Source organism: Arthrobacter sp. Soil761 (assembly GCF_001428325.1).
GTDB lineage: Bacteria > Actinomycetota > Actinomycetes > Actinomycetales > Micrococcaceae > Arthrobacter.
Map to the genome: position 1 here is coordinate 171,647 of NZ_LMSF01000012.1, position 56,292 is coordinate 227,938.

Consider the following 56,292-nt stretch of genomic DNA (forward strand, 5'->3'; position numbering starts at 1 on the left):
GGGCCGCCGTTTGCGTTAACCGGCGCAGGCTGCGCGTGCACGGAATCGAAACCGATGTGACATTTTTGTCATATCGGTCACTTTAAGTGTCATCCATCATGACCAGCTGCTTACGGTGGGGTGGACCCTTCCCTCGATCAAAGGAAAAATCCATGGAAGTCCGTCCCTCCACAATTCCCGCCCCCAGCCACAGCCCGCCGGGAGGCCGGGGAAGCCGTGGCCGCTTCACCTTCCGCCGCCCGCCGTTTGCTGCCCATCTGGGCGCCGACGTACCCGCATCCCTGGTGGTGTTCCTCGTGGCCCTCCCGCTCTCGCTCGGCATCGCAGCCGCGTCGGGAGCCCCCGTCATGGCAGGCCTCATCGCTGCAGCCGTGGGCGGGATCGTGGCCGGAAGCCTGGGCGGCTCACCGCTGCAGGTGAGCGGACCCGCGGCCGGGCTGACCGTCGTCGTGGCCGGGCTGGTCCAGGAGTTCGGATGGCAGGTGACCTGCGCCATCACCGCGGCCGCGGGCGCCGTGCAGCTCCTGCTGGGCATCAGCCGCGTGGGCCGGGCCGCCCTGGCCGTCTCACCGGTGGTGGTCAAAGCCATGCTCGCCGGCATCGGTGTCACCATCATCCTGCAGCAGGTCCACGTGCTTCTCGGATCCCGGCCGGCAGGCTCGGCCCTCGAGAACCTTGCGGCACTGCCGGCAGCCATCACCAACCTGGAACTTCACGCGGCCCTGCTGGGACTGGCCGTCGTGGCAATCCTGCTGTGCTGGAAGTTCCTGCCCGCCACGGTCCGGCGTGTTCCGGGCCCCCTGGCCGCCGTCGCGGCAGGAACCGCACTGGCCGTGGCCTTTGCCCCCGGTGTTGAGCGCATCTCCCTTGATGGCTCCATTTTCGATGCCATCGCCCTGCCGCAGCTTCCGGACAGCAACTGGCGCGCGTTCGCTTTTGCCATCTTGACCATGGCCCTCATCGCCAGCATCGAGTCCCTCCTGTCGGCCGTGGCCGTGGACAAGATGCAGACCGGTCCGCGGACCAACCTGAACAGGGAGCTCATCGGGCAGGGCACCGCAAACATCGTTTCCGGGTCCCTGGGCGGCCTGCCCGTGACGGGCGTCATTGTCCGCAGCGCCACGAATGTGGAAGCGGGAGCGGCTTCCCGGACATCCGCAGTGCTGCACGGTGTCTGGGTCCTGGCTTTTTCTGCCCTCTTTGCCGGTTTGATCCAGCTGATCCCGCTGGCCGTCCTGGCCGGCCTGCTGGTGGTTATCGGCGCGCGGCTGATCAAGGTGGCGGACATCCGGACCAGCCTGCGCACGGGAGACCTCACCATTTACGCGGTTACCCTCATCTGCGTGGTGTTCCTGAACTTGTTGGAAGGAGTCATGATCGGCCTGGCCCTCGCCGCTGCCAGTGTGCTGTGGCGTGTCCTGCGGGCCCCCATCCAGGCGCACCGTCCCGCCGCACCGCCGTCGCCCTGGCGGGTGACCATCGCGGGATCATGCAGCTTCTTCGCGCTGCCAAAGCTCAACGGCGTCCTGCAGTCGGTGCCCGCCGGCGCGGACGTGGTGGTGGAGCTCAACGCCGACTATGTTGACCATTCCTTCCGGGAAGCCCTGTTGGCCTGGCAGCTCCAGCACCAGGCCGCCGGCGGCACGGTGAACCTTGAGGAGCACGGCAACACGGTGTTCCGGGACGCCGCCCACCAGGCTCCCCGGCGCGAGGAAGCCACCGAGTTGCCCCTTCCGCCAAGGAAGGAGCCGTTGTTGCAGGGCGTCAACAAATACCACCGCCGGTTTGCGCACCAGGTCCGTCCGCTGGTGCATGACCTGACGGAAGGACAGAACCCGGACAGCCTGTTCGTGGGCTGCATCGATTCGCGCGTCAATCCGAACCTGATCACCAGCAGCGGCCCGGGGGACCTGCTCACGCTGCGGAACATCGGCAACGTGGTGTGCGGCAATGGCCAGGACGCCTCAACGGATTCTGCCCTGTCCTTTGCCGTCAACGGCCTGGGAGTGCAGTCGGTCGCCATCTGCGGGCACTCCAACTGCGGCGCCATGAAGGCGCTGCTCGCAGAGGCCGGCGGCGAAGACAACAGTTCGCTTGGTCCGGCATTCGGACAGTGGCTGGACCACGCCCGGCCCAGCTACACGGAGCTGCTGGAAGGGCATCCGGTGGGCCGGCAGGCGGCGGCGGCGGGTTACGCCCGGGTGGACCAACTGGCGATGGTCAACGTGGCCGGGCAACTGGCCAAGCTGCAGGACCACCCGGTGACGGGCCCGGCGCTGGTGGAGGGAAAGGTGCAGGCAACGGGCCTCTTCTACGACATTGCCACCGCGCAGGTCCTGCAGATCACCGCCACGGGGATCCGGAACCTTGACCCGGCCGGCGGGTCCGGGCTTCGGATCAACGCCTTCGCTGAACGGTAATTTCCCGGGACGCCTGCAAGGCGGCGAAACATACAAAGGCGGTAAACGCAGGCGCCCCGGCCCCATCCCGGGCCGGGGCGCCTGCGCGCTGTACGGGTGGGCGGGCGCCTACTTCGCTGCCCTGGATGAGTCCACGGCACTGGAACGGGCGATGTCCCAGGCGTTGGTCGATGCCGCCATCAGCAGGGCCGCGCCGAGCATGTGGGCCGCTACCAGCAGCGCCGGAATACCGTTGTAGTACTGCGTAAACCCGATCACCGCCTGGAGCACGGTGACGCCCAGGAGGGCCAGGACGGCCGTCCGGAAGGGGCCCGTAATGCGGCGCCTGATGACCAGGACCAGGGCCACTACAGTCCCGGCAGTCACCAGGTACGCGGGCACGGCATGGATGTGGGAGAACAAATCCCAGTCCAGGTCGTTGCGGGGAGCATCGGCGTCACCGGCATGCGGGCCGGCCCCGGTGACCACCACACCGAGCATCACGGCGACGGCGGAGAAAAGCGCGACGGCGGCCGTCACCGGGCGCAGGGGTGTGGGCAGGGCGGCGGGCCGGGTGGCAAGGAAGCGGCCGGTGCGCCCGAAGGCACGGTTGACCAGCAGGGTGGCGAAGACCACCAGCGCCATGGAGACCAGGAAGTGCAGGCCCACCACCCACGGGTTGAGGTTGGTCAGCACGGTGACGCCGCCGATCACGGCCTGGGCGGGGATGCTGGCCAGCAGGCCCAGTGCCAGGAGGAAGAGGTCCTTGCGCTCCTTCCGGAGGTTCCACAGGTACACCAGCATCAGGGCGGCGACGGCGGCCAGCGCGAACGTCAGGAGCCGGTTGCCGAACTCGATGAAGCCATGGATGCCCATCTCCGGAGTGTTTACCAGGGAGTCGGAGGTGCAGCGGGGCCAGGTGGGGCAGCCAAGGCCCGATGCGGTGAGGCGGACGGCGCCGCCGGTGACCACCAGAAGCGTCTGGCCGATCAGGGAGGCGACGGCGAGGCGGCGGATGCGGACGTCCACGGTGCGTGGGAGCCGCGAGGCCAGGCGGCCGGCGAGCTGGGGGAGGCGTGAAGCCGTGGACACGGTTATCTCAATTCCACTTGAACCAACGGATGGCTGCGGCGCCGGCGATGACCGTCCAGAGCAGCAGGATGAGGGCGGCGCCGCCGTTCACGGCCCCGTCCAGGAAGGCGGCCCGCATCGATTCGCCCAGGGCGCCGGAGGGCAGGAAGTGCACGACTGCCTGCGCGGCGGCAGGCAGTCGCCCCGCGGGGATGACGATGCCGCCCATGGCGCCGAGGAGGATCCACAGCAGGTTGGTGATGGCCAGCGTGGCTTCCGGCCGGACTGTCCCGGCCACCAGCAGCCCCAGCGCGGTGAAAGCCGCCGCGCCCAGCGCGAGCAGCGCCAGCCCCGGGAGCCAGCCCGCCGCCGTCGGCTGCCATCCCAGGGCCAGGGCAACCACGCCAACCACCACCACCTGGAGGCACAGAACGGCCAGGACCGACAGGACTTTGCCGGCAATCAGGCCGCCGCGGCCCAAGGGGGTGGTGGACAGGAACCGGAGTACGCCGTAGCGGCGGTCGAAGCCGGTGGCGATGCCCTGGCCGGTGAAGGCCGTGGACATCGCACACAGGGCCAGGATTCCGGGAACGGCCACGTTGATGCGGCTGGATCCCATTCCGTCCAGGAACGGGGTGACCGTCAGGCCCACAAGTGCCAGCAGCGGCAGCACCACTGCCAGGATCAGCTGCTCGCCGTTCCGCAGCATTGTCAGTGCCTCGTACTTGCCCTGCAGCAGGACCCGGCGCAGCAGGGGCGCCGGCTGCTGGGCCTCCTGCATTGCTGCGGTGCTCATCGGATGTCCTTTCCCGAGATATCCAAAAAGACGTCTTCAAGGCTACGCGCCTGAAGGCTCATTGAGGCGGGCATGATTCCCTTCGCCTCCCACCACCGGGCCAGGGCGGAGAGGTGCCGGGGCGTCAGGGCGCCGGTGATGGTGTAGCTGCCGGCACGGGGTTCGGAAACGTCCACGTCATCCGGCAAAGCGGCTGCCAGGTCCAGCCCGGGCGGGGCTTCGAACACCAGCGTCCGGATGTGCCCGCCGTCCTGGTCCGCAACGGGGCTGCGCTGCAGCAGTTCCTGCACGGTCCCTTCGGCAACGTTGCGGCCGCCGTCGATGATGTACACGTAGTCCGCCAGGCGCTGGGCGTCGTCCATCAGGTGGGTGGTGAGGATGATCCCCATCCCACTGTCACGCAACTCGGCGATCAGGTCGAACACCAGCTGCCGGGACTGCGGGTCCAGTCCGGCGCTGGGCTCGTCCAGGAACAATACTTCGGGCCTGCCCACCAGGGCGGCGGCGAGTGCCAGGCGCTGTTTCTGGCCGCCGGACAGCCTGCGCACGCTGGTCCGGCTGAAGGAGTCGATGCCCAGCCTGCCCACCAGGTCTTCCAGCGGCCACGGGCGGGCGTACAGCCCGGCGATGTGCCGCAGCAGCGGCAGGGGCCGGGCCGACGGCGGGAGGCCGCCGTCCTGCAGCATCACGCCGACGCGGGACCGGAGGTCAGCGCCTGCCGCCGCCGGGTCCTGGCCCAGCAGCGAGATGGTGCCGCCACTGCGCTTTTGCAGGCCCTGGGCGCATTCGAGGGTGGTGGTTTTTCCGGCACCGTTGGCGCCGAGGAGGGCGGTTACCTGTCCGCGCTCGGCAACGAGTGAAACGCCGCTGACAACCCTGAGCATCTTTCCGTCCAGGCTGGAAAGGGGGCCGACGTCCTTGATGAGCCCATGGATGGACAGAACGGGGGACTGGGGGGATCGCACCACAGTATTCTACGGGATGTAGTATTTAGCACCGTCCCCCGGGCCTGTGCAGCTGCCTGGCATAGGTCAGCCTGCCCTTACTGGAGTGCGGGACTAAATTACGACATGATTGTGTTGTGTATTCCATGACCAACGCTACTGCCGTGCCTGCGCCCGGGCCTGTGGCTGATGCCGACGAGCGCACCCGGGACCGGGTCCTCGCTGCCGTCCTGGAGCACGGGCCCGTCAGCGCGGCCGAACTGGGCGACATGCTGGGATTCACCCCGGCCGCCGTCCGGCGCCACCTGGACCACCTGTCGCGTGCGGGCGTCATCGAGGTCAAGCGGGTGGCCAAGCCCGGCGCGGGTGCCGGCCGTCCGGCCCGCCGCTACGTCCTCAGTTCACAGGGCCAGTCCAGCCTGGGCAACGACTACCTGGACATCGCCGCCCTTGCGCTCCAGCAGCTGCAAAAGATGGCAGGCCCGGACGCGGTGCGCGCCTTCGCCGAGGAGCGCTTTGCGGACATGGAGCGGCGCTACGCACCCGAAATCGAGCAGGCCGGCCCGGACATCCGGGACCGCGCCACCGCACTCGCAGCGGCGCTGACCCGCGACAACTTCGTGGCCTCCGCTGCGTCCATCGAGGCAAAGGCACCGCTGCCCGCGGCGCTTTCCAGCGTGCAGCTCTGCCAGGGCCACTGCCCCATCCAGCAGCTCGCCGCCCGCTTCCCGGTGTTCTGCGACGTCGAGACCGAAGTCTTTTCAAGGCTGGTGGGCGTTGACGTCCGCCGCCTCTCCACGCTGGCCCGCGGCGGCCACGTCTGCACCACACATATTCCTACAGGCAGGCTGCCTGCCAAACCGGCCACGGTGCCGGCGGCAGCCCCCGCCAGCCTGGACGAAGTAATCAACCATCAGCAAGAAAGGCCGTGATGACGGACCAACTATCAGAGAAAGCAGTCGCCGAAAACACTGTGATCTCGGAGATTCTGGAAAAGAATCCCGAGCTCCACGGCATCGGCAACTACGAGTACGGCTGGGCTGACAAGAACGATGTCGGCGCCAACGCCCGCCGTGGGCTCAACGAAGAGGTAGTCCGGGACATTTCGGCGAAGAAGAGCGAGCCGGAATGGATGCTCGACCTGCGCCTGAAGGGCCTGAAGTATTTCGACCGCAAGCCCATGCCCACCTGGGGCGCGGACCTCTCCGGCATCGACTTCGACAACATCAAGTACTTCGTGCGCTCCACCGAGAAGCAGGCTGCCACCTGGGAAGACCTGCCCGAGGACATCAAGAACACGTACGACAAGCTGGGCATCCCCGAGGCCGAAAAGCAGCGCCTTGTTTCGGGTGTTGCCGCCCAGTACGAGTCTGAGGTTGTTTACCACCAGCTGCGGGAGGACCTTGAGCGGCAGGGTGTCATCTTCCTGGACACCGACACCGCGCTGAAGGAACACCCGGAGATCTTCCAGGAGTACTTCGGCACCGTCATCCCGGTAGGCGACAACAAGTTCGCCTCGCTGAACACCTCCGTCTGGTCCGGCGGCTCGTTCGTGTACGTCCCCAAGGGCGTCCACGTGGAGATCCCCCTGCAGGCCTACTTCCGCATCAACACGGAAAACATGGGCCAGTTCGAACGCACGCTGATCATCGCCGACGAGGACTCCTACGTCCACTACATCGAAGGCTGCACAGCGCCGATCTACACCTCGGACTCCCTGCACTCCGCCGTCGTGGAGATCATCGTCAAGAAGGGCGCCCGCGTCCGGTACACCACCATCCAGAACTGGTCGAACAACGTCTACAACCTGGTGACCAAACGTGCCATCTGCGAAGCAGGCGCCACCATGGAATGGATCGATGGAAACATCGGCTCCAAGGTCACCATGAAGTACCCGGCCGTGTACCTCGTAGGCGAAGGGGCCAAGGGCGAGACCCTGTCCATCGCCTTCGCCGGCGAAGGCCAGCACCAGGACACCGGCTCCAAGATGGTGCACATTGCGCCGAACACCAAGAGCTCGATCATCTCCAAGTCCGTTGCCCGTGGTGGCGGCCGCGCCGCCTACCGCGGCCTGGTCCAGATCCGGGAAGGAGCCAAGCACTCGGCCAACACCGTGCGCTGCGACGCCCTCCTGGTGGACACCATTTCCCGGTCTGACACCTACCCGTACATCGACATCCGCGAGGACGATGTCCAGCTGGGACACGAGGCCACCGTTTCCCGCGTCAGCGAGGAACAGCTGTTCTACCTCATGTCCCGCGGCATGCCCGAGGACGAGGCCATGGCCATGATCGTGCGCGGCTTCATTGAGCCGATCGCCCGCGAACTGCCCATGGAATACGCCCTCGAGCTGAACCGCCTCATCGAACTCCAGATGGAAGGATCCGTCGGTTAATGACTGCCGAAGCAACTACCGAAAAGGCGCGCGTCGGCGCACCGTCGATCGCCGGTTTCACCGAGGAGGGCGAGCACCTCGTCGCCTCCAAGGTGGACCGCCACCACAGCCACGGCACACAGGTCATGGCCTCCCGCGCCGAGCGGCTCACCAGCCATGACGTGGCCGATTTCGCCCTGCCCAACGGCCGGGAAGAGGAATGGCGCTTCACCCCGGTGCGTGAACTGGCCAACCTGCTGTCCGATACCCCGTCGGAGGCCGGCGCCCTTGGCGTTACGGTCGAGGCACCTGCAGCCGTGGTCCAGCGGACCCTCCGCGCAGGTGAGGCCCCCCGTGGCGCCACCCTCGTCCCCGCCGACCGTGCCGCCGTCGTGGCTTCCGCGAACGCCGGCGACGCCCAGCTCATCTCCATCCCGGCGAACGCCGAGTTGGACGAGCCGGTGCGCCTGGTCCTGACCGGCAACGGCGCAGGCCGCCGGACCAACTCCCACGTGGTGATCGAAGCCGGAGTCAACAGCCGCTCCGTCGTGATCATCGAGCACGACGGCACCTCAGACCACAACGGCAACGTTGAGGTCCTGGTTCGCGAAGGCGCCCACCTCACGGTGGTTTCCCTGCAGCTCTGGGGGGACGACGCCAAGCACCTGGCACAGCATGACGCCGAGGTTGCCAAGGACGCCGTGTACAAGCACATTGCCGTAACTCTTGGCGGCAAGATCGTGCGCCTGAACTCCAACGTCCGCTTCGCCGGGGAAGGCGCCGAGACACAGCTCCTGGGCCTTTACTACGCCGATGCAGGCCAGCACCTGGAGCACCGTTCCTTCGTGGACCACAACGTGGCCAACTGCAAGTCCAACGTCCTCTACAAGGGCGCGCTGCAGGGCAAGGGTGCGCACACGGTCTGGGTTGGCGACGTGCTGATCCAGAAGCAGGCCGAGGGCACCGACTCCTACGAGAAGAACCAGAACCTGGTCCTGACTGACGGCTGCCGCGCGGACTCCGTGCCCAACCTCGAGATCGAGACCGGCCTGATCGAGGGTGCCGGCCACGCCAGCGCCACCGGCCGGTTCGACGACGAGCACCTGTTCTACCTGATGGCCCGCGGCATCCCCGAGGATGTTGCCCGCCGCCTGGTGGTCCGCGGCTTCCTGAACGAGATCATCCAGCAGATCAAGGTCCCGGCCCTCGAAGAGCGCCTGACCGATGCCGTGGAACGCGAACTCGCGGCAATCGACTACTAGAGACAGGCAGGCAGGAACGTATGAGCGGCAAACCCAAGGGTGAGCTGGTGTGCAGCGCCAATGACATCCAGGTCAAGCAGGCGCTGCGCATCCTGGTGGACGGCTACCCCGTAGCCGTGGTCCGGGACTCGATGGGGGACATCCACGCCATCGGTGACACCTGCTCGCACGCGGACATTTCCCTGTCCGAAGGCGACGTGGAAGGCTGCGCCATCGAGTGCTGGGGGCATGGTTCCCAGTTCGACCTGCGCAGCGGCCAGCCGCTCCAGCTCCCCGCCTACGATCCCGTGCCGGTCTTCGCCGTCGAACTCGACGGGGACGACGTCTACGTGGACGTCACCAACGTTTTGAACGGCGCAGCAGTAGACAACTACTGAGCGCCCGCAGCACCAGACTTACGAGCGAAAAGAAAGAAGAGCATGTCAACTCTTGAGATCAAGGACCTGCACGTCAGCATTGAGACGGAACAGGGCACCAAGGAGATCCTGAAGGGCGTCAGCCTGACCATCAGGACCGGCGAGACGCACGCCATCATGGGCCCCAACGGCTCGGGCAAGTCCACCCTCGCGTCCACCATTGCAGGGCACCCCCGCTACACCGTCACCCGCGGCACCATCACGCTGGACGGCGAAGACGTGCTGGCCATGAGTGTTGACGAGCGCGCCCGCGCCGGCGTCTTCCTGGCCATGCAGTATCCGGTGGAGGTTCCGGGCGTCACCATGACCAACTTCCTGCGCACCGCCAAGACCGCCATCGACGGCCAGGCGCCTGCCCTGCGCACCTGGACCAAGGACGTCAAGGCCGCCATGGAGAAGCTGCGCATCGACGCCGACTTCGCCCAGCGCAACGTCAACGAAGGCTTCTCCGGCGGCGAAAAGAAGCGCGTGGAGATCCTGCAGCTGGAGCTCTTCAAGCCCAAGTTCGCCGTCCTGGACGAGACCGACTCCGGCCTGGACGTGGACGCGCTCAAGATTGTGTCCGAGGGCGTCAACCGTGCGCACTCCGAGGGAAACATGGGCACGCTGCTCATCACGCACTACACCCGCATCCTGCGCTACATCAAGCCTGACTTCGTGCACGTGTTCGTGGACGGACAGGTTGTCGAGGAGGGCGGCCCCGAGCTGGCCGACCGCCTCGAGGAAGAAGGCTACGACCGTTACGCCAAGGGCGCCGGCGCAGCCACCATCGCGGCTGCCGCCGCAGCACAGGCCTAGTAAGGACTTGTCATGACCGAAATCAAGCCGGGCCGCACGGCCCTGGAGGACGTCGAAGAGGCGCTCAAGGACGTCATCGACCCTGAGCTTGGCGTCAACGTGGTGGACCTGGGCCTCCTGTACGGCCTGAAGTACTCCGATGACGACGGTGCGCTCCTGATCGACATGACGCTCACCACCGCAGCCTGCCCGCTCACCGACGTGCTCGAGGAGCAGGTGGGCCAGGCCCTGGACGGCGTCGTTGACGACTGGCGCCTCAACTGGGTCTGGATGCCGCCTTGGGGTCCCGAGCGGATCACCGATGACGGCAAGGACCAGATGAGGGCCCTCGGCTTCAACATCTAGAAAAAAGTACGACGACGGCCGGTCACCTTTCCCGCGAAAGGTGACCGGCCGTCGTCGTACCCCGTTCCATCGAGGTTAGAGGGTGGCGGCGCTGAAGGTGTCGCACTGCTTGATGTCGCCGGTCTGGTAGCCCCGGCTGAACCACCGCTGGCGTTCCTCACTGGAGCCGTGTGTCCAGCCTTCGGGGGAGACACGTCCGGTGGCTGCCTTCTGGATCCGGTCATCGCCCACTGATGCGGCCGCCGACAACGCGTCGTTGACGTCCTGCTGGGTGAGCGGTTCCAGGTAGGGCTGCCCGGTGGACGGGTCCGGCGTGGTGGATGCGTACTTGGCCCACAGGCCTGCATAGCAATCCGCCTGCAGTTCCGTACGGACGGAACCGGACTCCGGTCCCTGCGGGTCCTGCTGCGCCCGCTGCAGATCGCCCAGCAGGTTCTGGATGTGGTGGCCGAACTCGTGCGCCACTACGTATTCCTGGGCCAGAGGTCCGCCTGAGGAACCGAACCGGTCCACGAGTTCCTGGAAGAAACCGGGATCAAAGTAGGCGGTAGTGTCCGTGGGGCAGTAGAAGGGCCCTACTTCGGAGGTTGCGGCCCCGCACCCGGTGTTGGTGCCGCCGCTGAAGATCACGGCCTCCGGGCGGGGGTACTGCACGTTGTACTGCTTCAGGTAGCCGGGCCAGAACGCATTGAGGCTGTTCACCGTGCCGGTGATCCGGCAGTCCAGGCGGGCATCGGCGTCCGCTCCGGTGGTGCAGGCCGGTGCCGTGCCCTGGGACTGTCCGCCGGCACCGTTGTCCACCAGCCCGCCGAGCATGTTCGGGTTGATTCCCAGCAGGAGCGCAACGAGCAGCACCAGGCCGCCGCCGATTCCGCCGCCGATTTTCACGCCGGTGCCCATGCCCCTACGGTCCTGGACCTGGGAAGGATCAAGCTGCACGTTGTCATTGAAACTCATATCGTCACAATACCCGCGGGCCGGGGGCTCAACCCGTGGCGGCCGGTAAAGTTGGTCCGTGCCTTTCCTCGACAAGATCCAGCTCTGGGCTGGGCAACGGCCGCACGACACTGCCGTGGTGATCGCGGGCCGGCGACTGGACTGGGCGGAGCTGCTGGATGCCGCCGCGGGTCTGGTGCCGGAGATGAAGTCCGTCAGTACCCTGTGCGAATCCAATTCGGTGGACTTTGCCGTGAAGTTCGCAGCCGCGGTGGCCGGCGGCCGCCAGTGCGCGGTCCTGGACCCTTCGTGGCCCGCACCGCTGCAGGAGGATATTGTCCGGCGGGTGGAGGCATGCGCCGTTCCGGCGCAGGTCGCCCCGGACGACGTGCTGGCCGACGGCCCGCCTGGCTCCAGCTTCCTCATCGGCCTCACTTCCGGCACTACATCTGTACCCAAGGCGTTTACCCGCTCCCGGCGGTCATGGCAGCAGTCCTTCGACGCTTCCATCGAGTTTTTCGGGCTTCGCCAGGACGACGTCACCCTTGCGCCCGGGCCGCTGGCTGCCAGCCTGAACCTCTATGCCCTGGCCGAATGCCTCTACGCCGGATCCGAGTTCCAAACACTGGAGACGTTCGACGTCGGCGACGTCCACGCTGCCATCACCCACGACCGGGTCACCCGGCTGGTCCTGGTGCCCACCATGCTGCGGATGCTCAGCGAACGGGGGATGACGGGGTGCGTGGACGCCTCCGGAATCCGCACCATCATCTGTGCAGGCTCCAAACTCGATGCCCGCACCCTGGAAGCGGCACGGCGCTGGGCGCCGAACGCCACCATTTATGAGTACTACGGGGCCTCCGAGCTGAGCTTCGTCTCCGGCCTGGGCCTGGCCGCGGGACAGGTTCCGGCGGCTGGCGGTACGGGAATCGGGCGGCCCTTTCCCGGCGTGGACGTCCGGATCCTGGATGACGACGGCGGAGAGGTTCCGGATGGCGGCTACGGCAACATCTGCGTCCGCAGCGGCATGGTGAGCAACGGTTACCTGTGGGGCGACGACGGCGAGGCGCTGCGGTCCTTCGGCGACTGGTACACGGTGGGGGACCAGGGCTACCTTCTGGACGGCGAGTTGCACATCCTTGGCCGGCGCGCGGACATGATCCTTACCGCCGGAAGGAACGTCTACCCGCACGAGGTGGAACTGGCCCTGGCGGCAGTCCCGGGTGTGGCGGCAGCGGTGGCCGCCGGCGTGCCTGACGATCTGCGCGGCCAGCGCGTGGTGGCGGGGGTGGTTGCATCCCATGGCGGGCTGACGGCCACGCAGTTGCGCGCCGGCCTGGAGGACATCCTGTCCCGGCACAAGCGGCCCCTGCAGTACTACCTCCTGCCGGAACTTCCCACCACGGACCGCGGCAAGGTCAGCCGGAACCTGCTGCTGGAGTGGATCAACACCCGGGACCCCAGGGTACGGCCCCTTGGTGGCTGACGCGGTGCACGCTGAGCTCCTGCCGCCGGACCGCCAGCCGGTGATCATCGCCGCCCGCCGCACCCCGGTGTGCCCGGTCAACGGAGCCCTGCGCACCCTGCGGGCACATCAACTCCTGGCCCCGGTGCTGCGCGCGCTCGTCTCCGAACTGTCCCTGGAGCCGGAGTCCGTTTCCGACGTCGTGATCGGCAACGCGGTGGGCGGCGGCGGAAACGTGGCCCGGTTGGCCTTGCTGGAGGCGGGTCTGCCCGTCACCGTACCCGGGATCACCTTGGACCGGCAGTGTGGCTCAGGACTGGACGCCATCGTCCTCGCCGCCCGGCTCGTGGCGGCAGGAGGCAGTCCCGTTTACCTGGCTGGGGGAGTGGAGAGCACCAGCACCGCGCCCCTGCGCGCCAACCGGAGGGACGACGGCGGCCCGGAGTTTTACGCCCGCGCCCAGTTTGTGCCGGCCAGCTACGGCGATCCGGACATGGGTACCGCCGCGGAATCGGTGGCCGCGGAATACGGAGTCGGCAGGGACCGCCAGGATGCCTTCGCCCTTGCCAGCCACCGGAAGGCCCTCACGGCGACCCGGGACCGGCGTTTCGCGGGCGAACTCGTGCCACTGGCCACCGCTGCCGGGACCGTCTCCGTCGATGGCGGGCCGCGGGCAAGCCTGACCCCCGCCATCATGGCAAGGTTCCCGGCCGCCTTCGTGCCGGGAGGAACCGTTACCGCCGGAAACTCCTGCTTCGACGCGGACGCCGCGGCCGCCGTCGTCATCACCTCCCTGGAGCGTGCACGCCGGCTGGGGGCACGCGACGGCCTGGTGGTGCGCGGCACCGGCACAGCCGGCGTGGCCCCCCAGGTACTGGGGATCGGTGCTGCCCCTGCCGCGCGGGAGGTGCTGGCCCGTGCCGGGGTGTCAGCCGGCGAGGTGGACCTGGTGGAATTCAATGAGGCGTTCGCGTCGCAGGCACTTGCCTGCCTGGACCAGCTTGGCATCGATCCCGAGCGGGCAAACCTCGACGGCGGTGCGCTGGCCCTGGGGCATGCCTACGGTGCGTCCGGGGCCGTCCTGGTGACGCGGCTGCTGGCCCAGGCGAGGGGCGCCGGCACGCCGGGAACCCTGGGTCTGGCGATGATCAGCATGGCGGGCGGCATGGGGACCGCGGCACTGCTGGAGTACCGGCAGCTGGCGCCAGCCTGATCTTCAGGGGGCTGTGTCAGTCCTCGGCCTCGCCGAGGCCGCGGGCGGCGAGCGCTTCGCCGGTTTGGCGGGCGTAGGCCACGGAGGTGATGAACACGGGCAGGATCAATGCGCGCGGGTTGCGCTCCAGGCCCCGTGCCCGGGCGGAATCGCGGACGTCGGCGAACGTGCCGGCAATGAACGGGATGCTGCGGAGCATGATGCCAATAGTCAGGGCGAAGCGTTCAGGATCGGCGCCGAGCCTCCTGAACGGACGCGCCAGCCTGACAACGCCATCCAGGAGCTGTTGAATGGGTGTGGTGGCGGTGAGCAGGGACGCCGCCACCACGCAGACCAGGATGTTCAGGACGATCCGCGCCGCAGTGGGGCCGCCGAGCTGCCACCACTGGAAGAACCCGATGGCCAACAGCACTGGAGCCAGCGGCCGGACGGCTCCCCAGATCCGTCTCGCGCCGGCGCCTGCCAACAGGAACAGTCCGGTGAGCATGGCCAGCACGGCAGCGGAGATGCGCCAATCCACGATGACGAAGGACGCCAGGCCGCAGGCAAACACAAGCCCGAACTTCAGCGCCAGCGGTGCGCGGTGAAGGAGGGAGTTGCCTGGCACGTAATTGGCCAGGAGGAATCCGTGGCCCCTCACGGAGCGTCCCTGCCTGCCGGATTCAGCCCCTGCAGGCACCACGAACGGTAGGCTGCCACGGCTTCGCCAGGGGCGCCGTCGAATGCCACGCGGCCTGCTTCGATGACCAGGACGCGGTCCATTTCCAGTGCCAGGTCCAGGTCATGGGTGGACATGATGATCTGCTGGTCCAGGTTGGCCAGCGTCCGGCGGAGCAGCTCACGGTTGCGCAGGTCAAGGAGGGTGGAGGGTTCATCCAGGACCAGGACCGCAGGGTTCACTGCGAGCACGACGGCGAGCGCCATGAGCTGGCGCTCACCGCCGGACAGCTCGTAGATGCTCTGGTCGGCCAGGTGCAGGAGCCCCAGCCGTTCGAGCGCCTGGCCGGCCTGGCGGCGCCGCTCGGGGCCGTTTTTCACGGAACGGCGCAGGGACAGCTCCACATCCTCCCTGCCGGTGGGCATCACCAGCTGGGAGAGGGGATCGGTGAAGACGAAGCCGACGTTCCGCCTGACTTTCCGCACGGCACGCACTGTATCGTCGCCGTCGACCGTCACCGTGCCGGTGGTGGGCTGGATGAGCCCGTTGACCAGGCGCAGCAGCGTTGACTTGCCCGAGCCGTTGGCGCCGATGACGCCCACGCGTGCCTCCTCCAGCCGGAGGGTTACCGCGTCAAGGAGGACTTTGGGCTGTGCGGAGTTCTCCGTTTCGACGGCGACGGACGCCTGGTCAAAGGTCACTGCGGGCATGGCGGGAGGTCCTAGGCGCTTTCGGACGCGGCGGTACGCCGGCGCACGCGGCGGACCAGGACGTCGGGGAAGGCGCGGTGAAGGGCGACGGCGATCGCGGCGGCGAGGACATTCTTGATGATGTCGCCCGGGTAGAAGACCAGGTCGCCCAGGAAGGCCTGCTCCAGGGTGGCCTTGGAGTTCAGCGCGATGCCCAGGATGCCCAGCGAGTGCACAACCACGATGCTCGTGGCCGTGGCAGCCACGAAGAACCAGAGGGCGCGGGCCTTGGTGGTGCGTTTGATCACCACGGTGGCCAGCCATCCCACGACGCCTGCGGCGATGGGGAAGGCGATGATGTAGCCGGCCGAGGGTCCGGCGAGGATGCCCAGGCCGCTGCGGCCCTGGCTGAAGATGGGCAGGCCGGCCAGGCCAAGGAGCGTGTAAAGCCCGACGGCGGCGAACCCGCGGGCGGGGCCCAGCACCAGTCCGGTGAGCATGACGGCCAGGGTCTGGAAGGTGATGGGGACGCCGAAGCCGTTCAGGGCCAGTCCGGGCACCAGGGCTGCGCCGGCCACGAGGGCGGCAAAAACGGCGATCAGCCCAAGGTCAGTGCCGTTCCAGCGGCGGCGCTCCGTCCGCGGGCTGTTCTTAGGGGTGGTCTCGGTATTGCTCATGGTGGTCCTGTCGGGGTTGTACAAGCGGAATCTAATGTACAGCCGACGCTACCGGGGTGGAACACCGCCCATTTTGTAGGGGATCTACTAAACCGGGCCGCGCCTGCCTCGGGCTGGGCACAAAGAGCCCTCGGTCACGGGTCTTGTCGTTTCTTCCGGCGTGTGAGGCCCCCACTGTTGATCGTACCGACGAGGCTCCTATCCACTGGTGGCTGCACCTCTTCCACCGAACGGTTGTCAGACTTTGTTGCGGGAGTCTCCCGTCCTCTGGGTCTTTGGGGAGAAACCCAGGAGCAGGTGACGACACCGGCGGCGCCAGGGCGTGGCCCCCGTCCTACCGGCCTCACGTCGAATCGTGTAGGCGCCGCAGGCGCATCTGGCCGGCGCGTATCCCACTGCCATGCCGGCGTACCTTATTCCTCATGCCCCCATCTGCCCCGATGTCTCGAAACCCTCCGTCCAGAAACCACCGGTTTTGAGACGATTTGATGTGTAGCGGTTAGGGCACCTTCACCGTGCAATCATCGTGCGGGGTAAACGTGCATAGGGAGGCCAGCAACGGTGCCGAGGGAAGAATCTTGCCTGGCCGCGCGCTCGGCCACCGGCTTCCGGGCGGTACATCGTCACTTCCCCATGCTGAGCCAATGCGCACTGAGATATCCCTGCTCGTCGTCGTGACAGGATCGACGGATGAACCTAACACCACTTCCAGACGTTCGTGCGGAGCAGGGAAGCGCGTCCGCACGGGACGCGGCCGGAATCTGGGCTCGCGCTACCGCTCTGCGGGATCAACTCCCCGTAATTCCAGCGGTCGACGACAAACTGCCGGGTATTGAATCAGCGCTTGCCCTTGACGGGGCGCTGCTACTAATGGCCCGTACTGGTGATCGCGCGATGGCGTTCTCGATCGTCGTTCCTCGACTGGATGTTTTGGAAGTGCTCTATCTAGCAGTTGACCCGGAAGCCTGGGGCAACGGTCTTGCGCGCCAACTCCTTGATCATGTCCGACGCCACTCGCTGGACGTGCAGATTTCTATGGAGCTTTGGGTTATCGCTGACAACACGAGAGCCATCGCCTCCTACGAAAGTGCCGGCTGGATTCCAACGTCCGACGTTAAGGTTCGCAACTCGCCGGGCCGGCCGGAACGCCGCTACATCCTGTCCCCGTAAGGGATCGTCAACCGGACGGCTGTGAGAAGCTGAGCGAATGATTCTGGAGCACGCGATCCTCCCCGTCCGTACCGGCAGCGAGTCGGATTTCGAAGAGGCATTCCGGGTGGCGCGACCTCTGATCAGCAGGCAGCCGGGGTTCCGCAGTCTTTCGATTTCGCGGTCGATCGAGTCCCCAAACCTGTACCTTCTCCTCGTTGAGTGGGATTCGATGGAAGCTCACACCGACGGCTTCCGTGGGTCCGCCGACTACGAGCAATGGAAGGGCCTGCTGCACCATTTCTACGACCCGTTCCCGGTCGTTGAGCACTTCACAACGGTGCGGTAGCCGATCCCCTTGCGGACAGCCATACTCGTCTCCTGGTCCGTCTGGATTTGTCTCATGACTCGGGTAAGTAAGATTCCCGGTGTTTCGAGGTGCAGAGGCCTTCGAGGCACTGAATGGGCCCAATTGAATGAGGCGCTGCCCCTCAGTCGGATCCATACCCGGACGGTCGCCTTTGGTGAAGAACACGATCCTGCAGGAACGTCACCATCGCCTCATAACAGAGTGCAGCGAGATCCTTGGTTGGCCCGGGGCCATGCTGACCCGACGTCGGGTATTCAGCGCCTGGTCTCGTACCTGGTCAGCAGCACGCCGTCGGGAAACGGCCGGGTCTCCACCAGGCTCAGGTTTACCCAGTTGTCCAGGGCGGTGAAGAACGGCGTGCCGCCGCCCACCAGGACCGGGTGGGTGACGAGCACGTAGTCGTCGATCAGCCCGGCCCGCATGGCCGCCCCGGCGAGTGTGGCACCGCTGATGTCCATGGCGCCGCCGTCGCCGGCCTTGAGCCGGGTGATTTCGGTGACCGCGTCGCCGGTGACCAGGCGGGTGTTCCAGCCGACCGTGCTGATAGTCGAGGAGAACACTGCCTTCGGCATCTCCCGCCAGCGGTGGGCGAACTCGATCTGCGCCGGCGTGGCGCCAGGCTGCTGGTCGGCAGTCGGCCAGTGGGAGCTCATGGTCTCCCACAGTTTGCGCCCGTACAGCGCCAGCCCGGTCACCGCAACCCGGTCCGACCACCATTGGAACAGCTCGTCGCTCGGTACGCCCCAGCCGAGGTTGTCCCCGGGCGCGGCAATGTAGCCATCCACGCTCATGTTCATGGCGAAGGTGAGGTTGCGCATGGCGATAGTCTCCCGTCGTTCGGTATTCGCTGTACAGACCGGCGGTTGACGGAGGTGGACCCGTGTGCGCTCCGCAGGCGATAGGAAGTGCCGGAACGGATCACCAGCGGTAGTCCATACACCGCTGCAAACATCCAGCAGAACTGTCAATTCAGACGTAAATGGCTTCGTGCTGAAAATGCTTTTTAGCAGGCCTCCACAAAATCGAAGTCTATGCAATAACAATGTGGAACTGCTGTGGAAACCCGAAGAATACGTTCCTTTTGCCGTGTAGGGGCAGGGATTAGGGGGAGCCCGGGATTGTTTCGGATGCCCCCAGCAATGACACTGAACGAACTGATAATTGGCGGTGGCATTGGACTCCGGGGAGCTACATTGATTTATAGTCCGTTTTTCCAAAGGGGCGAGCGTGGCAGTAGTTCCAGGAGGGCCGCGCTTTTCCAATTGCTAGGACTTGATCGCTTGGCTTGCGGCCTCCTGACAGCGATGTTGGTTGTGCTGGCTGCTCTGGCAATGCCGGTCCCGGCGTCGGCTGCCACCGGTGATGTTGGCGTTGAAGGTCCATCGCATACAGGAACGGACAGTCCCACGGGCACCAAGCGGGCCACCAGTTCGCTGTGGTTCACCGACGGCTCCTGGTGGGGCAACCTGTGGAGTTCGGCCACGTCGGATTTCCACATCTTCAGGTTCAATGCCGCGACGGGTTCCTGGGTGGATACGGGTGTGGCAACTGATCCCCGCCCAAGCACCCACCACGACGTGTTGTGGGACGGGAAGACGTTGTATGTGGCCAGCTACCGGTTCGTTAACGACGAGCTGCCGGCTGAGCCCAACTACCCCACAACATTGCGCCGCTACAGCTATGACTCGAGCACCAAAAAGTACAGCCTGCTGAGTTCCACCCAGATCAACAACTCCAAAGTTGAGGTCCTGACCATCGATAAGGACACCACTGGCAGGGTCTGGGCCACGTGGCAGCAGGGAAACAGGATCTACCTCAACGTGACCGCCACGGACGGCAAAACGTGGGGAACCCCCTTCCAGCATCCGGCATCGATGAGCAACGTCTCCGTGGATGACACGTCGGCCGTCATCGCGTTCGACGGGAAGATGGGCGTCATGTGGAGCCGGCAGGTCGGCGACTCCACCGATGGCATGTACTGGAGCTACCACGTCGACGGCGCCTCGACCACGTCCTGGAGCACCCCCGTTGCGGCAGTTTCGGGCCAGAGCAGCAGCGATGACCATATGAATCTGAAGTGGCTGGACTCCTCGGGTGGCAGGGTTTTCGCCGCTATCAAGACGTCCTACACGTCAGCATCCCAGCCCCTGATACAGCTCCTGGCACTCAGTGGAACCACGTGGTCGGCGCACACGATCGCAACCGTGGCGGAGTGTCCCAACCGCGTGATCGTGATGATTGACGAGAGCACCCAGCGGCTGCGTACCTTCGCCACCTATCCGAAACCTAGCGGCACGACGGATGCCGGTGTCTGCACCAGTACGGGAGGCGCGATCTACGAGAAGTCCACGCCGCTGGACAAGATCAGCTTCACCACCACCAAGACAGCCCGCATCGTGGACGCCGACCAATATGTGCACAACGTGACCTCGACCAAACAAAACCTCAACAGTGCCGACCGTGGCACGGCGAACAGCGGCCTGCTGGTGCTTGCGGATGCGAATGCGACCAGCCGGTACTGGCACTACTACGATCCGACCGGCGGCGGCAGCACTGATACGGCAGCCCCCACCGTGACGGCGACGTCTCCCACTGCCGGTGCCACGGGTGTGGCAGTGGCGGCGAACGTGACCGGGACGTTCTCGGAGGCCATGACTGCCTCGACGATTACAGCGAACACGTTCACCTTGAAGACGGGGACGACGACGGTGCCGGCCGCCGTGTCGTACAACAGCACAGACAAAGTGGCCACATTGAACCCCAGTGCCGACCTGGCGGCCGGTTCGACGTACACGGCAACCATCACGGGCGGCGTGGCCGGGGTAAAGGATGCAGCAGGCAATCCCCTGGCATCGGACAGGACGTGGACCTTCACCACGGCTGCGCCCGCACCCGCGCAGACTCCCATTGCGGTGAAGGCGGCGTCACTCAACGGTGGGCTGGGAGCAGCCACCACCCCGGAGATCTACGGCCTGAAGGACAACGGCGGATACCAGTGTTTTGAACGCGGATGCATCCTCTACTCGCCGGCAACAGGGGCCCACATCTCGGTGGGGGCGATCCGCAGTCTTTGGGCGGCTACAGGGTTTGAAAACGGCGGGCTCGGATACCCGGTCACCGACGAAGTGGGCGGCCTCAGGGACGGCGGGGTGTACCAGAACTACCAGGGCGGCGCCATCATCTGGTCGCCGGCAACAGGGGCCCACATCTCGGTGGGGGCGATCCGCAGTCTTTGGGCGGCCACGGGGTTTGAAAACGGTGGGCTGGGATACCCGGTCACCGACGAAGTGGGCGGGCTCAGGGACGGCGGGGTGTACCAGAACTACCAGGGCGGCGCCATCATCTGGTCGCCGGCAACAGGGGCCCACATCTCCGTTGGCGGCATCCGTTCAATCTGGGCCTCCACAGGGTTTGAATCCGGCCGCCTCGGATACCCCACCAGTAACGAATACGCGACGGGCAATGACGGAAGCGTGGCCCAGAACTACCAGGGCGGCGTTATTCACTGGAGCCCGACCCGGTCCTACATCTCATGGTTTTAGCGACTGGACCGGTACATTGTCCGGTTGTTGTCCTGAAACCCCCTGCGACTTGGTAATGTCTGGCCATGCCCATCAAGCTGGAAAACGTCGGCATAGCCGTCCGCGACCTTGACGCGGCCATCGCGTTCTTTACCGATCTCGGACTCACCGTCCTGGGCCGGCAGACGGTCAGTGGAGAGTGGGCGGACACCGCCGTGGGCCTTGACGGGAACCACGCCAAAATCGCCATGCTCCAAACCCCGGACGGACACGGCCGCCTTGAGCTCTTCGAGTACATCCACCCCGCGGCGATCGAGACTCCACCCACGTTGCCCAACGAGATCGGCATGCACCGCGTCGCATTCTCAGTGGAGGACATCGACGCAGCACTTGAAATCGCGGCGACGCACGGCTGCCACCCCCTGCGCGGTGTGGCCACCTACGAAGACGTCTACAAGCTGACCTACGTCCGGGGGCCCAGCGGCATCATCGTAATGTTCGCCGAGGAACTGAAGAAGGGCTGAGCGCCCGCTGCAATATACTCCCAACATGCCCTTCTCGCACCCAGCCCTCAATACCCATCGGTCCGTTACCGTGCTGCGCGGAGGCCAACTGTGAGCGGCGGCCTGGTTGCCCTGCTCGATGACGTTGCGGCCCTGGCCCGGATTGCGGCCGCCTCGGTGGACGACGTCGCGGCCGGCGCCGCCAAGGCTGGGGCCAAGGCCGCGGGCGTCGTGATCGACGACGCCGCCGTCACCCCGCAGTATGTGTCGGGCTCGGACCCGTCCCGTGAACTGCCGATGATCAAGAAGATCTTTTGGGGCTCCATCCGGAACAAACTCCTGATCATCCTCCCGGCCCTGCTGCTCATCAGCGCGTTCGTCCCGGGAATCATCCCGTTCATCCTCATGCTGGGCGGCACCTACCTCTGCTACGAGGGCGCAGAAAAGGTCTGGCACAAACTCCGCGGCGGCCACGAAGAGGACGGGGATACTCCGGCGGTGGACCGCGGGCACGATGCAGAGGCCAAGGTGGTCAAGGGCGCCATCACCACGGACTTCATCCTGTCCTGCGAAATCATGGTCATCTCCATGAACGAGGTTGCCGCCGAGTCCATCTGGGTCCGCGCGTTCATCCTGGTCATGGTCGCGTTCGCCATCACGGTGCTTGTCTATGGCGCGGTGGCACTCATCGTCAAGATGGACGACATCGGGGTCCATCTGGCTGCCAAGGACTCTCCCCGCGCCAAGCGCCTTGGGCATCTGCTGGTGAGGGGCATGCCCGCCGTGCTGACCACCATTACCTTGGTGGGAACAATCGCCATGCTGTGGGTGGGCGGGCACATCATGGTGCAGGGGGCACACGACCTCGGCTGGCATGCACCCTATGACCTGATCCATGCACTCGAGCACCCGGTGGCCGGGGTTGCGGTTGTGGGCGGCTTCCTGGCTTGGCTGGTCGACACCCTTTGCTCGGCAGTTATCGGTCTCGCCTGGGGCCTGGTAATCCTGGCAGTCGTAGGACCGCTGCTGAAAGTATTGCCGTTCGGCAAGGCCAAGGGCGGCCACGACGAGCACGCGGAAACGATCCGGGCCGAGGCCCCTGGCCCGGAGAAGCATGACGCCTGACGGACAGCGCGTACCTCGGAAGCGAACCCTAGAACGCGTAGCGGATGCGGCAGTAGGGAGTTAACTTCCCCATCAGTGTGGTGAGCTGCCGGACGTACCCCGCCTTCGCCCGCGCCCGGTACCGGACGTTACTGAAACCGTTCGACGAGACCTTGGCTTCCTGGAGATCGGGACGCCACAGGACGTCTTCAGCCTGCGGATGCCAGCCCAGGTTGACCCGGTGCAGCTGGTCATTGTGCGTCAGGAAAATGACTTCCGCGGCCAGCTGCTCCTTGGCCGCCGGCGTCAGGGTCGAATCGAGTTGGCGCAGCAGCTGCTCCCAGTCCGAGAGCCAGGTGTCGGTGATGATGACGGGGGAGAAGTTCACATGCACCTGGTAGCCGGCCTCAACAAAGTCGTTGATGGCGGCCATCCGCTCCGCCACCGGCGACGTCCGGACGTCAATGGACTTCGCCAGGTCCGCGGGCATCAGCGAAAAGCGGATCCGGGTGTGCCCGCCGTGCTCCCAGTCCAGCATTGCCGGGTTGACGAACTTGGTGGCAAAGGACAGCTTCGCATTGGGCAGTTCGCGGAAAAGCGTGACAAGCTCCTCCACGTTGTCGCTGATCAGTGCATCGACCGAGCAGTCACTGTTTTCGCCGATGTCGTAGACCCAGAGTTCCGGGTCGCACTGGTTGGGCTCCAGCTTGATCCCCTGGCGGACGGCGTGCCGCTCAATGGCTCCGGCGATCTGGCCAATGTTGGCGAAGACCGTGACCGGATTGCTGTAGCCCTTGTGGCGCGGCACGTAGCAGTAGGCGCAGGCCATGGCGCAGCCGTTGGCTGTGGAGGGTGCGATGAAGTCTGCTGACCGCCCATTGGGCTTGACGGCCAGCGACTTCTTGACGCCAAGGACCAGCGCTTCTGTCTTGATCCGGGACCAGCGCGGGACGTTGGTTTCGTCACCATGCACGTCCGGAATGTTCCAATGGTTTTCGACCAGTACGACGTCGGCATCCGGCCAGCGTGCCACGATCTCCTGTCCCCGGGGCAGCTCCAACGCGGCAGGCTGGGCGTAGATGCGCCGGATCTGGAGCAGCCGATCGAATTCCATGACCTCATTCTCTCCGACACTCCGGGGCCGCAGGACACGGTGACGCCCACGGCATCAGCAGCAATTGCCCGCGGCAGGTTCCCGCGGAAAGTGCACTGCTCCGGCGGACGGTAGACTGGACTGTGCCGTTCTCCGGCCACTCTGCCCCAGCGTCCCTTACGTAGTACGTGCGCGGACCAGGGCGTTCCCTGTTGTGAAAGGCCTTACCTGCTGTGATTACTGTCCAGGATCTTGAACTGCGTGCCGGTGCCCGGCTCCTGATGGACCAGGTGAGCTTCCGTATCGATAAAGGGGACAAGATCGGCCTGGTGGGCCGGAACGGTGCCGGCAAGACCACGCTGACGCGTGTCCTTGCGGGCGAAGGCCTTCCCGCGGCCGGCAAGGTGACCCGCAGCGGTGAAATTGGCTACCTGCCCCAGGACCCGCGCACCCCTGACATGGAGCAGCTGGCACGGGACCGGATCCTCTCCGCCCGCGGCCTGGACATCGTGGTCGGGAAACTCCGCAAGGCGCATGACGAAATGGCAAGCGACGACGCCGACGTCCAGCGCAAGGCCATGAACCGGTACGACCGGCTGGAGTCCGAATTCCTCGCGGCCGGCGGTTATGCCGCCGAGGCCGAAGCTGCCTCCATCTGTTCCAACCTGGCACTCCCTGACCGCCTGCTGAACCAGCCGCTCAAAACACTTTCCGGTGGCCAGCGGCGCCGCGTGGAGCTCGCACGCATCCTCTATTCCGATGCCGAAACCATGCTCCTGGACGAACCCACGAACCACCTGGACGCCGATTCCATCGCCTGGCTGCGTGACTTCCTGAAAAACCACCAGGGCGGCCTGATCGTCATCAGCCACGACACCGACCTGCTGGAAGCAACCGTCAACAAAGTGTTCCTGCTGGACGCCAACCGTGCCCAGATCGATTTCTACAACATGGACTGGAAGCGGTACCTGCTGCAGCGGGAGACGGACGAGCGTGCCCGGAAGCGTGAACGGGCCAACGCAGAGAAGAAGGCACAGGTCCTCATGGACCAGGCCAACAAGATGCGTGCGAAGGCCACCAAGGCCGTGGCCGCACAGAACATGGCCAAGCGCGCCGAACGGCTGCTCAGCGGACTGGAAGCCGTCCGCGAGCAGGACCGCGTGGCAGCCCTCCGGTTCCCGGACCCGTCACCCTGCGGCAAGACCCCGCTTACCGCCGACGGTCTCAGCAAGTCCTACGGCTCGCTGGAGATCTTCACCGACGTGGACCTGGCCATCGACCGAGGTTCCAAGGTGGTCATCCTGGGCCTCAACGGCGCCGGCAAGACCACGCTGCTGCGCATGCTCGCGGGGGTGGACACCCCGGATACCGGCGAAGTCATCCCGGGCCACGGGCTGAAGGTGGGCTACTACGCGCAGGAACACGAAACCCTGGACCACGACCGCACGGTGCTTGAGAACATGCGTTCCGCTGCGCCGGACATGAAGGACGCCGAGGTGCGCGGCATCCTCGGTTCCTTCCTCTTCTCCGGCGACGACGTCGACAAGCCGGCAGGCGTGCTCTCCGGCGGCGAGAAGACGCGCCTGGCCCTGGCCACCATCGTGGCCTCCAGCGCCAACGTCCTCCTCCTCGACGAACCCACCAACAACCTGGACCCCGCCAGCCGCGCCGAAATCCTGGGCGCCCTGCGCAACTACACCGGCGCCGTCGTCCTGGTCAGCCACGACGAGGGCGCTGTTGAAGCCCTGAACCCCGAACGCGTGGTCATGCTTCCCGATGGCGTCGAAGACCTCTGGAACGAGGACTACCTGGACCTGATCACCCTGGCCTAGCGCACTTTCAGCTCCAGGGCGTCGGTGATCCTCCGGAGCTGGGCGTAGGTGATGCTGAACATTGACTTGTGGTCCCCTGCTCCGGCCCAGAGGGTTTCGTGCTCCTGGAGGCTCAAGTCCAGCAGGGTCCTGATTCGCTTCGGGTGGCCGACCGGGGCTACCCCGCCTACTTCCTGGCCGGTATGTTCCAGGACGAAGGCAGGGGAGGCGCGGCGGATCCGGCCCTGGGCCAACTGCCCGGCCACGAGCTTTGTATCGACGCGCGCGGCACCGCTTGCGAGGATCAGCAGCGGCTCACCGTTGAGGTCGAAGACCAGGCTGTTGGTGATGGCCGCCAGATCGCACTCCAGAGCTTTTGCAGCCGCCGCCGCCGTCGGCACCCCGGCTTCAAAGGTCCGCACCGTGTCGCCGACTCCGGCACCCACCAAGGCCGCCCGCACCAAGGCGACAGGGCCGCCGTCGTCCGTGGTCATGCCTCAGTACCCCTGCGCGTCCAGGAGGGCGTCTTCTTCCTCCTCCGCCGTGGCCCTCTTGCGCTTGCGCGGCGGGGCCGGCCGGCGGCGGGAGGCGGGGACGGCTGAATGCACGGCGCCGTCCGGCAGCGCCTCTTCCTCCTCCTCGGCGTCGATCGCTGCATTGCGGGCCTGCTGCCGGGCCGCGTAGCCGAAGCCGACGAACATGAGCACGCCGAAGGCGAACCACTGCAGTGAATAGGACAAGTGTGTGCCCTCGTCCGTGGACGGCTTGGGGAACGCGACGGGCATGTCGGCGGACGGCGGCGTCTCCGACGCAAGCTGGCCGTAGGCCCCCGTGAGCAGGGGATAGCCCAGCTGCGCGGCGTACGTGGGCAGGTCAATCGATGCGAGCTGGCCTTCGGGCGCCCCGCGCTGAAGTTCCGGCTCGCCGTGCTTCAGGCGGACGACGGCGGTGACCTCACCGGAAGGGGGTGCCGGCACCGAATCCGGGCTGCCCGGGTTCTTGTTTCCGATGGGCAGCCAGCCGCGGTCAATAACGACGGTTTCGCCGGTGGCCAGGCGGAAGGGGACCACCACCTCGTACCCCGGCTGCCCGTTGAGCGGGCGGTTGCGGACAATCCGCTGGCCGGCGGCATCGTAGGAGCCCTTCAGCTCAACCTGGGTCCACTCCTTGGCCGGGTCCAGCTGGTTGAACTGGTCCCGTGCCTGCGTAAAGGGGATGGGTGTGGCCGAGTAGTTGCTGACCACGCGGTTGATCTCGGCCAGCGTCTCGGCGCGGCGGTCCATCTGCCAGCGGCCCAGAAAGACGCATGCGGTGGCAAAGATCGCGGCCAGCAGGAGATAGCCCAGCCATTTGCTGGAAAAGAGGAAGCGGTACATTCAGATGTCCTGCTCGGGTGAACCGTCGTCGCCTGGGCGCAGGGGAAGCGTTTCCTTCCAGAGCCCCCGCGTCTGCAGGTAGTCCTCCAGCCAGTCCCGGTGGTCGGCGCAGGCCAGCCAAATCTTGCGGCGTTCAGGCGCATGAATCTTGGGATTGTTCCAGAGGAGCTGCCAGGACGCCTGGGCCCTGCAAGCCTTCCGTGAGCAGATGGCGGCCGTTTCGGATGCCAGGTCCGATCCTGCTGCAAAATCGAAAATGCTCATGATGCCTGCCGCTCCTCCCCGGGCCCGGGCTCCTCATCCTTCACCAGTTCGCCCTGGAGCACAGCGCTTCCCGGCTGGTCTTCCGTATCCGGGAGAACCGGGCTTTCAATCTCGGCCAGGGGAGCGGAATCCAGCAGCAAATCGCTGTGGGCCTCAGCCTTGTCGCTCCCGTTGGCGATGACCACCGCAATCCAGGGCAGGAACACCGCGCCCGCCACGGCAATGATCTTGAACCAGCCGTCCACCACGAAGATCAGGATCAGGCACACCATGCGGATCCCCATCGCCAGGGCGTACTTGATCATCCGCTGGCGCATGTCCTCAGAGTGCGCGCCGGCAGCGTCGGTAATGCTGTGGACCTCGGTGTCGCCGGAGAACCGGCCCGGTTCTTCGGGCGCGGAATGTCCCGCATGGTTTTCAAGGGTCACGGTGAATGATCACGCTCCAAAGGCTTCCCTCAATTCTCGCACCATCGGCAGTGCTGCCCAAACCCGCAGCGGGCCTGCCGCTAAGATCGGAGGCAGCCCAAACCACACCCGCTACCGCGGCGCAGCCTGCCGCAGAATCCGGAGCCCCTCTATGACTGAAACAGCTTCCGCGCCCCGCAGCGTCCTGATCACAGGCGGCAACCGCGGCATCGGCTTGGCCATCGCCCAGGCGTTCCTGGCTAACGGTGACAAGGTGGCGGTGACCTACCGCAGCGAAACCCAGCTGCCTGACGGCATCCTCGGGGTCAAGGCGGACGTCACCGATGAGGCTTCCGTTGACGCAGCGTTCAAAGAAGTGGAGGCTGCCCACGGCCCGGTGGAAGTGCTGGTGGCCAACGCCGGGATCACCAAGGACACCCTGCTCCTGCGCATGAGCGAGGACGACTTCACCTCCGTCATCGACACCAACCTGACCGGCGCCTTCCGTGTCATCAAGCGTGCCTCCAAGGGCATGATCCGGCTTCGCAAGGGCCGCGTGGTCCTGATCTCGTCCGTCTCCGGTCTCTACGGCGCCCCGGGCCAGATCAACTACTCCGCCTCCAAAGCCGGCCTGGTGGGCATCGCCCGGTCCCTCACCCGCGAACTCGGCTCCCGCGGCATCACGGCCAACGTGGTCGCTCCCGGCTTCATCAACACCGATATGACCGCTGAGCTCCCCGAAGCCACCCAGAAGGACTACCTGGCCAGCATCCCCGCCGGGCGCTTTGCCGAAGCGTCCGAGGTGGCCAACGTGGTCCGGTGGATCGCCAGCGACGAGGCCGCCTACATCTCCGGCGCGGTCATCCCCGTGGACGGCGGCCTGGGCATGGGCCACTGACTCGTCCGGACCTTGCCCCTGCAGGAAACTAGCCGGGCGGCGCTTATTTGTCGGAGCCGCACAAGGGATATCGGCAACAGCCGCTGGCATGATGGACTGCAGACCACAACGATTTAGATGTTTTGAACAAAGGAAGCTCGAATGGGACTGCTGGACAACAAGACGGCCATCGTCACGGGATCATCGCGGGGCATCGGCGCCGACGTAGCAAAGATCCTCGCCTCGGAGGGGGCCGCCGTCGTGGTCAACTACCGCCAGAAGGCGCCCCGCGCCAACAAGGTGGTGCAGGGAATTGAAGCCGCCGGCGGACGCGCTGTCGCCGTCGGCGCCGACCTCACCACGCAGGAGGGCGTGCAGGCCCTCGCCAGTGCCGCCATGGAGAACTTCGGATCGCTGGACATCCTGGTGCTGAACGCCTCCGGCGGCATGGAAACCGGCATGGGGGAGGACTACGCCCTCAAGCTCAACCGCGACGCCCAGGTGAACATGCTCAACGCCGCAGTGCCCCTGATGAAGGAAGGATCCCGCGTGGTGTTCGTCACCAGCCACCAGGCCCACTTCATCAACACCGTCGCCACCATGCCGGCCTATGAGCCCGTGGCCCGCAGCAAGCGAGCCGGTGAGGATGCCCTGCGCGGCCTGATCCCCAACCTGGCGGAGAAGGGCATCTCCCTGGTGGTGGTGTCCGGCGACATGATCGAAGGCACCGTCACCGCCACGCTCCTGGACCGCTCCACCCCGGGCGCCATTGAGGCCCGCCGCGCGGAAGCCGGGAAACTGTACTCCGTGGAGGAGTTCGCCCAGGTGGTGGCCGGCATGGCAACGGCCGACGTCGAATCCGGCCACACCGAGTACGCCGGCGGAGCCGACTACTTCGGCAAGGGCGCCCAGCAGCCTTCCAGCTAGGTACCAGGAACGTGGCTCCCGCTGCCGGGCAATCCGGCGGCGGGAGCCACAGCCATTTAAGGCGCCAGCAGGGTCAGACGCCGGCCACGTGGCGGACGGCGTCCAGGTACGGCATGTTCAGGGCTGCGTCGGCCACGGCGCGCACGGCAGGCTTGGCGTTGAACGCCACCCCGATCCCCGCAGCGCCGAGCATGTCCAGGTCGTTGGCGCCGTCGCCTACAGCCACGGTGTGCTCCAGGGCGATGTCCTCCGCCGCGGCCCACTCCCGCAGGTACTTCTCCTTGGCGGCCCTGTCCACCACCGCGCCCAGCACCCTGCCGGTCAGCACGCCGTCAACGATTTCAAGTTCATTGGCCTGCCAGTAGTCCAGGCCCAGGTCGGCGGCAATCGGCTCAAGGATCTGGTTGAACCCGCCGGAGACTACGGCCACAACGTGGCCGGCCGCCTTGAACGCCGCCACCAACTCCCCGGCGCCTTCGCTGAGCTTCACTTCGTGGCGCACGGAATGGACGACGTCGGCCGGCAGCCCCGCGAGTACCGCCACCCGGGCGTGCAGGCTCTGGGCGAAGTCCAGTTCGCCGCGCATGGCAGCTTCCGTGACAGCCGCGACTTCCTCGCGTTTGCCGGCGTAGGCGGCCAGGAGTTCGATGACCTCCTGCTGGATCAGGGTGGAATCCACATCCATGATCAGCAGCTTCCGGGCAGCGGCCCGAAGACCGGCTGGAACAAGCGCCGTGTCGAAATCTCCGGTCGCGGTGTCCGCCACGGAGCGGCGCAGGGCGGCGAGCGCCGCCGCGGTCACGTCCGGAAGGGCCAGTTCGAGGATGCGGACCTGGTACCGGTCGTCCGCCGGAGACGATTCGGACAGCACCTGGGCGCCGTGCGATGCAAGGACGGAACGCAGCTGCTCCAGCCCGGTGGGGGTCACATTGAGGCCATAGCTGACCGCAGTCACGTTCGAAGTCATGCCTGCAATCTTAGCCAGCGCCGACCGGACGACCGGAATTCGTTGCGGACAGGCGGATAGCGCCGGCACTGCTGCCGGGCCTACCATAATCGTGGCTGGGTTTCCGACGGACGCGTCCTGACACCAGGAGACACAGATGGACCAGCCAACCACGATTCCCGGCGACAGGACCGCAGCAGTGTGCGCCTACGCCGCGGCAGCCGCCGGGGCCCTGGGCGCGGTGACCCTGGGGGCTATGTACGCCGTCGAGGTCCCCCGGGGCGGCCCTTACGTATTCGGCACCATCAACGACGCCACCGGCGCTGCGTTCAACGTGCTGGCCATTCCGGTCATCCTTCAAGTCCACCGAAGGGCGCCCCGTGCGGTGTGGACGGAGCCAATGACCTGGCTCACGGTTTCAGCCTGCGCTGCAGGTGCTGCCAGTTCCGCACTGCTTGTCCTGAGATTGCTTGATTTCAACACTTCCACCGCTGTTTCCGTCGCGTCCATCACCCTGCAGGGCGCATGGTTCCTGACCATCCACGCCCGGCTGCGCAGGGTGGAGGACTATCCGCGCAGCCTGTCCGGATTGGGGCGCGCCATCGGCGGTGGAATGCTGTTTGGATTTGCCTTGGCTGCAGCAGGCTTCTCCGTGGAGCGGCCGGCGTGGCTGCGGACGGCACTGATGGCGGCCGGGGCAGCGGCGGCGGGCGCAGCGTGGCTGGCCTGGCCCTACTGGTATTACAGGGCAGGGCAGTACTTGGGCGGCAGGCTGCGTTCCGGAACTGTGCCGGCGGCCGGAGCCCAGGACGGCGGTTGAGGGCAAAGCCGGCGCCAGCCGGAGACTGCCACTTAGGGGGCCTTCACACCGGTTATCAGTCATCTTGTTTTTTGTCCTAGTGTCTACTCCTATGAGTGATGTTCTGGAACTGGACTCCGTCAGCGTTGTCCGAGGTAAGAAAACCCTGCTGGACAAGGTTGACTGGCAGGTCAATGAAGGCGAACGATGGGTCATCCTGGGCCCCAACGGCGCCGGCAAAACCACCCTCCTCCAGATCGCGGCGGCCCGGCTCCACCCGAGCAGCGGCACCGCGGGCATCCTCGACGAAGTCCTGGGCCGCGTCGACGTCTTCGAACTCCGCCCGCGCATTGGCCTCTCGTCCGCAGCCCTCGCCACCCAGATCCCCGAACAGGAGAACGTCCTGAACGTGGTGGTCACCGCGGCCTACGGCGTCACGGGCCGCTGGCGCGAAGGCTACGAGCGCGACGACGAACGCCGCGCGTTCCGTCTGCTGAACGACTGGGGCATGGGGCCGCTCCTCAACAGGACCTTCGCCACCCTGTCCGAAGGCGAGCGCAAGCGCGTCCAGATCGCCCGGGCCCTCATGACGGACCCCGAACTGCTCCTCCTGGACGAGCCGGGCGCCGGCCTGGACCTGGGCGGCCGCGAAGAGCTGGTCCACAAGCTGGGCGAACTCGCCAGCGACGAGGCCGCGCCGGCCATGGTCCTGGTCACGCACCACCTCGAGGAAGTCCCTCCGGGTTTCACGCACGCCATGCTGCTGCGTGACGGCGGCGTGGTGGCCGCCGGTCCCATCACCGAGGTGCTGACCGAAGAGCACCTGAGCACCACCTTCGGCCTGCCGCTGTCGGTGACCGAAAACGCCGGGCGCTACACCGCCACAGCCCGCCGCTAGAGCAGGCCTGCGCCAACTACCTTGGAACTCTTCAGCAGCATCATTGTGTTCATCGCCGGCCTGTGGGCGGGCACCATCAACGCGGTGGTCGGGTCCGGCACCCTGGTCACCTTCCCGGTGCTCATCGCCCTGGGCGTGGCCCCGGTGGTGGCCTCCATGAGCAATGCCATGGGCCTGGTGGCGGGGACCGCTGCCGGCGCCTTCGGGTACCGGCGCGAGCTGGCCGGCCGGGGACGGCAGGTGCTGCGACTGCTGCCGGCGTCGGTCCTGGGCGGCGTCTCCGGCGCCTGGCTGCTGCTGCACCTGCCGGAGAAGGTATTCCACTACGTTGCGCCGGTCCTCCTGGTCCTGGCGCTGCTGATGGTGGTGTTCCAGCCGCGGCTCCAGGACTGGGTGCGCAACCGCGAGGCCAACCCGGAGCACGCCGTCCGGGACAAGCGCCACGGGATCCTCCTCATAGTGCTGGTGTACCTGGCCGGCGTGTACGGTGGCTACTTCGTGGCTGCCCAGGGAATCCTGCTGGTCGGAATCCTTGGTGTCTTCCTCACCGGCACCATCCAGAACGCCAACGCCATGAAGAACATCCTGGTGCTCGGCGTCAACATGGTGGCGGCCATCTCCTACCTGCTGTTCGCCTTCGACCGGATCAACTGGCTGGTGGTGCTGCTCATTGCGGTCAGCTCCACCATCGGCGGCCTGCTGGGCTCGAAGGTAGGCCGGAAGCTTTCGCCGCGCGTCCTCCGCGCGGTGATCTTCAGCCTGGGCATCGTGGCGCTGGCCGTCATGACCGCCAACCTGCTGAAATAATCACCCGGTGACCTTCCACTACCTCGACTCTGCCGATGACCCGCGGGTCAGCGACTACACCACCCTGACGGACGTACACCTCCGCAAGCTCCGCGAACCCGCCGAGGGAATGTACATCGCCGAGTCGTCGCGGGTCCTTCGCAGGGCGCTGGCTGCGGGCCACCAGCCGCGCTCGTTCTTCCTGGCGGAGAAGTGGATGGCGGACCTCGGCGACGTCTTCCAGGCATATCCCGACGTCCCGGCCTTCATTGGCTCGGCAGCCCTGCTGGAGGAAATCACGGGTTTCCACCTGCACCGCGGCGCCATGGCGGCCATGCAGCGCCCTGCGCCGGTGCCGCTGCCGGATCTCCTGGCCGGAGCGCGGCGCGTGGCCGTGCTGGAGGACATCGTGGACCACACCAATGTGGGCGCCATCTTCCGTTCCGCCGCGGCGCTGGACATCGACGCCGTCCTGGTCTCACCCCGGTGCGGGGACCCGCTGTACCGGCGCAGCGTCAGGGTCAGCATGGGCACGGTGTTCCAGGTTCCCTGGGCGCGCCTGCAGGACTGGCCGGGCGACCTCCAGGTGCTCAAGGACCACGGCTTCACGGTTGCCGCACTGGAGCTGACGCCGGACGCGGAGGACGTCGACGCCGTCGCCTCGCGCAACGTGGACAGGCTCGCCCTGGTGCTTGGCACCGAAGGCGCCGGCATGAGCCCCCAGACCCTCGCCGCCGTCGACCTCGCCGTCAAAATCCCCATGCGCAACGGTGTGGATTCCCTCAATGTTGCTGCCGCCTCGGCCGTGGCGTTCTGGGAGCTCCGGGCGCGGAAGGGGTAGGCGAAGCCGCAGGTGAACCGGTTCGTCAGCCCCTCCCGCATCCGCTATGATGAATAGCTGGTTGTCCTGCTTTTTCAGCTTCGGCTGATGCAACAGATCCCAGCCATCCCATTCATACCTGGCAGCTGGCAAAATCCAGCTGCGCGAACAAAGGTCCCATTATGAAGTCTGATACACACCCGAAGTATGAAGCTGTTGTCTTCAACGACCTGGCCTCCGGCACCAAGTTCCTGACCCGCTCCACCGTGTCTTCCAACAAGACCATCGAGTGGGAAGACGGCAACACCTACCCGGTCATCGACGTCGAAATCTCTTCCGAGTCCCACCCGTTCTACACGGGCAAGCAGCGCATCATGGACTCTGCAGGCCGCGTCGAGCGCTTCAACGCTCGCTTCAAGGGCTTCGGCGGCAAGAAGTAAACTTCTTCCCCAAGGTCTGATGGAATGCCCGCACCGGCAACGGCGCGGGCATTCCGCTTTTAACCGTGCACCCGTTTTCTGGGGCAGGATGGAAAGCATGACCGAGCCGCATATTCCTGCCCATGATGCCGCCAGCAACCAGCGCCTGCACGGCGAGTACAAGGTTCCGGGCGGCAAGCTCGTGGTGGTTGACCTGGCCGTGGTGGACGGTGCCTTGTCCGGCGTCTCCGTCAGCGGGGACTTTTTCCTGGAGCCGGACGAGGCACTGGAGGACATTAACCGCGCACTGACCGGCCGGCCGGACACCACGCCCGCCAAGGACCTCGCAGCCGCCGTCACGGCCGCACTGCCGGCCGGAGCCGTGCTGTTCGGCTTCTCCGCGGACGCCGTTGCCGTCACCGTCCGCCGTGCCCTGGCCAAGGCAACCTCCTGGGGAGACCACGAGTGGAACGTCATTGCGCCTACCGTGCTTCCCACCGAAATCAACGTTGCCCTGGACGAGGTGCTCACCGAGGCCGTCGGCGCGGGGGCTCGCACGCCCACGCTGCGGTTCTGGGACTGGCAGGAGCCGTCCGTGGTCATCGGCAGTTTCCAGTCCGTGCAGAACGAGGTGGACCCCGACGGCGTCGCCAGGCATGGCATCAACGTGGTCCGCCGGATCAGCGGCGGGGGAGCGATGTTCATGGAGGCCGGCAACTGCATCACGTATTCGCTCTACCTGCCGCAGACCCTGGTGGACGGGCTCAGCTTCGCCGACTCCTACCCCTTCCTGGACGCGTGGGTCATGGCCGCACTGGAACGGCTTGGCATCAACGCCTTCTACATCCCGCTTAATGACATTGCCACGGACCAGGGAAAAATCGGCGGCGCCGCACAGAAGCGCCTGGCCAATGGCGGCATGCTCCACCATGTCACCATGAGCTATGACATCGACGCCGACAAAATGGTGGAGGTCCTGCGGATCGGCAAGGAGAAGCTCTCCGACAAGGGCACCCGCAGCGCCAAGAAGCGGGTGGACCCGCTGCGGCGCCAGACGGGCCTGGCACGCACGGCGATCATCGAGGCGATGATGGCGGTCTTCAGCGAGCGTTACGGGGCAACGCCGTCAGAGCTGGCGGGACACGAACTGGCGGCCGCCGAGGAACGGGTGGCCGCCAAGTTCGGTACCAGGGAATGGCTCCACCGGGTCCCGTAACCGGGCAGCGCCCTGGCCTTAGGGTTCGATGCGCGGGGACTGCCCGTGCGCACCGGCCCCGGCCTTCACTGCGCAAGGCGGGTCCATTGGCACCGCCGTTAGCGCTCAGATTACCCGGCGGCCTGCGCGGTGAGTGCCCGCAGCAGGTGGCTGCGCTGCTCGATGATGATCCGGCGCAGGGCGTGCGGTGCGTCGGGGTTGGCGGCCAGCCAGTCGTCCGTCCGGCGGACCACCGGGTGGTCTTCGGGGCGTGTGCCCGCCGCCAGGTCCTGCGCTGCGGGATAGAGTCCGCGGACAATCCGGCTGGCGATTTCGATGGTGCGCTCATCCCAGACAGTGCGCAGGCAGTCGAAGTACGGCTCCACGTACAGCTCCAACAAGGCCGGCGGCGCGGTGGTGAAGCCGGTGATGGTGGCGGTGAGGAGCTGGTTGGAGAGCTCACTCCCCTGGACCGCGGCCTCCCAGGCCGCTGCCTTGACCTCCGGGTCGGGGCGGGATGCCATGGCAGTTGCGTGTCCGGCCCGGCCTGAGGCCGTGGTGTCCCGCGCCAGCTCGGCGTCGAGCCCGGCCGCGCTGGCCTGCCCGTTAGCGGCCAGCGCATGCCAGAGCTGCCAGCGCAGCTCGGCGTCCACCGCCAGGCCCTCCACGGGGAACGTGCCGTCCAGCAGGCCGCGGAGCCGGGGGAGCGCTGCTGCATCGTGCCGGCTGAGGGTAGCAAGGGTGCGCGCCCAGGCAAGCTGCGCGTCGGAGCCCGGGACCGCCCGGTCCAGCTCCGCTATGGCTGCCGCCAGGAAGGAAGCACGAACACTGTCACGGGTGTCCGCCGGGGTGTAGCGTTCGACGGCGGTAGTTGCATTGTCCAGGATGTTCAGCAGCACCCCGATGCCCGTCTCAGCCGGACCGAAGGCGGCCACGGCGTCAACATATTGGCTCGCCGGGCTTTCGCCGTCGCGGGCGGAATTCCACAGTGCAGTCCAGCAGAGGGCGCGGGTCATGGGGTCCTTGATCCGGTCCAGGGATGCACGGACCGTGGCTTCCGACACCGGATCAAGCCGCACCTTGGCGTACGTCAGGTCCTCGTCATTGACCAGCAGGAGTGCCGGCCGCGGCTGCCCGGCGAGCTGGGGGAGCACGGTCCGCGCGCCGGCCACGTCCGTTTCGATGCTTCCGGTCCGCACCAGTGCGCCGTCGGGGTCAAAATCGTAGGAGCCCACCCGGAGGCGGTGGGGGCGCAGCTCCTCACGTCCCGTCACCGGGTCCACTGCTTCCTGGACGATGGCCACCCGGCCCGGCACGCCGTCGTCGTCCTTCCCGCCGGCGGATCCGAGGTCCAGGGACAAGCGGGAAATTCCGGAGGTCTGCAGCCACTGCCGGGCCCATTCGGACAGGTCCCGCCCCGAGGCGGCAGCCAGGGCCGCGAGGAGGTCGGCCAGGGATGTGTTGCCGTAGGCGTGCTTCCGGAAGTACTCCCGCGACCCGGCGATGAAGGCGTCGAAGCCGACGTAGGCCACCAGCTGCTTGAGGACCGAGGCGCCCTTGGCGTAGGTGATCCCGTCGAAGTTCTGTTTGGCAGCCTCAAGGTCCGGGATGTCCGCCACGATGGGATGGGTGGTGGGGAGCTGGTCCTGCACGTAGGCCCATGCCTTGCGTTTGTTGGCGAAGTTGACCCAGGCCGTGTCCCAGTCCGTGGCCCGGTCAACACCGAGCGTTCCCATGTAGTCGGCAAAGGATTCCTTCAGCCACAGGTCATCCCACCACTGCATGGTCACCAGGTCGCCGAACCACATGTGCGCCATCTCGTGCATGAGCGTGTTAGCCCGCGCCTGGTACTGGGCGTCCGTGGCCCGCGACGTGAACACGTAGCTCTCCGTGAAGGTGACGAGCCCCGGGTTCTCCATGGCGCCGAGGTTGTATTCGGGGACGAACGCCTGGTCGTACTTGCCCCAGGGGTAGGGAAAGTCGAAGAGTCGGTTGAAGAAGTCGAGGCCCTTCTTGGTCAGGCTGAAGAGCTGCGCGGTGTCGAAGGAGTCCGCCATGGACGCGCGGCAGTAGAGGGCGAGCGGGACGTCCAGGCTGGTGCCGTCGTCGAGCGTGGCCTGCCAGCGGTCCTCGGCCTTGAAATACGGACCGGCCAGGACCGTGGTGATGTACGTGGACATGGGCAGGGTGGTGGCGAAGTCCCAGCACGCGCTGGCCGGATCGCTGGTCAGCAGGGTGCGGTTGGCCTCGGCGCCGTTGGAGGCAACGTGCCACCCGGCAGGGGCCATCACATGGAAGGTGAAGGTTGCCTTCAGGTCGGGCTGTTCGAAGTTCGCGAAGACCCGGCGGGCATCGGCGGGCTCGTACTGCGTGTACAGGTAGCACTGGCCGTCCGCGGGGTCCACGAACCGGTGCATGCCTTCGCCGGAGCGGCTGTACAGCGCTGTTCCGGTGACCGTGACCTGGTTTTCGGCCCGCAGGTTGTCCAGCCGGATCCGTGCGCCGTCCACCACGTCGTCCACCCGCAACCCCTTGCCGTTGAGGAACACGCTGTGCACGTCGCTGCCGATGAAATCCAGGAACGTGGTGGCACCGGGGTTTGCGGTGAAGGTGATGACGCTGCGGCTGGTGTACCCGGGGACCGCCGGATCCGCTGCCTGCCGCACATCCAGGGAGATGTCGTAACTGGTGGTGCGGACAAGTGCTGAACGTTCAGCGGCTTCACGGCGCTGCAGATTCTCATGTGACACCCGGCTATCTAATCACGGTGCTGATTCATTGGCTCAGCCGGCGATCAGGAAGGCGGCACCCAGGCCCAACACGGCGATCAGGAGCCAGGACGCGAGGGCCGCCAGGAGTGCCTGCCCGCCGGTGTGGAGCAGGGTGCGGATCCGCAGCGCAGAGCCAAGGCCAAACAGGGCCGCACCCAACAGGATGTCCTGCAGCGTGGCCCCGAGGTCCAGCCAGCCGCCGGACAGCCAGCCCGTGGAGCGCAGGCCCACCATGGCAACAAAGCCCACCACGAACAGCGGCACCAGCGGAGGCATTTCCGCTGTCACGCCCTCGGCGCCCAAGGCCCGCACGCCGTTGCGGTGATGCGCACCCGCCAGGGCGGCGACGGGCGCCAGCAGCAGCACGCGGGTGAGCTTAACGACGACGGCGACCGCCAGGGCAGCGGTACCTGCGGTTTGCGCCGTGGCCACCACCTGGCCCACGTCGTGGACCGACGCGCCGGTCCACGCCCCGAAGACTGTGGCCGTGAGTCCCAGGGGCTGGGCGAGGAGGGGCAGGACGCCGATGGCCAGCGTCCCGCAAAGGGTGACCAGGGCCACGGGCAGGACGGTTTCCACATGCCGGATGCGCCGGACCGCGGCTATGGCGCCAATGGCGGAGGCACCGCAGATGGAGAATCCGGTGGCCACCAGCAGTGACGTCACGGGCGGGAGGCGGAACAGGCGCGAGATCGCGTACGTCCCGCCGAAACTGGCGGCCACGACGCCCACGATCAGGACCAGTGCCAGCCACCCCAGGCCCAGGACGTCCATGACACTGACCTTCAGGCCAAGGAGTACGATTCCACCGCGCATCAGGTGCTTGCCGGCGAAGTCCAGTCCCGGGCGGGCCCGGCCCGCCGTCCAGCCGCCGGCACCGGGCAGGTTGGCGGCGAGCACGCCGAGGACCACGGCCAGGGTCATGGCAGGAAGGGCCGGCAGCAGCCCATGCACCAGGAACGCCGCCGCGACGGCGGCAGCGGCGGTCAGCAGACCCGGAACCAGCCGGGCAATCCCGGGGCCGGAACCGCCGTGGCCCGGCGCTGGAAGGCTTCTGCTGACTGGCACTCACCTACTGTGCCCGACAGTGCCCGTAAAGTACGAACCGGGCCATTGGCGCCAACACGCCAGAATGGATGGCAGTAATGAATTCGAAACAAAAAGATGGTTGGCTATTGGACATGTCAGACCTATTCCAGGATTACTCCGAGGCCGCAGGCCGCACCGGAGCCTACGACGAGATGTTCGCCCCGGGGCAGCAGGCCAGGGACTCGTACGGGCAGGTGGCGGACGCGCTCCGGAAGCTCTCCCTGGCGGACGTCAGCGCACGCGCCGACTCCATGGCCCGCACCTTCCTGGACCGCGGGGTGACGTTCGACTACGCGGGCGAGGAGCGGCCCTTTCCGCTGGACATCGTTCCCCGGGTCATCCCGGCGGCCGAATGGGACGTGCTGGAAAAGGGCGTTGCCCAGCGCGTCCGCGCCCTGGAAGCTTTCCTGAACGACGTCTACGACAAGATGACCGTGGTGTCCGATGGCGTGATCCCGCGCCAGCTGGTGACCACCAGCGCCCACTTCCACCGGCAGGTCCACGGCTTCGAGCCGGCAGGCGGGGTCCGGGTCCACATCTCCGGCATCGACGTGGTCCGCGATGCCGCGGGCACTTTCCGGGTCCTGGAGGACAATGTCCGCGTCCCTTCCGGCGTCAGCTACGTGCTGGAGAACCGGCGTGCCATGGCCAAGGGCCTGCCCGAGGCCTTCGGCCAGCAGCTCATCCGGCCCGTCGAGGAATACCCGCGCCGCCTGCTCTCCGCCCTGCGCAAGACCGCACCCGCGGGCGTGGACGATCCCACCGTCGTCGTCCTGACGCCCGGGGTGTTCAACAGCGCCTACTTCGAACACACCCTCCTGGCCGGCCTGATGGGCGTTGAGCTGGTGGAGGGCCGCGACCTGATCTGCCGCGGAAACCGCGTCTACATGCGCACCACGGCCGGTGAACAGCGCGTGGATGTCATCTACAAGCGGATCGACGACGACTTCCTTGACCCGCTCCAGTTCCGCTCCGATTCCATGCTCGGCTGCCCCGGACTGGTGAATGCCGCCCGCGCCGGCGGCGTCACCATCGCCAACGCGGTGGGCAATGGCGTGGCCGACGACAAACTGGTTTACAGTTACGTGCCTGACCTGATCCGCTACTACCTCAGCGAGGAACCCATCATCGCCAACGTGGACACCTTCCGCCTGGAGGAAAAGGAGGCCAGGGAGTACACCCTGGACAACCTCGCGGAGCTGGTGGTCAAGCCCGTTGACGGTTCCGGCGGCAAGGGCCTGGTCATCGGTCCGGATGCCTCCAAGGACGAACTGGACGCCCTCCGGCAGCGGATCATCGCGGACCCCCGCGGCTGGATTGCCCAGCCGGTACTGCAGCTCTCCACCGTTCCCACCCTGGGCGGGGACAAATTCGGCCCGAGGCACGTGGACCTGCGGCCCTTTGCCGTGAACGACGGCGACAACGTCTGGGTGCTCCCGGGCGGCCTGACCCGCGTGGCACTGAAGGAAGGGTCCCTGATCGTCAACTCCAGCCAGGGCGGCGGATCCAAGGACACCTGGGTCCTGGCCGATTCACCCCAGATGCCGGTGGAAACCGTGCCCCGGCAGTCCGTCACGGTCCGTGAACGGGTCTCCGTGTGGCCGGTGGAAAGCAACTGGCGCGACCGCCAGTCGGAGCAGCAGCAGTGAGCCGCGCCGCCGTCGGGCATTTCCCTTTCACTGTTCCGGGCACGCTGGAGGTAGCCGCGAATGCTTAGCCGTATTGCCGAGTCCCTGTTTTGGATCGGCCGCTATGTCGAACGGGCGGACGGAACCGCCCGCATCCTTGACGTTCACCTGGAACGCCTGAACCACCTCCCCATGGAGGAGCGCAAGAGCGTGGCCCAGGAACTGCTGGCGGTCATGGGTGCCCGGCCGCAGAGCGAGGACTTCGGCCTGCCGGAACTGCTCCATGCCCTGGCCTACGACAAGACCAGCGCCACGTCCATCGCCGGCTCCCTGGGTGCTGCCCGTGAGAATGCCCGCCGTGCCCGCGAAACCGTGTCCTCGGGCCTCTGGGAGAGCCTGAACACCACCTATTACGGCTTGAGCCAGCACCGCAAGGACGTGGTGGGCACCTACCGCTTCTGCAACTGGACCCTGGAGCGCACCGCCATGGTCAGCGGCCTTGCCGACACCACAGTGAGCCATGACGAAAGCTGGCTCTTCCTGGTCCTGGGCCGTTCGCTGGAACGCGCGGACATGACGGCCAGGATGCTGTCCACCCGCGACGTGCTCTCCGCCGGCATGTCCTGGGTCAACATGCTGCGCTGCGCCGGTGCCTATGAATCCTTCCTGCGCACCCGCCGGGCGGCATTCGGAGACCAGCACGCCGCGGAATTCCTGCTGCTGGACCGGCTGTTCCCCCGCTCCATCGTCTACGCGCTGCGGGACGCCGACGAGTGCCTGGCCAAGCTGGACCCGTCCGCGCAGCGGGTGGGCTTCATCAACGACGCCCGCCGCATCGTGGGGCAGGCCCGGACCTTCCTTGAGTTCCACCGGACGGATGACCTCATGTCCGAACTGCCCGAGCACATGGAGCGTGTACAGAAGGCAGTGTCCCAGGCCTCGGATGCCATTTCCCGTAAGTACTTCAATCAGGCGGACGAACTTGCCTGGGTGGGAGAAGTGTCATGACCCGGTTGAGCATCGTCCACAGGACGGCCTACAAGTACAACAAACGGGTGACCCTGTCCTACAACGAGGCCCGGATGACGCCGCTGACGGATTCGCAGCAGGTGGTCCTGGAGTCCGTGGTGAAGGTGTCCCCGTCCCAGGCGGCGGTGAGCACGTACCGCGACTACTGGGGGACCAGGGTGACCGCGTTCGACATGCAGATGCCGCACGAGAACCTCGAGGTGGTCTCCAACATCACGGTGGAAGTCCACCGTGCCGAGAAGATCCCGGCTGAAGCGGACATCGTGGGCTGGGACGTCCTTGCCTCCCCGGAGACGCTGGATGCGTTCAGCGACTGGCTGCCGCAGTCCCGGCTGAGCGGGCCGGGCGACGAAGTGCTGGGCATCATCCCGGACGTCGTGGCCGGGAAAAACCCGCACGAGGCCGCCATGGCCGTCTTTGCCTGGATGCGGGGGGAGATGACGTACATGTCCGGCTCCACCGCCGTCACCACCAATGCGGAGGAAGCCTGGGGCCAGCGCCAGGGCGTGTGCCAGGACCTGGCGCACCTGGCCATCGGTGCCCTGCGAAGCTGCGGCATTCCGGCCCGCTATGTGTCCGGCTACCTGCACCCGCGGTCCAGCGCCGGCATCGGCGAGACCGTGGCCGGGCAGTCGCACGCGTGGCTGGAATGGTGGGACGGTGTCTGGCGCAGCTGGGATCCCACCAACCACAAACCCGCCGGCGACTTCCACGTCACGGTGGCCCGCGGACGGGATTACCGTGACGTGCCACCGCTCAAGGGCATCCTGTCCGGAGGCGGCGGGTCCGCCTTGAAAGTCAGCGTGGAGATCACGCAGCTCGCCTGAGCCACGTCAGGTTCCCCGGCTTCCATCGCCGGGGAACCCGGGGCCGCCGGCTCTATTCCGGCGCCGTCCTGGCGGTGCTGCTGATCTGGGTCCACCATGTCATCGGATCAGTGACCTTGAAGCGGCGGCCCGTGACTGAGTCCGGGGTGATGCGCACGAATGCGTCCTTCCGCCCCGACTGCCACGGGAAGAGGTACAGGCGGGAGGTCTCCAGCACCTCCTCGGTGCTCTTGACCAGGGCGGCGGTGCCCTTGATCACCACGCTCCATGCCAGGCCCGTGTCGGCGTCCACACCGTCCGCCTCCACGGCTACTGCGGCATCGTCGCCGGTCGCCGCCGAGAGTTTGGTTCCCTGGCCGGTCCGGAAGACCAGCGTGCCGCCGTCCACCGTGTAGTTCACCGGGAAGATGTCCGGGCGTCCCTCAACCAGTACTGCCAGCCTGCCCACGGACACGGTACGCAACAGGGCCCAGCATTCATGGTGTTCGAGGTTCTGCACTTGGGTAGATGACTCGTTGCTCATGCGGTGAGCATACGCCCTTCACCAAGGGCTGGGCTTGTAATCCTTCAGGAAGACACCGTACTGGTCCTCGCCCTTTTCGCCCATGACGATTGGATCGTAAACGCGGGCCGCGCCGTCTACCAGGTCCAGGGGTGCGTGGAAGCCTTCCTCCATGAGCCGGACCTTGGTGAAGTGGGGACGTTCGTCCGTGATCCAGCCGGTGTCCACCGCGGTCATCAGGATGCCGTCGGTGTCCAGCATCTCCTGGGCGCTGGTGCGGGTCATCATGTTCAGCGCGGCTTTGGCCATGTTGGTGTGCGGATGTCCCGGGCCCTTGTAGGCGCGGGAGAACTGGCCCTCCATGGCTGAGACGTTCACGATGTACTTCCGCCGTGCGGAGGAGCGCTTCATGGCCCCGCGCAGGCGGCTGACCAACAGGAACGGCGCGGTGACGTTGCAGAGCTGCACCTCGAGCATCTCGAGGGGATCCACTTCGTCCACCACCTGGGTCCAGCTGTTGATGGTGGCAAGGTCCGGGACCAGGCCGCCGGCGTCGATGGCGGTCCCCGAAGCGATCCGCTCCAGCGACGCGGATCCGGTGGACAATGCCAGTGATGTGATGGCGTCGCCGGCCAGAACCGGATGTTCGGTGACGCTGCCTGCAAGCGCAAGCGGGTGCTTGTCATGGGCATGGCCGAAGGTCAGCAGTTCGGGGCCGCCGTTGGCCGCTTCAAGCGCCGCGGGCAGCGGCTCGTCCTCGGCGTCCACCAGCGGCTTGTAGGCGTTGCCGGAGCGGCGCACGGTCTGGGCGGCGTTGTTGATGATGATGTCCAGTGGACCGGCCTCGTTGAGGGAGTCGGTCAGTGCCATGACCTGGGCAGGATCGCGCAGGTCGATGCCCACGATCCGGAGCCGGTGCAGCCACTCGCCGCTGTCTTCCATGGCGGCGAAGCGCCGGGCCGCATCCTTGGGGAAGCGGGTGGTGATGGTGGTGTGCGCCCCGTCGCGCAGCAGCCGGAGGGCGATGTACATCCCGATCTTGGCGCGGCCCCCGGTCAGCAGGGCGCGGCGGCCGGTCAGGTCGGTCCGGGCGTCGCGCTTGCTGTGGCTGAAGGCAGCGCATTCGGGGCAGAGCTGGTGGTAGAAGGCGTCCACCTGCGTGTAGTGCTGCTTGCAGATGTAGCAGGGGCGGGACCGGATGAGGTGGCCCGCAATCTTGCCGGTGGCTGAGGGCGCCAGCTTGTTGCCGCGGGTCTCGTCATCGATCCGGTCCGGTGCGGCGGTGGCCGTCTGGGCAATGACGGCCCGGTCGGCGTCGGCGATCGAGTCGCGCTTGGTGACCCTGCGGTGGCGCTTGACGGCCTTGAACATTTTTCCGGTGGCGCGGCGTACCGAGATGTAGTCCGGGTGCTCCTCGTCATAGGCGTGGATGGTGTTCAGGACCTTGAGGCAGGCCTGGATGTCCTCAGGGGTCAGATCGGGGGAGCTCATTGGGAAAATTTTACAGCGTACGCCGCAGGCCGGGACACCATCAGCGGTGTCCCGGCCTGCAGGATGCCTTTGGGGAGGGCCGGGGTCAGGAAACCCTGGCGCCGGGCGCGGCTTCCGCGGCCGCGGCGGCGTGCGTGTCAGCCACCTTGTCCGCGGCCTCGCGCATGTTCGGGTACTGGTCCGTGGCGGCCTTCACGGCGTTGGGCAGCTGGCTGAGGTGCCGTGCAGCGAGCCGGCGTTCCTCTTCGCCCGGCTCAGGGACTTCCTGGCCCTTGGCAAGGACAGTGATGCCGGAATCGGTGACTTTGAAGCCGCGGGCGCGGTCAAGGTCCGGATCCAGTCCGATGGCGGCACCAGCTGGCACCTTGACGTTCTTGTCCAGGATGGCCCGGTTGATCACTGCCCCTTCGCCCACCTGGACCTTGTCCATCAGTACCGAGTCGATGACCCTGCCGCTGGTGGCCACGTATACGTCGTTGGACAGCACGGAGCCTTCCACCACGCCGCCGGAGATCACCACGCCGCTGGAGACGATCGAGTCCAGCGCCGTGCCCACGGTGTTGTTCTTGCCGCGGACGAACTTGGCCGGCGGGGAAATGCTTTGCCGCGTATAGATGGGCCATTCGGAGTTGTAGAGATTGAACACCGGCAGCGGGGAGATGAGGTCCATGTGGGCGTCGTAGAAGGAGTCGATGGTGCCAACGTCGCGCCAGTAGGTGCGGTCGCGTTCGGTGGAGCCGGGGATGTCGTTGAGCGTGAAGTCGTAAACGCCGGCCTCGCCGCGGTTGACGAAGTAGGGAATGATGTCCCCGCCCATGTCGTGCTTGGTGTCCAGGCGCTCAGCGTCCACGTGCAGCGCAGCCACCAGGGCATCGGCGTCGAACACGTAGTTGCCCATGGAGGCCAGGAACTGTGAAGGATCGGCAGCCAGGCCGGGCGTGGAGGACGGCTTCTCAACGAAGGCGGCGATCTTCTGGGGATCGTTCTGGTCCACTTCGATGACGCCGAACTGGTCGGCCATGTGCAGCGGCTGCCGCACTGCCGCCACCGTTGCCTTGGCACCGCTGTTCACGTGCTGTGCCACCATCTGGGCGAAGTCCATGCGGTACACGTGGTCGGCGCCCACCACCACAACAATGTCCGGGTTGGCGTCGTGGATGAGGTTCAGGGACTGGTAGATGGCGTTGGCGCTGCCCAGGAACCAGCTCTTGCCTACGCGCTGCTGGGCGGGAACCGAAGCGATGTAGTTGCCCAGCTGGGTGGACATCCGCCACGTCTCGGAGATGTGCCGGTCGAGGCTGTGCGACTTGTACTGCGTCAGCACCACGATCTGGAGGTAGCGGGAATTGACCAGGTTGGACAGCGCGAAGTCGATGAGGCGGTAGCTGCCGGCGAAGGGCACGGCGGGCTTTGCCCGGTCTGCCGTCAGTGGCATCAGCCTGTTTCCCTCGCCACCTGCGAGGACAATGGCCAGGACTTTTTTCGTTAACGGCATGATGGTCGCTCCTGTACGCCTTCGTAACTCCCCAAGACAGTCCGGTAGGCCCGGACTCCTTCACACTAGAACAGTTATGCGTGAAGGACTACCTTGGGTCTTGTGCGAATAGACATTGTGACTAAAGAGTTCCCGCCGGAGATCTACGGTGGCGCCGGGGTGCATGTAGCCGAATTGAGCAGGGTGCTTAGCAAGCACGTTGACCTGCAGGTTCGTGCTTTTGGGGCTCCCCGCGACGCCGACTACCATGGCGCGACCGTGACGTCCTACCAGGTCCCGGAGGACCTGGGCGGGGCGAACGCAGCGGTGCAGACCCTGGGCGTGGACCTGCGAATCGTGCCCGACGTCCAAGGCGCGGACCTGGTCCATTCGCACACCTGGTACGCCAACATGGCCGGGCACCTGGCCTCCCTGCTGCACGGTATCCCGCACGTTCTCAGCGCGCACAGCCTTGAGCCGCTGCGGCCCTGGAAGGCTGAGCAGCTCGGCGGCGGATACGCCCTGTCCTCCTGGGTGGAAAAGACGGCCTATGAAGCGGCTGCGGCGATCATCGCCGTCTCCGAGGGCATGCGCCAGGACATCCTGCGCAGCTACCCCAACGTGGATCCCACAAAGGTCCGCGTGGTCCACAACGGCATCGACGTGGAGCTTTGGCAGCGTGATGAAAACGACGACGCCGTCCGCGCCCTGGGCATCGACCCCGCCAAGCCAAGCGTCGTCTTTGTGGGAAGAAACACACGGCAGAAGGGCGTCCCCTACCTCCTGCGGGCGGCAGCGAAGCTTCCCGCCGATGTCCAGTTGGTCCTGTGCCTCGGCGCCGCCGACACCCCCGAACTGGCAGCCGAAACCGCAGCGCTCATCGAAGAGCTGCAGAAGCAGCGCACAGGCGTTGTCCTGATCGAACGGATGCTGCCGCGCCATGAGCTGATCCAGGTGCTCAGCCATGCCACCGCCTTCGCGTGCCCGTCCATCTATGAACCGCTGGGCATCGTCAACCTCGAAGCCATGGCCTGCGGGGCAGCCGTGGTGGCCAGCGCCACGGGCGGTATCCCCGAGGTGGTTGAGCACGGCCGGACCGGACTCCTGGTGGACCTGGAGCAGGTGACCGACGGCACCGGCACGCCCCTGGACCCTGAAAAGTTCGTCAAGGAGTTCGCTGAGGCCCTCACCGAGGTGGTATCCGATCCCGCACGGGCCCGCGCAATGGGAGAGGCAGGCCGGGAGCGCGCCGAAAAGCACTTCTCCTGGGAGTCCATCACGGAGACCACCCTTGAGGTCTACCGCTCGGTGCTGCCTGCGGCCCGCTGAGCGTACCGCCACGGACGCCTAAGGACGGCAACAACGACGGCGCCGCTCCCCAGCCAGGGGGAGCGGCGCCGTCGTGCTTTCCGGGCCTGCGCGCCGGCGGCTGATCAGGCCTTCCGGGCCGCTGCCGTCCTGGCAATCAGGACTTTCTCGTCCACGGGCGACTGCCCGCTTGCCCTTTCATTCCGGAAGTAGGCCCGGGCCTCGTCCTGCCGGGTTTTCTCGGCGCCCGTTGCGATGGCCGCCCGCACATGATCCCCGCCGTACCCGAAGGCGTCCACCAGGTCCAGGGCATGGGGCCGGATCCTCTCCAGCAGCCGGTTGATGTACCCGCCCACGGTGCGTGCCCGCTGCATGGAGAGCCGGCCGTTCATGAGGTACCAGGCCAGGTTCTTCTCGATCAGGGACAGGCCGAATAGGTCCCGCAGCCAGGTCAGCACCTTCCTGGTTCCGGGGTCGTCCACCTGCTGCAGGGCGTCCGTGAACGCCTCCCACTGCAGCAGTTCGGCGTGCGCCTGGGCGGCATCAATAAGTTCGTTCTGGTGCCGGTTGAACAAGGCGGCGCCCTGGTCCTGCGGCAGCCGTTTGCTGCCCTTCAAAGCAGCCGCGGCCTCGGCCACCATGGTCTGCACCCTGTCGGTAAGGAGGGCGCGCTGGCCTTCCTCGTCCCGCAGCGCGATGGCAGCCTTTTGGACCGAACCGGTGTCGGCCACGAACTGGGCCACCTGGCGCAGTCCGGTGCGGTGGACAGCTGCGCCGGCAGCCTGGTTCACCACGTACCGGGCCAGCACGCCGAAGTCCACGCTGCGGAATTCCTTGGCGTAGTCGGCCAGCAGACGCTTGGCCACCAGTTGGAGCAACACCGTGTTGTCGCCCTCGAAGGTGGCATACACGTCCAGGTCGGCCCGCAGTGATGCGAACCGGTTCTCAATCAGGAAGCCGGCGCCGCCGCAGGCTTCCCGGCATTCCTGCAAGGTGTCCAGGGCGTGCCAGGTGCTCAGCGGCTTCAGCGCTGCGGCCAGGGTTTCCAGGTCCTGTCGGTCCGCGTCGGTATCGTGGGCACCGGAGAAGACATCGTCGAACTTCTGCAGGAGCTGCTCGTGGGCAAAGCCGGCCGCGTAAGTGGTGGCAAGCCGGGTGAAGAGGCGCCGCTGGTGCCGCTGGTAGTCGAGCAGCACCTCTTCCTCCGTGTGCGACGAGGCGTTGAACTGGCGGCGTTCGGTGGCGTACTGGATGGCTGCTTTCAGGGCCACTTTGGAAGCTGCGACGGCGGCACCGTCCAGTGACACCCGGCCCTGCACCAGCGTTCCCAGCATGGTGAAGAAGCGCCGGCCGGGGCTGGCGATGGGCGACGTGTAGGTCCCGTCGGCATCGACGTTGCCGTACCGGTTCAGGAGGTTCGTCCGCGGGATGCGGACGTTGGTGAAGTGCAGCCGGCCGTTGTCGATTCCGTTCAGGCCGCCCTTGATGCCGTCGTCCTCCCCGCCGATCCCGGGCAGGAATTCCCTGGTGGCGGGGTCCCTCAGGTCAACGTAGAAGGCATGCACCCCGTGGTTAACCCCGCGGGTAACCAGCTGGGCGAACACCACGGCGCCCAGGCCATCGATGGCGGCGTTGCCGATGTAGTCCTTCCAGGCGGCGCGGAAGGGGGTGTGGATGATGAATTCCCCGGCGGCGGGGTCATAGGTTGCGGTGGTGGCAATGCTGGCCACGTCCGAACCATGGCCCGTCTCTGTCATGGCGAAGCAGCCGGGGATTTCGAGGTTCATGATTCCCGGCAGCCATTTGGCGTGGTGGTCTGCGGTGCCCAGGTGCATCACCGCGGATCCAAAGAGTCCCCACTGGACGCCGGCTTTGATCTGCAGTGACGGGTCAGCCACCACCAGCTCCTCGAACCCTGCGATGTTTCCGCCGTGGTCGTCGGAACCGCCCAGTGCCGCCGGGAAGGCGCGGTGCACGGCTTCATTGTCCACAAGGTATTTGAGCTGGTCGAACACGCGGGCGCGGTGTTCGGTGTGCGTCAGGCCCTCGGTCTTGTGCAGTTCCGGCCTGGCGGCCAGGTCCCTTGCCTGGAGCCGCACGTCGGCCCACTTGCCCAGGAGCTGCCGGCCCAGTGCCTCGACGTCGACGGCGGGGGCAGGGCTGCTGCCTGCGGGTTTGGCTGCAGGGGTCGCCGCGGGGCGAAGCCCCATGCGGGCGGGGCGGTCCACTACGTCAGTCATGTCACAGTCCTTCTTTGGCGGATAACTTGGTGGTCGGTGGGGCGGGAGTGAGTTCGGGGGCTATGCCCACGCACAGCCAGGCGGTTATCTGGCGCGCCATGGTCTCCTGGCTTGGTTTGGAGGGGGAGTCCGGAGTGCTGAGCCATTGTTCGCCGGCGTTCCGCACCAGGCCGATTGCCGCCTTGGGCCAGTAGCCGATGACGGTTTCGCTGTCGTCGCCCAGGTGCGACCGCATGGGGGTGGCGATCATGTCCGCAATTGCGTCAAAGAAGTGGCCCAGCGGGCCGCCTGCCGCCGACGGGTGCGGCGGGTTGGCGGGGTCGCCGGGGGCATAGCTCGTGACGAACGTGTACACGTTGGGACTGGTGTCCGCCATTTGCAGGTATGCCGAGACCATGGCCAGTAAACCTTCCCGGGGGGTCACAGCGCTTTGCGCTGCTTCCTGGATGCGGTGCTGCATCTGGCTGAGGACCACTTCGCCCACGGCCTGCTGCAGTCCGGCCTTGTCCCCGAAATACCGGTAAAAGACCGACTTCGAGGTTCCTGCCGCCGTTGCAATGTCCTCCATGGAGGCGTCGCTGCCCAGTGCGTGCACAGCGCGGCGGGCCTGCTTGATGAGTTCGCGGCGCCGTTCCTCCCGGTGGCTCTGCCAGCGCGCCGAACGGCCGTCAGAGCTGGCGGAAGACGACAGCTCAACCGTCGCTGGAAAGCGCGTGTCCTGAAAGTTCACGATACCCAGCGTATCAGGTACGCTGGGTATCGGTAACCACATGTGACCAGAGGAGCCATCCATGTCCACAGACGGACAGTCCACCCCCACACCCGACGTATCAATCGCGGCCGGGGTCCCGGCAACCAGGAGGGCAGTGATCGTAGGGGCCAACCGGATCCCGTTCGCCCGTGCCGGCGGCGCTTATGCAAAATCCTCCAACCAGGACATGCTTACAGCTGCCCTGGACGGACTGATCGCACGCTTTGGGCTCCAGGACGAACGGATGGGCCAGGTGGCCGCCGGCGCCGTGCTCAAGCACTCCAGGGATTTCAACCTCACCCGGGAGGCCGTGCTGGGCTCGGCACTTTCCGCCGAGACCCCGGTCTACGATCTCCAGCAGGCCTGCGCCACGGGACTTGAAACGGTGGTGGGCCTGGCGAACAAGATCAAGCTCGGGCAGATCGACTCGGCCATTGCCGGTGGCGTGGACTCAGCCTCCGACGCGCCGGTGGTAGTCAGCGAAGGGCTGCGCGAGGTCATCCTGGACCTTCACCGCGCCAAGACACTTCCCCAGCGCCTGCAGATCCTGAGCCGCCTCCGGCCCAAGGACCTGGCACCGCTGGCCCCGGGCACGGCAGAACCCCGCACCGGCCTGAGCATGGGTGAACACCAGGCCCTCACAACGGCACAATGGAAGATCTCCCGCGAAGCCCAGGACGAACTGGCGCTGAACAGCCACCACAATCTGGCTGCCGCCTACGAGTCCGGCTTCTTCGATGACCTCATGACCCCCTACCGCGGACTGACGCGGGACGCCAACCTGCGGGCCGATACATCGCTGGAAAAGCTTGCGTCCCTGAAGCCGGTGTTTGGCCGGAACCTCGGGGCAGATGCAACCATGACGGCAGGAAACTCGACCCCACTGACCGATGGTGCCTCCACAGTGCTGCTGGCGTCCGACGAGTGGGCAGATGCCCGCGACCTGCCGAAGCTGGCAGCAGTGGTGGACGCTGAAGCTGCGGCCGTGGACTTTGTCCACGGCAAGGACGGGCTGCTGATGGCCCCCGTGTTCGCTGTGCCCAGGCTCCTTGCCCGCCAAGGCCTTACGCTGGCGGACTTCGACTACTTCGAAATCCACGAAGCATTCGCCGCCACTGTCCTCAGCACCCTGGCCGCGTGGGAGGACGAGGAATTCGGGCGTACCCGCCTCGGCCTGGACGGTGCTCTTGGCAGCATCGACCGCTCGCGCCTGAACGTCAACGGGTCCTCGCTGGCAGCGGGCCACCCGTTTGCGGCGACCGGCGGCCGCATTGTCGGCACGCTTGCCAAGATGCTCCACGCCAAGTCGGCGTCCACAGGTCGTCCTTCGCGCGGCCTGGTGTCCGTCTGCGCAGCCGGCGGCCAGGGCGTCGTCGCGATCCTGGAATCTCTGTAGGGGACGGCATGGCTGACACATACGCACAACTGGTCAACAGCGGCGTAGGCCGCAACCTCGCAAAGAAACTCGGCCTTCCGCAGCCCGCTGTCCTGCGCCGCTACGAGCCGGGGCAGCCCCTGGTGACCGGGCCTGTCGTTGTCCTGGGCGACACCCCCGGCGCGGACAAACTTGCCGCCGAGCTGCTGTCCTGGGACCTCGATGTCAGGCGGCACGCCGTTCCGGCCGAAAAACTGGGTGCCATCATTCTGGTCCTCGATGAGCTCGGGCACCCGGCGGACCTGGAAAAGCCTGTGTTGGATGCCGCGGGTTCCCTCCGCGACCTGCGGGCCGGGGGCCGGATCATCACCTTGTCCCGCCCGGCGGCGGAAGCTGCCACTCCCGACGCTGCAGCAGCACGCCAGGGGGTGGATGGCTTCCTGCGATCCCTTGCCAAGGAACTGCGTGCCGGAGCAACCGGAAATGGTGTGCTCCTCGCTGATGGCACCACTTCCACCAGCCCCAGCACGCTCGGTGCCATCACGTTCTTCCTCTCCGGCCGTTCAGCGTTCGTGGACGGACAGTTCCTCACGGTTTCAACGGAGGACGGCGCACTGCCCGCCGACCCGGAAAAGCCACTTGCAGGAAAAGTGGCAGTAGTTACCGGCGCAGCCCGCGGCATCGGCGCGCAGATTGCCCGGACGCTGCACCGCGATGGTGCCACGCTGGTCCTGGTGGACATTCCGGCAGCGGGAGACCAGCTGGCGGCCGTAGCCAATGAGGTACGCGCGACGGCATTGCAGCTCGACATCACCGCAGCGGACGCGGGCCGGCGGATCATCGACCACGCCATACAGCGGTACGGACGTCTGGACATCGTGGTGCACAATGCCGGGGTTACGCGGGACAAGCTGCTGGCCAACATGGACCAGGCGCGGTGGAACCAGGTCATCAACATCAATATCGCCGCCCAACTCCGGATCAACGAGGCCCTGCTGGCCTCAGAACACTTCCGGTCTTCGCCGCGTATCGTTTCTGTTGCCTCCACCAGCGGCATCGCCGGGAACCGGGGACAAACCAACTACGCCGCATCCAAGGGGGGAGTTATGGGAATGGTCCGTGCCAGCGCCCCGCTGCTCGCGTCCCGGGGCGGCACCATCAATGCGGTGGCACCCGGATTCATCGAAACCGACATGACCGCGCGCATCCCCTTCGCCGTCCGTGAAGTGGCACGACGGTTGAACTCACTCCAGCAGGGCGGCCTGCCCTCCGACGTCGCCGAGACCATAGCGTTCCTCGCCAGCGACGCCGCAGGCGGAATCAACGGGGAGGTGCTGCGGGTGTGCGGGCAAAACCTGGTGGGGGCATGACGCTCGCACAGCCGGTGATCCTGGCCGAGATGCCGTCCTTGTCCAAGCTCTACGTCAACGCCGCCGCCCAGGCGGCACGGCGCAGGCTCCTGGGCACACATGACTCCGCCGTCCTCCCGGCCGAGAGCCATGAAGTCAGGGGAGTGGTGGTGGGGGTGGAAAACCTCACGGCCTACCAGCACCTGATCGGTGAGACGGCAAGCGATGTCCTGCCTGCCGGTTTCATCCACGCGATCGCATTCCCGCTGGCCATGAGCGTCCTTAACCGCGACGACTTCCCGCTGCCCCTGCTGGGCATGATCCACCTGCACAACAGCGTCGAACAAAGGTCCCCATTGGTCTTCACGGACGTTCTGGACATGACCGCTTGGGTGCAAAACCTCCGTGGGCACCGTTCCGGCACGCAGGTGGACGTGGTAGCGGAAGTGCGCCCTGCCGGCTCGCCGGATGTGCATTGGCGGGGCGTCTCCACTTACCTGGCCAAGGGAGTGTTCCTGCCCGGAATCGACAAACCTACTGCGCTGCCACCGAAGGCCGATTTCACGCCGCCGGACCCGACGGCCCTGTGGCACCTGGGCGTTGACACGGGGCGGGCCTACGCCGCGGTATCCGGGGATTTCAACCCGATCCACCTGAGCGTGCTGTCGGCAAAAGCGCTGGGCATGCGGCGTTCGATAGCACACGGGATGTACTTGGCCTCGCGTGCGCTCGCAGATGTCGGCCCTGCCCGCGGTGACTCCTTCACGTGGGACGTGGAGTTCGAGGCTCCGGTGTTCCTACCCTCCCGGGTTGCCCTGGAAATCGCCACCGAACAAAGCGGATCAGGGGCATGGAAACACTCGCGCTTTGTCGCCTGGAGTCCCCGCTCCGGGCGCCGCCATTTCAGCGGGACGGTTGCCGCGCTCTAGCCAGCCCGGTTCCCGGCGCCAGGACTAGTCCTGCGGGCGGACTGCCCGCAGGATCCGGTGGAGGCTGAGGAGGACCGATTCGGAGGCAGGGACGGTGCCTTGGGTTGCCTCCCTGCCTGCAGCGGCCGCCATGCAGGCGTCCACCGCCTCTTTCGCGGCGGCGAAGCGGTGTTTCTGGGTCTGTTCGTCAGCTCCGCTGTAGGACGCCAGCAGCTCTCCGGTGGCCGTGATGGCGGCAGCAAGCGGTTCACTGTCCTGCAGGGGGATATCGTAGGGAGCGTCGCTTTCCCAGATGACGTCCGAGAGCACGTCCGTCATGTCCTGGATATGGAAAGTGACCCGCTCCAGTTCCCGCAGGTCGCGGTAGTCCCTGTCCACGTCCCTGGGGTGCAGCTTCCGCCTGGGATTGGCGCGGCGGCTGGCATCGGCTTCCTTGACCAGATGCCGCACCGATCGAGCTGCTTCGGCCAGTTCGTCCGACCGGCGCGCCCAGTCCTCGTGCTCCGGAGGCCACTTTTCGGTAATCGCCGCCCCCATGTCCGTAAGCTGCCGCCCAAGGGCGAGGCGGAGATCATCGAGGCTTGAAGCCGCTGCATCAAAGTGCAGCGGCGGGAAGATCAGAAAATTGACTGCGATCCCCACGCCCACGCCCGCACCCATCTGGACCAGGTAGCCAAAGGAGAAATCGTCCGCGTTGCTTCCGCCCACCAGCAGGACCAGCAGGGCCGCCGTCGGAATCCAGTCACGGCCCGAACCGATACCCGGCAAGCCGCCCAGGAGCACGCCGACTCCCATGAACAGGGCCACCGTCAACGGGGAGGGTTGGGCAAGGCTGACCAGAATGAAAGCAAGGCCGATTCCCATTGCCAGCCCCGCGAGGGCCTGCGCCCCCTGCTTCACTGAGCCCGCGACGTTGTGGTACATGGCCACCAGGGCCCCCAGCGGCGCATAGTACGCATAGTGCGAGGCCGCGCCCGGCATTAGCGGAGCGATGGCGAACGCCAGGCCCGCGGCAAGCGCGGCTTTGGCAGCCAACTGCAGGCGCTGCGCCGCAAAGGCAGCGGAGAGCCCCGCCACCGATTGTTTGAGAAGTTGGGTCCCCCGAGCCCACCGTGCATCCGGTCGTGCTTGAGTGTTGCCCATCCGGACCACAGTAGGGCCGGGCGCCTGTCAGGACAAGCCCGCTGCGGAACGCCGCACTTCGGCGGCCAGGCGATGCGCCCTTCCCGGCGTCCGGCCCTCCTCCTGGCGGCGTGGAATGTAGCCAAAGCCAAGCCCGTAGGCCGGATCCGCAAAACCGAGCGCCGCGTTGGCACCCTCGTGTCCAAAGGCCCGGTGGCTGCCAAAGTTCCGGGAAGGGTGGGGCTTCATGAAGACGACCGCAAACGCGTTGTCCAGGCCTGAAGAGCGGTCCAGGCCCCACACCTGTTCCCGGGTCATGGCCTCCACCGTCCGAGCCGCCAGGAACGGTTTGTCCCCGTCGACGCCTGTGGTCGCAGCGGCGTACAACCGCGCCAGGCCCTCAGCGGAGCCCACACCGCCGGCGGCGGACATTCCGGCCGCCCGGACGGCGCGGATGTTCGGCAGTTCCATGACGGTGCTGACCGGCTCATTGCTGTTCATGCCTTCGAGGCTGAGTGGATCAACCCAGCCCTGGCCGGGATCTTCTTCATAGAGGACGTCCCTGTACCGTGGCTCCAGCTCCTCCGGGAGCCCCAGGAAGAAATCCACGTCCTGCGGCTGCCGGATCCTGCGGTCGTACATGGCCTGCAGCGACTCGCCCGCGACGCGGCGGCACAACTCCTCCATAAGGATTCCGATGGTCAGGGCGTGGTAGCCGAACTGCCGCCCGGGCTCCCAGGCGGGAGCGGCAGCGGCAAGGCGCGCCGCGGCCGCGGACGTGGTGAATTCATCCAGGCGGAATCCGCCCTCAACGCCCATCAGTCCTGCCTGATGCGACAGCGCTTCCCGGACCAGCAGCCTGTCCTTTCCGTGGCCACCGAATTCCGGCCAGTAATGGACCATTGCCTTATCCAGGTCAAGGACGCCATCCTGGACCATCAGGGCGATGACCATGGCGGCAACGCCCTTGGAGCAGGAATAGGCCCCGGTCACGGTTTCCGAAGCCAGGTCGGGGCCGCCCGTCAGGCGCACCACTGGCATCCCGTTGTGGTAGCAGGCGAGTTGTGCGCTGTACCGCGAGTCCTCAGCGAGGAACGAC

53 protein-coding genes (1 of these 53 running past the window's edge) are annotated in these 56,292 nt (G+C 66.4%); 30 read left to right on the forward strand and 23 right to left on the reverse strand.

All coding sequences use genetic code 11. The features are described 5' to 3' along the window. The first annotated feature begins 152 nt into the window (after window positions 1-152). Window positions 153-2,420, forward strand: a complete 2,268-nt coding sequence (locus ASG79_RS08895) for a SulP family inorganic anion transporter (RefSeq protein ID WP_056390241.1) — start codon at window positions 153-155, stop codon at window positions 2,418-2,420. 108 nt (window positions 2,421-2,528) lie between these two features. On the opposite strand, the gene ASG79_RS08900 is transcribed toward ASG79_RS08895, so the two are convergent. The 3 genes from ASG79_RS08900 to ASG79_RS08910 are packed head-to-tail and all read right to left on the reverse strand — an operon-like array spanning window position 2,529 to window position 5,231. Continuing rightward, window positions 2,529-3,491, reverse strand: coding sequence for a COX15/CtaA family protein (locus tag ASG79_RS08900; RefSeq protein ID WP_056390244.1), 963 nt, complete (start codon window positions 3,489-3,491; stop codon window positions 2,529-2,531). A 7-nt stretch (window positions 3,492-3,498) separates the two neighbouring features. Continuing rightward, complete coding sequence (locus tag ASG79_RS08905; RefSeq protein ID WP_018772114.1) at window positions 3,499-4,266, reverse strand: ABC transporter permease; 768 nt, start codon at window positions 4,264-4,266, stop codon at window positions 3,499-3,501. Then, on the reverse strand, window positions 4,263-5,231 hold the full coding sequence (locus ASG79_RS08910) for an ABC transporter ATP-binding protein (RefSeq protein WP_056390246.1): 969 nt from the start codon (window positions 5,229-5,231) through the stop codon (window positions 4,263-4,265). The genes ASG79_RS08905 and ASG79_RS08910 overlap by 4 nt, the downstream gene beginning before the upstream one ends. A 125-nt stretch (window positions 5,232-5,356) precedes the next feature. Between ASG79_RS08910 and ASG79_RS08915 the strand changes: the two genes are divergently transcribed. Genes ASG79_RS08915 through ASG79_RS08940 form a run of 6 tightly spaced genes read left to right on the forward strand, consistent with a single transcriptional unit; the run spans window position 5,357 to window position 10,405 of the window. Beyond that, a complete protein-coding gene (locus ASG79_RS08915) occupies window positions 5,357-6,142 on the forward strand; it encodes a helix-turn-helix transcriptional regulator (RefSeq protein WP_134165355.1) in 786 nt (261 codons plus the stop codon). Then, entirely contained in the window at window positions 6,142-7,605 is a 1,464-nt protein-coding gene (sufB, locus tag ASG79_RS08920; protein WP_018772111.1) for a Fe-S cluster assembly protein SufB, read from the forward strand. Before ASG79_RS08915 ends, sufB begins: the two co-directional genes overlap by 1 nt. After that, window positions 7,605-8,846, forward strand: a complete 1,242-nt coding sequence (sufD, locus tag ASG79_RS08925) for a Fe-S cluster assembly protein SufD (protein WP_018772110.1) — start codon at window positions 7,605-7,607, stop codon at window positions 8,844-8,846. Before sufB ends, sufD begins: the two co-directional genes overlap by 1 nt. Before the next feature lie 20 nt (window positions 8,847-8,866). After that, entirely contained in the window at window positions 8,867-9,223 is a 357-nt protein-coding gene (locus tag ASG79_RS08930) for a non-heme iron oxygenase ferredoxin subunit (protein WP_018772109.1), read from the forward strand. Between the two features lie 42 nt (window positions 9,224-9,265). Further along, a complete protein-coding gene (gene sufC, locus ASG79_RS08935; RefSeq protein ID WP_018772108.1) occupies window positions 9,266-10,060 on the forward strand; it encodes a Fe-S cluster assembly ATPase SufC in 795 nt (264 codons plus the stop codon). A 12-nt stretch (window positions 10,061-10,072) separates the two neighbouring features. Beyond that, the gene (locus ASG79_RS08940) at window positions 10,073-10,405 is read left to right on the forward strand and encodes a metal-sulfur cluster assembly factor (RefSeq protein WP_018761278.1); all 333 of its coding nucleotides are present in this window, start codon (window positions 10,073-10,075) and stop codon (window positions 10,403-10,405) included. A gap of 75 nt (window positions 10,406-10,480) precedes the next feature. Here ASG79_RS08940 and ASG79_RS08945 read toward each other — a convergent pair whose 3' ends face one another. Beyond that, window positions 10,481-11,362 carry a neutral zinc metallopeptidase gene (locus ASG79_RS08945; protein ID WP_056390249.1) on the reverse strand — a complete coding sequence of 294 codons (882 nt, stop codon included), beginning with the start codon at window positions 11,360-11,362 and terminating at the stop codon, window positions 10,481-10,483. A gap of 58 nt (window positions 11,363-11,420) precedes the next feature. Here ASG79_RS08945 and ASG79_RS08950 point away from each other — a divergent pair, with 58 nt between their 5' ends. Together ASG79_RS08950 and ASG79_RS08955 are read left to right on the forward strand one after the other, a co-directional pair. Then, window positions 11,421-12,827 carry a class I adenylate-forming enzyme family protein gene (locus ASG79_RS08950; RefSeq protein WP_056390254.1) on the forward strand — a complete coding sequence of 469 codons (1,407 nt, stop codon included), beginning with the start codon at window positions 11,421-11,423 and terminating at the stop codon, window positions 12,825-12,827. Continuing rightward, on the forward strand, window positions 12,820-14,019 hold the full coding sequence (locus ASG79_RS08955) for a thiolase family protein (protein WP_082581726.1): 1,200 nt from the start codon (window positions 12,820-12,822) through the stop codon (window positions 14,017-14,019). The genes ASG79_RS08950 and ASG79_RS08955 overlap by 8 nt, the downstream gene beginning before the upstream one ends. A gap of 16 nt (window positions 14,020-14,035) precedes the next feature. Here ASG79_RS08955 and ASG79_RS08960 read toward each other — a convergent pair whose 3' ends face one another. The 3 genes from ASG79_RS08960 to ASG79_RS08970 are packed head-to-tail and all read right to left on the reverse strand — an operon-like array spanning window position 14,036 to window position 16,043. Next, complete coding sequence (locus tag ASG79_RS08960; protein ID WP_056390257.1) at window positions 14,036-14,659, reverse strand: energy-coupling factor transporter transmembrane component T family protein; 624 nt, start codon at window positions 14,657-14,659, stop codon at window positions 14,036-14,038. Further along, window positions 14,656-15,387: an energy-coupling factor ABC transporter ATP-binding protein gene (locus ASG79_RS08965; RefSeq protein WP_056390260.1), complete on the reverse strand. Its 732-nt coding sequence runs from the start codon at window positions 15,385-15,387 to the stop codon at window positions 14,656-14,658. The genes ASG79_RS08960 and ASG79_RS08965 overlap by 4 nt, the downstream gene beginning before the upstream one ends. An 11-nt stretch (window positions 15,388-15,398) precedes the next feature. Further along, on the reverse strand, window positions 15,399-16,043 hold the full coding sequence (locus tag ASG79_RS08970) for a biotin transporter BioY (protein WP_018772102.1): 645 nt from the start codon (window positions 16,041-16,043) through the stop codon (window positions 15,399-15,401). Between the two features lie 690 nt (window positions 16,044-16,733). Here ASG79_RS08970 and ASG79_RS08975 point away from each other — a divergent pair. After that, the gene (locus tag ASG79_RS08975; protein WP_018771177.1) at window positions 16,734-17,213 is read left to right on the forward strand and encodes a GNAT family N-acetyltransferase; all 480 of its coding nucleotides are present in this window, start codon (window positions 16,734-16,736) and stop codon (window positions 17,211-17,213) included. Between the two features lie 37 nt (window positions 17,214-17,250). Next, complete coding sequence (locus tag ASG79_RS08980; protein WP_018771176.1) at window positions 17,251-17,541, forward strand: antibiotic biosynthesis monooxygenase family protein; 291 nt, start codon at window positions 17,251-17,253, stop codon at window positions 17,539-17,541. Window positions 17,542-17,816: 275 nt separating this feature from the next. Here ASG79_RS08980 and ASG79_RS08985 read toward each other — a convergent pair whose 3' ends face one another. Then, window positions 17,817-18,380 carry a dihydrofolate reductase family protein gene (locus ASG79_RS08985; protein WP_018771175.1) on the reverse strand — a complete coding sequence of 188 codons (564 nt, stop codon included), beginning with the start codon at window positions 18,378-18,380 and terminating at the stop codon, window positions 17,817-17,819. A gap of 486 nt (window positions 18,381-18,866) precedes the next feature. Between ASG79_RS08985 and ASG79_RS08990 the strand changes: the two genes are divergently transcribed. The 3 genes from ASG79_RS08990 to ASG79_RS09000 all read left to right on the forward strand — a co-directional run bounded on the left by ASG79_RS08990 (window position 18,867) and on the right by ASG79_RS09000 (window position 22,711). After that, window positions 18,867-21,104, forward strand: coding sequence for an Ig-like domain-containing protein (locus tag ASG79_RS08990; RefSeq protein ID WP_162256822.1), 2,238 nt, complete (start codon window positions 18,867-18,869; stop codon window positions 21,102-21,104). Window positions 21,105-21,169: 65 nt separating this feature from the next. After that, on the forward strand, window positions 21,170-21,607 hold the full coding sequence (locus ASG79_RS08995; protein ID WP_056390261.1) for a VOC family protein: 438 nt from the start codon (window positions 21,170-21,172) through the stop codon (window positions 21,605-21,607). 90 nt (window positions 21,608-21,697) lie between these two features. After that, the gene (locus ASG79_RS09000; protein WP_056390264.1) at window positions 21,698-22,711 is read left to right on the forward strand and encodes a DUF808 domain-containing protein; all 1,014 of its coding nucleotides are present in this window, start codon (window positions 21,698-21,700) and stop codon (window positions 22,709-22,711) included. Window positions 22,712-22,739: 28 nt separating this feature from the next. Here ASG79_RS09000 and ASG79_RS09005 read toward each other — a convergent pair whose 3' ends face one another. Further along, complete coding sequence (locus tag ASG79_RS09005; protein ID WP_056390267.1) at window positions 22,740-23,804, reverse strand: spore photoproduct lyase family protein; 1,065 nt, start codon at window positions 23,802-23,804, stop codon at window positions 22,740-22,742. Between the two features lie 212 nt (window positions 23,805-24,016). On the opposite strand from ASG79_RS09005, the gene ASG79_RS09010 reads away from it, so the two are divergent. Continuing rightward, complete coding sequence (locus ASG79_RS09010) at window positions 24,017-25,615, forward strand: ABC-F family ATP-binding cassette domain-containing protein (protein WP_056390270.1); 1,599 nt, start codon at window positions 24,017-24,019, stop codon at window positions 25,613-25,615. Here ASG79_RS09010 and ASG79_RS09015 read toward each other — a convergent pair. Genes ASG79_RS09015 through ASG79_RS09030 form a run of 4 tightly spaced genes read right to left on the reverse strand, consistent with a single transcriptional unit; the run spans window position 25,612 to window position 27,662 of the window. Next, a complete protein-coding gene (locus tag ASG79_RS09015; RefSeq protein WP_056390274.1) occupies window positions 25,612-26,088 on the reverse strand; it encodes a YbaK/EbsC family protein in 477 nt (158 codons plus the stop codon). The two genes, ASG79_RS09010 and ASG79_RS09015, sit on opposite strands and share 4 nt — an antisense overlap. A gap of 3 nt (window positions 26,089-26,091) precedes the next feature. Then, a complete protein-coding gene (locus tag ASG79_RS09020) occupies window positions 26,092-26,970 on the reverse strand; it encodes an SURF1 family protein (protein ID WP_018771168.1) in 879 nt (292 codons plus the stop codon). Next, entirely contained in the window at window positions 26,971-27,234 is a 264-nt protein-coding gene (locus tag ASG79_RS09025) for a hypothetical protein (RefSeq protein ID WP_056390277.1), read from the reverse strand. It abuts the gene before it with no gap. Beyond that, window positions 27,231-27,662, reverse strand: coding sequence for a DUF3099 domain-containing protein (locus tag ASG79_RS09030; RefSeq protein WP_018771166.1), 432 nt, complete (start codon window positions 27,660-27,662; stop codon window positions 27,231-27,233). The genes ASG79_RS09025 and ASG79_RS09030 overlap by 4 nt, the downstream gene beginning before the upstream one ends. 151 nt (window positions 27,663-27,813) lie before the next feature. Here ASG79_RS09030 and ASG79_RS09035 point away from each other — a divergent pair, with 151 nt between their 5' ends. Then, on the forward strand, window positions 27,814-28,539 hold the full coding sequence (locus ASG79_RS09035; RefSeq protein WP_018771165.1) for a beta-ketoacyl-ACP reductase: 726 nt from the start codon (window positions 27,814-27,816) through the stop codon (window positions 28,537-28,539). Window positions 28,540-28,680: 141 nt separating this feature from the next. Beyond that, window positions 28,681-29,445: an SDR family oxidoreductase gene (locus tag ASG79_RS09040; RefSeq protein ID WP_056390280.1), complete on the forward strand. Its 765-nt coding sequence runs from the start codon at window positions 28,681-28,683 to the stop codon at window positions 29,443-29,445. 73 nt (window positions 29,446-29,518) lie between these two features. Here the strand turns inward: ASG79_RS09040 and serB are convergent, their stop codons facing one another. Then, the gene (gene serB, locus ASG79_RS09045; RefSeq protein ID WP_056390283.1) at window positions 29,519-30,412 is read right to left on the reverse strand and encodes a phosphoserine phosphatase SerB; all 894 of its coding nucleotides are present in this window, start codon (window positions 30,410-30,412) and stop codon (window positions 29,519-29,521) included. A 136-nt stretch (window positions 30,413-30,548) separates the two neighbouring features. Between serB and ASG79_RS09050 the strand changes: the two genes are divergently transcribed. The 6 genes from ASG79_RS09050 to ASG79_RS09075 all read left to right on the forward strand — a co-directional run bounded on the left by ASG79_RS09050 (window position 30,549) and on the right by ASG79_RS09075 (window position 35,329). Next, window positions 30,549-31,211: a hypothetical protein gene (locus tag ASG79_RS09050; protein ID WP_056390286.1), complete on the forward strand. Its 663-nt coding sequence runs from the start codon at window positions 30,549-30,551 to the stop codon at window positions 31,209-31,211. A gap of 91 nt (window positions 31,212-31,302) precedes the next feature. Then, entirely contained in the window at window positions 31,303-32,088 is a 786-nt protein-coding gene (locus ASG79_RS09055; RefSeq protein WP_018771161.1) for an ABC transporter ATP-binding protein, read from the forward strand. Window positions 32,089-32,109: 21 nt separating this feature from the next. After that, on the forward strand, window positions 32,110-32,895 hold the full coding sequence (locus ASG79_RS09060) for a sulfite exporter TauE/SafE family protein (RefSeq protein ID WP_056390288.1): 786 nt from the start codon (window positions 32,110-32,112) through the stop codon (window positions 32,893-32,895). Between the two features lie 7 nt (window positions 32,896-32,902). Further along, window positions 32,903-33,715 (forward strand): TrmH family RNA methyltransferase, encoded by an 813-nt coding sequence (locus ASG79_RS09065; protein ID WP_056390291.1) that lies wholly within the window; start codon window positions 32,903-32,905, stop codon window positions 33,713-33,715. Between the two features lie 161 nt (window positions 33,716-33,876). Continuing rightward, entirely contained in the window at window positions 33,877-34,134 is a 258-nt protein-coding gene (locus ASG79_RS09070) for a type B 50S ribosomal protein L31 (protein WP_018771158.1), read from the forward strand. 97 nt (window positions 34,135-34,231) lie between these two features. Beyond that, window positions 34,232-35,329, forward strand: a complete 1,098-nt coding sequence (locus ASG79_RS09075; protein WP_056390294.1) for a biotin/lipoate A/B protein ligase family protein — start codon at window positions 34,232-34,234, stop codon at window positions 35,327-35,329. A 110-nt stretch (window positions 35,330-35,439) separates the two neighbouring features. Here ASG79_RS09075 and pepN read toward each other — a convergent pair whose 3' ends face one another. Both pepN and ASG79_RS09085 read right to left on the reverse strand, forming a co-directional pair. Beyond that, on the reverse strand, window positions 35,440-38,058 hold the full coding sequence (pepN, locus tag ASG79_RS09080) for an aminopeptidase N (protein ID WP_056390296.1): 2,619 nt from the start codon (window positions 38,056-38,058) through the stop codon (window positions 35,440-35,442). 33 nt (window positions 38,059-38,091) lie between these two features. After that, on the reverse strand, window positions 38,092-39,147 hold the full coding sequence (locus tag ASG79_RS09085) for a YeiH family protein (RefSeq protein WP_235509775.1): 1,056 nt from the start codon (window positions 39,145-39,147) through the stop codon (window positions 38,092-38,094). A 113-nt stretch (window positions 39,148-39,260) separates the two neighbouring features. On the opposite strand from ASG79_RS09085, the gene ASG79_RS09090 reads away from it, so the two are divergent. Genes ASG79_RS09090 through ASG79_RS09100 form a run of 3 tightly spaced genes read left to right on the forward strand, consistent with a single transcriptional unit; the run spans window position 39,261 to window position 42,652 of the window. Beyond that, window positions 39,261-40,817, forward strand: a complete 1,557-nt coding sequence (locus tag ASG79_RS09090) for a circularly permuted type 2 ATP-grasp protein (RefSeq protein ID WP_056390300.1) — start codon at window positions 39,261-39,263, stop codon at window positions 40,815-40,817. Window positions 40,818-40,877: 60 nt separating this feature from the next. Next, on the forward strand, window positions 40,878-41,804 hold the full coding sequence (locus ASG79_RS09095) for an alpha-E domain-containing protein (protein WP_013600945.1): 927 nt from the start codon (window positions 40,878-40,880) through the stop codon (window positions 41,802-41,804). Next, on the forward strand, window positions 41,801-42,652 hold the full coding sequence (locus ASG79_RS09100; protein WP_056390304.1) for a transglutaminase family protein: 852 nt from the start codon (window positions 41,801-41,803) through the stop codon (window positions 42,650-42,652). The genes ASG79_RS09095 and ASG79_RS09100 overlap by 4 nt, the downstream gene beginning before the upstream one ends. A 52-nt stretch (window positions 42,653-42,704) precedes the next feature. Here ASG79_RS09100 and ASG79_RS09105 read toward each other — a convergent pair whose 3' ends face one another. The 3 genes from ASG79_RS09105 to glgC all read right to left on the reverse strand — a co-directional run bounded on the left by ASG79_RS09105 (window position 42,705) and on the right by glgC (window position 46,140). Further along, complete coding sequence (locus ASG79_RS09105; protein ID WP_026266057.1) at window positions 42,705-43,175, reverse strand: pyridoxamine 5'-phosphate oxidase family protein; 471 nt, start codon at window positions 43,173-43,175, stop codon at window positions 42,705-42,707. Window positions 43,176-43,193: 18 nt separating this feature from the next. Then, entirely contained in the window at window positions 43,194-44,645 is a 1,452-nt protein-coding gene (locus tag ASG79_RS09110) for an SDR family NAD(P)-dependent oxidoreductase (protein ID WP_056390307.1), read from the reverse strand. Window positions 44,646-44,730: 85 nt separating this feature from the next. Then, window positions 44,731-46,140 (reverse strand): glucose-1-phosphate adenylyltransferase, encoded by a 1,410-nt coding sequence (gene glgC / locus ASG79_RS09115; RefSeq protein WP_018771150.1) that lies wholly within the window; start codon window positions 46,138-46,140, stop codon window positions 44,731-44,733. Between the two features lie 102 nt (window positions 46,141-46,242). Here glgC and glgA point away from each other — a divergent pair, with 102 nt between their 5' ends. After that, entirely contained in the window at window positions 46,243-47,448 is a 1,206-nt protein-coding gene (gene glgA, locus ASG79_RS09120) for a glycogen synthase (RefSeq protein WP_043425351.1), read from the forward strand. Window positions 47,449-47,552: 104 nt separating this feature from the next. On the opposite strand, the gene ASG79_RS09125 is transcribed toward glgA, so the two are convergent. Together ASG79_RS09125 and ASG79_RS09130 are read right to left on the reverse strand one after the other, a co-directional pair. Beyond that, a complete protein-coding gene (locus tag ASG79_RS09125; RefSeq protein WP_056390309.1) occupies window positions 47,553-49,667 on the reverse strand; it encodes an acyl-CoA dehydrogenase in 2,115 nt (704 codons plus the stop codon). A 1-nt stretch (window position 49,668) separates the two neighbouring features. Next, entirely contained in the window at window positions 49,669-50,439 is a 771-nt protein-coding gene (locus tag ASG79_RS09130) for a TetR family transcriptional regulator (protein ID WP_200953158.1), read from the reverse strand. A gap of 19 nt (window positions 50,440-50,458) precedes the next feature. Here ASG79_RS09130 and ASG79_RS09135 point away from each other — a divergent pair, with 19 nt between their 5' ends. Genes ASG79_RS09135 through ASG79_RS09145 form a run of 3 tightly spaced genes read left to right on the forward strand, consistent with a single transcriptional unit; the run spans window position 50,459 to window position 54,071 of the window. Then, a complete protein-coding gene (locus ASG79_RS09135) occupies window positions 50,459-51,814 on the forward strand; it encodes an acetyl-CoA C-acetyltransferase (protein ID WP_056390316.1) in 1,356 nt (451 codons plus the stop codon). Between the two features lie 8 nt (window positions 51,815-51,822). After that, window positions 51,823-53,163, forward strand: coding sequence for a 3-oxoacyl-ACP reductase (locus tag ASG79_RS09140; protein WP_056390318.1), 1,341 nt, complete (start codon window positions 51,823-51,825; stop codon window positions 53,161-53,163). Then, window positions 53,160-54,071 (forward strand): MaoC family dehydratase, encoded by a 912-nt coding sequence (locus ASG79_RS09145; protein ID WP_018771144.1) that lies wholly within the window; start codon window positions 53,160-53,162, stop codon window positions 54,069-54,071. Before ASG79_RS09140 ends, ASG79_RS09145 begins: the two co-directional genes overlap by 4 nt. A 24-nt stretch (window positions 54,072-54,095) precedes the next feature. On the opposite strand, the gene ASG79_RS09150 is transcribed toward ASG79_RS09145, so the two are convergent. Further along, the gene (locus ASG79_RS09150) at window positions 54,096-55,148 is read right to left on the reverse strand and encodes an FUSC family protein (RefSeq protein WP_056390321.1); all 1,053 of its coding nucleotides are present in this window, start codon (window positions 55,146-55,148) and stop codon (window positions 54,096-54,098) included. 93 nt (window positions 55,149-55,241) lie between these two features. Beyond that, on the reverse strand, window positions 55,242-56,292 hold the 3' portion of the coding sequence (locus ASG79_RS09155) for a serine hydrolase domain-containing protein (protein WP_056390324.1). 59 nt of this gene lie beyond the right edge of the window; the window shows 1,051 of its 1,110 coding nt (coding positions 60-1,110); its start codon lies beyond the right edge, outside the window — the gene reads right to left on this strand; its stop codon occupies window positions 55,242-55,244.

Bases quoted from the DNA above. Each gene is read 5' to 3' on its own strand.
- ASG79_RS08895 (WP_056390241.1), top strand. From the start codon at position 153: ATGGAAGTCCGTCCCTCCACAATTCCCGCCCCCAGCCACAGCCCGCCG.
- ASG79_RS08905 (WP_018772114.1), bottom strand. From the start codon at position 4,266: ATGAGCACCGCAGCAATGCAGGAGGCCCAGCAGCCGGCGCCCCTGCTG.
- ASG79_RS08915 (WP_134165355.1), top strand. From the start codon at position 5,357: ATGACCAACGCTACTGCCGTGCCTGCGCCCGGGCCTGTGGCTGATGCC.
- sufB (WP_018772111.1), top strand. From the start codon at position 6,142: ATGACGGACCAACTATCAGAGAAAGCAGTCGCCGAAAACACTGTGATC.
- sufD (WP_018772110.1), top strand. From the start codon at position 7,605: ATGACTGCCGAAGCAACTACCGAAAAGGCGCGCGTCGGCGCACCGTCG.
- ASG79_RS08930 (WP_018772109.1), top strand. From the start codon at position 8,867: ATGAGCGGCAAACCCAAGGGTGAGCTGGTGTGCAGCGCCAATGACATC.
- sufC (WP_018772108.1), top strand. From the start codon at position 9,266: ATGTCAACTCTTGAGATCAAGGACCTGCACGTCAGCATTGAGACGGAA.
- ASG79_RS08940 (WP_018761278.1), top strand. From the start codon at position 10,073: ATGACCGAAATCAAGCCGGGCCGCACGGCCCTGGAGGACGTCGAAGAG.
- ASG79_RS08945 (WP_056390249.1), bottom strand. From the start codon at position 11,362: ATGAGTTTCAATGACAACGTGCAGCTTGATCCTTCCCAGGTCCAGGAC.
- ASG79_RS08965 (WP_056390260.1), bottom strand. From the start codon at position 15,387: ATGCCCGCAGTGACCTTTGACCAGGCGTCCGTCGCCGTCGAAACGGAG.
- ASG79_RS08970 (WP_018772102.1), bottom strand. From the start codon at position 16,043: ATGAGCAATACCGAGACCACCCCTAAGAACAGCCCGCGGACGGAGCGC.
- ASG79_RS08975 (WP_018771177.1), top strand. From the start codon at position 16,734: ATGAACCTAACACCACTTCCAGACGTTCGTGCGGAGCAGGGAAGCGCG.
- ASG79_RS08980 (WP_018771176.1), top strand. From the start codon at position 17,251: ATGATTCTGGAGCACGCGATCCTCCCCGTCCGTACCGGCAGCGAGTCG.
- ASG79_RS08985 (WP_018771175.1), bottom strand. From the start codon at position 18,380: ATGCGCAACCTCACCTTCGCCATGAACATGAGCGTGGATGGCTACATT.
- ASG79_RS08990 (WP_162256822.1), top strand. From the start codon at position 18,867: ATGTTGGTTGTGCTGGCTGCTCTGGCAATGCCGGTCCCGGCGTCGGCT.
- ASG79_RS08995 (WP_056390261.1), top strand. From the start codon at position 21,170: ATGCCCATCAAGCTGGAAAACGTCGGCATAGCCGTCCGCGACCTTGAC.
- ASG79_RS09005 (WP_056390267.1), bottom strand. From the start codon at position 23,804: ATGGAATTCGATCGGCTGCTCCAGATCCGGCGCATCTACGCCCAGCCT.
- ASG79_RS09015 (WP_056390274.1), bottom strand. From the start codon at position 26,088: ATGACCACGGACGACGGCGGCCCTGTCGCCTTGGTGCGGGCGGCCTTG.
- ASG79_RS09020 (WP_018771168.1), bottom strand. From the start codon at position 26,970: ATGTACCGCTTCCTCTTTTCCAGCAAATGGCTGGGCTATCTCCTGCTG.
- ASG79_RS09025 (WP_056390277.1), bottom strand. From the start codon at position 27,234: ATGAGCATTTTCGATTTTGCAGCAGGATCGGACCTGGCATCCGAAACG.
- ASG79_RS09035 (WP_018771165.1), top strand. From the start codon at position 27,814: ATGACTGAAACAGCTTCCGCGCCCCGCAGCGTCCTGATCACAGGCGGC.
- ASG79_RS09040 (WP_056390280.1), top strand. From the start codon at position 28,681: ATGGGACTGCTGGACAACAAGACGGCCATCGTCACGGGATCATCGCGG.
- serB (WP_056390283.1), bottom strand. From the start codon at position 30,412: ATGACTTCGAACGTGACTGCGGTCAGCTATGGCCTCAATGTGACCCCC.
- ASG79_RS09050 (WP_056390286.1), top strand. From the start codon at position 30,549: ATGGACCAGCCAACCACGATTCCCGGCGACAGGACCGCAGCAGTGTGC.
- ASG79_RS09055 (WP_018771161.1), top strand. From the start codon at position 31,303: ATGAGTGATGTTCTGGAACTGGACTCCGTCAGCGTTGTCCGAGGTAAG.
- ASG79_RS09070 (WP_018771158.1), top strand. From the start codon at position 33,877: ATGAAGTCTGATACACACCCGAAGTATGAAGCTGTTGTCTTCAACGAC.
- ASG79_RS09075 (WP_056390294.1), top strand. From the start codon at position 34,232: ATGACCGAGCCGCATATTCCTGCCCATGATGCCGCCAGCAACCAGCGC.
- ASG79_RS09090 (WP_056390300.1), top strand. From the start codon at position 39,261: ATGTCAGACCTATTCCAGGATTACTCCGAGGCCGCAGGCCGCACCGGA.
- ASG79_RS09095 (WP_013600945.1), top strand. From the start codon at position 40,878: ATGCTTAGCCGTATTGCCGAGTCCCTGTTTTGGATCGGCCGCTATGTC.
- ASG79_RS09100 (WP_056390304.1), top strand. From the start codon at position 41,801: ATGACCCGGTTGAGCATCGTCCACAGGACGGCCTACAAGTACAACAAA.
- ASG79_RS09105 (WP_026266057.1), bottom strand. From the start codon at position 43,175: ATGAGCAACGAGTCATCTACCCAAGTGCAGAACCTCGAACACCATGAA.
- ASG79_RS09110 (WP_056390307.1), bottom strand. From the start codon at position 44,645: ATGAGCTCCCCCGATCTGACCCCTGAGGACATCCAGGCCTGCCTCAAG.
- glgC (WP_018771150.1), bottom strand. From the start codon at position 46,140: ATGCCGTTAACGAAAAAAGTCCTGGCCATTGTCCTCGCAGGTGGCGAG.
- ASG79_RS09125 (WP_056390309.1), bottom strand. From the start codon at position 49,667: ATGACTGACGTAGTGGACCGCCCCGCCCGCATGGGGCTTCGCCCCGCG.
- ASG79_RS09130 (WP_200953158.1), bottom strand. From the start codon at position 50,439: ATGTGGTTACCGATACCCAGCGTACCTGATACGCTGGGTATCGTGAAC.
- ASG79_RS09135 (WP_056390316.1), top strand. From the start codon at position 50,459: ATGTCCACAGACGGACAGTCCACCCCCACACCCGACGTATCAATCGCG.
- ASG79_RS09140 (WP_056390318.1), top strand. From the start codon at position 51,823: ATGGCTGACACATACGCACAACTGGTCAACAGCGGCGTAGGCCGCAAC.
- ASG79_RS09145 (WP_018771144.1), top strand. From the start codon at position 53,160: ATGACGCTCGCACAGCCGGTGATCCTGGCCGAGATGCCGTCCTTGTCC.